The following is a 49,588-nucleotide window of genomic DNA, read 5'->3' on the forward strand; positions in this document are numbered from 1 at the left end:
GGACGGGGAGGGTGGGGGCTCGACCGGGCTTTCTTCCTGGGCGCGCCGCCGCGTCACGGCGACGTACCCGATCGCTTTGGCGCCTTAGCGGACGCTGGCGACCGCGTCGTCGCGGCCGTCGTTGATCGTCACCCAAACGCCCGAATTCTCCGTCGATTGACGCTTGAGGTAGGTGTAGACGGTGTCATTCCAGGCGAGCACTTTCGGCTCGAGATTGTCGAGGATGAATTCGCCGAGGCTGGTGCGCACCGTCAGCACCGCATGGCCGTCGCCGTTCGGCTGGCGCACCACCGTCATCAGCAGATTGCCGGCCGGCACGCCCACGGCCATCAGCTCACGGCGCTTCTCCAGCGCGTAATCCTCGCAGTCGCCATAACCTTTGTCGGGATAGGCCCAGTATTCCTCGACACCGTAGATCTCCATGTCGGTGCGCGGCTTGACGCGGGTGTTGACCGAATTGTTGACGTTGACCATCGTCGCCCACAGCTTGCGCGTCAGCTCGACCGGCGAACCCTTCGGCGTCCGTTCGTTGCATTCGACCGGAATGCGCTGGCAGAAATCGTAGTGACCGACCGGCTGGGTGGTGCGGCCACCCGTATGCATGAAAGCCGGTCCTGCGCTTGCCGTACCCCAGGCGGAAAGCTGCATCGCCATTGCCAAGAGCAACAGCTTGCCCCTCGTCATTTTCATTGTTGTAGTCTCCCCGTTTGCGGAGACTGTGCCACGATGGGATTTATTTGACGCAAAAACCCGAAGTAGACATTGAGTAAAACGCCAGTAGAACAAACATAAAATTTGAACTACCGCGATTTCGGATTATTCAGATTTCGCCGGCTCGCGTGAGGTCTTGATAGCGCTGGCGATCCGCGTCCGACCCGCCAAAATCAGGCAACAAAAAACCGGCCGCTACCGGCCGGCTCGCTTCGCGCTTGCGGTGCGGGTTTGCGTCAGGACCGCGGCGCGTTGAATTCCTGATCCAGGGTTTCCGGCCGCTGGATGACGGCGAATTCTATGGCGACGCCGTCCTCGAAATGGCGCACGATCTGGCCGCGCATCGTGCCTAACGTGACCTGGACGCCGATTGCCGGCTTGACATCGATCTCGATGGCGGCACCGGAGAGCGACAGGTCGATGATGCGGCACTGATACTGGCGCCCATCCGTGAGCTGGAGGACGCTCATCGGATTGCGCGGCGCCACGCGCTCGTGGCGGCGGTCCTCGGGCAGATCGAGCTCATGCTTGTTGGCAAGCCAGGTGAGCTGCGCGGCAAGCTTGTCCTTCTTGCGCTCCGAGGCGATGACGGTCATGGCGAACCCGTCCTGCGACGTACGCGTCACGATGCCTTCGACACGACCGATATGGTCGATATAGGCGATAACCTTCTCGCCCGGCATGCCGATCCGGTCCGTGCGCAACGCAACGTTGCCGGGCGACATATCGATCACCTGGCAAGGATGCTCGGTGCGGTCTTCCAGCATGAAACGTCCGTAGATTTTGACGCGGACACGCTGGAAGTTGCGCCGCTCAGCTCGTGACGGCGCATATTCTACCGCCGCTGACCTCATGACTGCCTACACCCGGTTGGCATTCCGCGCGACGATGCGAGGAATTTCGCCCGAAAAGCTACAGCAAAGCAGGTTAACAAACGGGAAAAGTCGGCCGCAAAAGCCTGGGCCTGGAGCACGCGCAGCGCTGAAAAATCTAGCGAGAGCGGCGGGAAACCTCACACGGCGGGGCTCACTCGTGACGCCCACCGTCGAGGACGACGAGATGGCGGATGCGACGCACGCGGCCGAGCGCCGAAATGGTCTCCGGAGCATCGAATTCGGTCGGAACGAGCGAGGGGACGTCGATGGCCGGACGGTTCTTCAGGAACATCGGCTCCTTCTCGGGGTCTATCACCCGAATCGAATCGATGAGCGCGTCGGCGAGCGGGTCGGCACCAAGCCAGAACGGCTTGTCGGCGGTGCTGATGATGCCCAGGCAGCGCGGGTTCTCGGCGCCGCCGTCCAACGGCAGCGCCAGGAGCTCGAATTTGTTGGAGCGGCCGTTCCGGCTGAATCCCTCATAGGTCATGAGCAGAACCGACTTCTGATCGAAAACGCCCTGCATGAGCCGCGACACCAGCCGTTGATCCTTCTCGCGCCAGAGCGAAGGGAAGGAGAAGCCCTTGAGCTCCCGGCCATAATAGGCGCAGAGCCTCGTGCCGGCGAGCCGGAACACCGCCTCGCCACGCGTATCGCGCTCGAGGATGAAGGTGTCGGCCAGAAGCGACTTGATGTCTGCCGGCTCCACCTCCGATCGCTTCGGGGCAAGGCGGCCATCACGCAGCCGGTTCCAATATTGGAACAGCGCGATCGATCCTTTTTCGTTCATGTCCATCCTGCTCCGCACAACCTGTCTTTTGATGTCCCATCGGCGAACAGACAGGGCGCCCTCCGATGACCTTCATGCGGTGCGGAGCAGGATGCGTGCCACTATCGTTAACGTTTGTTCACGCCTCGGGGTCGTTAAGGTTAACAAATGGTTTACATTGCGTGCCGCAGAAGCCTGTGGCACATCAAAACCACTCCAAAACGGTCGTTTCAGCAGCGATCGGCAGCACTTCAGTCACGAGTATATGGGGAGCAGGGGGCTCGACCGGCCGTTCAGGGGAACACCTGAACGGCCTTCTTTTTGATTCGGCCTTTGCTCTCTGATTCGCCTTTTTCTGCGCGGGCGCTGTGGCGATTAGCCGTTTGTGATTCCAAAGCGCGTGATCTACATGCTCGTCGAAAACGCCGAGTCCCGGACCTGCAAGGGTGCATGAGCGAGCCCGTAAGCCCCACCGAAACCGAACCGTTGCCGGACGAGGCTTCCGAGCCGCGGCGGCGCGAACCTGTGTTCAACCTGCCGCCGGTGGTGCTTGCCGTGATCGGCATTTGCGCGGTCGTCTATCTGCTGCAGCAATATGTGCTGAACGAAACGCAGCAAATGACGCTGCTCTATGACGGCGCCTTCATTCCGGTGCTGTACACCGGCCAATACGGCTTCGACTGGTTCTTGTTCACGCGTCCGTTCACCTATGCGTTCATGCATGGGGGCTTCGCCCATATCGCCATCAACATGATCTGGCTTGCAGCCTTCGGCTCGCCGCTCGCCAATCGTCTTGGCGCGCTACGTTTCGCAATGTTCTACGCTGTGACCGGACTGGCCTCGGTCGCTCTGTTCTGGGCACTGCATCCCTATGGCGAGATGCCGCTCGTCGGTGCATCGGGCGCGATCTCCGGGATGATGGGCGCGGCCGCGCGCTACGGCTTCCGCGTCGACCGTTCGTCGGGCCGGGGTGCCTTCGCCGGCGAGCCGCTGCCGGTCGCATCGGTGTTGCGTTTGCGCGGCGTCATGACCTTTCTTGGCGTTTGGATGGTGATCAATCTGGCCACGGGCCTGCTCGGCTTCGCGCCGGGCATCGACGGCCAGATCGCCTGGGAAGCCCATATTGGCGGCTTCGTCGCCGGCTTTTTCGGACTGCGTTTCTTCGACCGTCCACTGGCTGCCGCGTAGAGCATGATCCCGAGAAGTGGGAACCGGTTTTCGGAGAAGATCATGCTCCAACAAGAGATAGATCAGGATGGCGATTCAAACGAGACGCCTTCCTGATCTAGTCCTTAGGCGCACTTGAAATGCAACCAATCACGGCGCACGATGTTGCCCAAGCACCCAGTGTCTTCCTAAGGGCGCCGGGGGCGTCAAAGGCAGTGGAGGACGCCATGACGGTTAAGGCAATTCTTGAAAGCAAGGGCCATGACGTGTTCACGCTCGGGCCCAATGAAAAACTCAGCGAGGCCATTCGCATGCTGGCCGAGCACAGGATCGGCGCGCTCGTCATCACCAATGGCGACCGAAAGATCGTCGGCATTCTCTCTGAGCGCGATATCGTTAGGGTCGTGGCCAAGGAGGGCGCCGCCGCGCTCGACATCCCCGTGCGCTCGGCGATGACGCCGAAGGTCAAGATCTGCAACGAAAACCACACCGTCAACGAGGTGATGGAGATCATGACGCGCGGCCGCTTCCGCCATCTGCCGGTGGAGAAAAACGGGCTGCTCGACGGCATCGTCTCCATCGGCGACGTGGTCAAGCGCCGCATCGAGGATGTCGAGCGCGAAGCCGAAGAGATCAGGGCCTACATCGCCACGGCCTGAAGCAAACGGAAAGATGCCGCCGGCGTTTTGTCCGGCGGCATTGGGCATTAGCGATTGTCGAGCTCGGCGCGCACAAGCGCGAGCCCGCGTCGGGTGATGCGGTAAGGGCCGCCATCCGTCGAGGAAACCGCTTTCTTGCGCCTCAGTTTGCGAAAGAGTTCCAGGTCGAAGCCCGGATAGCGCCAGCCGTCGCGGGTCAGGAACAGGACCGAGGCGATCTTCCTGCTTTCGTTCTTTTCGATTTCGATGCGCCGCCCTGCGCGAGCAGGTGCAGGATGCGCTGTTCTCCACACCGCCGCGCGTCCACCGGGACTGAGCGTAAGTGGACATCCACTCTCCATTGGGAGTGGATGCTTTTAGGCGAAAGTGGCGGAAAAGGCCAGTACGCGGCTTTGCGCTTGTCTCGCCGGGCGGTTTGCACTAGCGAAGTTGCGCACCGAAATATGCGTTCTGCATATCGCGAATTCTAAGTACGCAGGCCATCCATGAGCATCATCGACACCCGCACCCCCGACGCAAAACGCCTGATCCCCGGCGCCACCGGCGACTGGGAGATCATCATCGGGCTCGAAGTGCATGCGCAAGTGATCTCGGAGGCAAAACTCTTTTCCGGCGCCTCGACGTCGTTCGGCGGGGCGCCCAATGCCAATGTCAGCCTCGTCGACGCGGCGATGCCGGGCATGCTGCCGGTCATCAACGAGGAATGCGTCAAGCAGGCGATCCGCACAGGGCTCGGCCTGAAGGCCGCGATCAATCATAAATCGGTCTTCGACCGGAAGAACTATTTCTATCCGGACCTGCCGCAGGGCTACCAGATCTCGCAGTTCAAGCAGCCGATCGTCGGCGAGGGCAAGGTGATCGTCTCCGTCGGGCCCGACCGCCAGGGCGAGTTCGAGGATATCGAGGTGGGCATCGAGCGCCTGCATCTGGAACAGGATGCCGGCAAGTCGATGCATGACCAGCATGCGACCATGTCCTATGTCGACCTCAACCGCTCCGGCGTGGCGCTGATGGAGATCGTCTCCAAGCCCGACATCCGCTCGGCCGACGAGGCCAAGGCTTATGTGACGAAGCTGCGCACCATCATGCGCTATCTCGGCACATGCGACGGCAACATGGACGAAGGCTCGCTGCGCGCCGACGTCAACGTCTCGGTGCGCCGCCCGGGCGGCGCATTCGGCACACGCTGCGAAATCAAGAACGTCAACTCGATCCGTTTCATCGGCCAGGCGATCGAATCCGAGGCGCGCCGGCAGATTGCCATCCTCGAGGATGGCGGCAAGATCGACCAGGAGACCCGCCTGTTCGACCCGGTCAAGGGCGAGACGCGCTCGTTGCGCTCCAAGGAGGAGGCGCATGACTATCGCTATTTCCCGGATCCCGATCTTCTGCCGCTGGAATTCGACCAGGCCTATGTCGACGCGCTCGCCAAGGACCTGCCGGAACTGCCCGACGACAAGAAGATACGCTTTGAAAGCCTAGGACTCTCAGCTTATGACGCTTCCGTGCTCGTTGCCGAGAAAGAGCGCGCCGACTACTTTGACGCGATGCTAAGCTTTGGGACAGACCCGAAGCGTGCGGCGAACTGGGTGATAAACGAGTATCTTGGACGGGTGAGTCAGTCAGTTACCGTTCAAGTTCAGGGCGCGGAATTAACTACCGCGCTTGGACGTGTCACTCCCGAAGCCAACAGTGCAATCATCGAACTGGTTTCAGATGGCACAATCTCCAGCAAGATTGCCAAGGACCTTTTGGAAATAGTCTGGAACGAAGGCGGCGATCCGCGCCAGCTCGTCGAGAGCCGCGGCATGAAGCAGGTCACCGACACCGGCGCCATCGAGAAGGCCGTCGACGAGGTGATCGCCGCCAACCCCGACAAGGCCGAGCAGGCGCGCGCCAAGCCGACCATGGCCGGCTGGTTCGTCGGCCAGGTGATGAAGGCGACCGGCGGCAAGGCCAACCCGCAGGCGGTCAACGACCTCGTCAAGGCCAAGCTCGGCATCGAGGGCTAGCGATGTTCGTGCGGACGGCGAGCGAACGCGATCTCGCAGCCGTCCGTGCGTTGCTGGTCGAGACTTGGCATGCCACTTACGACGCCGTCTATGGCACCAAGCGGGTAACTGAAATCATGGATGACGGGCATTCGATCGCCTCGCTCAAGGCGCGGCTGGCGCGGCCGAATTCCGAGTTCCTGGTGGCTGATGACGGCAAGCGGCTCGGCGGTATGGCGTTCGCTGCCGCCACCACCGACCCGAAGATCGTCCTTTTGAACCAGCTTTACGTACATCCGGCCTGCCAGCGGCAGGGGATTGGCCAGTCGCTGCTCGATGAAGTCGAAGCCAGTTTTCCGGAGATGCATACGCTGCGCCTCGAGGTCGAAGAAGCAAATGCCGCGGCGATCGCCTTCTACGAGGCGAACGGGTTTCGCGCGACAGGCAGAACCGCCGATTGCGGCGGCAATTCGGGACTGCCCGCCCTCATCATGGAGAAGCGGCTCCGCTAGGTCGGCGGCGAGCCCCCATTCATCGCGCGGTTTTGATTTGATCGCGCCGACCCGCGTGGTCAAGGCTGCGCATCGCCGGTGTCGCTTCACCGGGCCAGGCCGCGTCGGCATCCAGTCGATGTATCTGCATATGCCGTCGGAAGAGTAGGCGGCGAGCCTGATCGAACGAAAGTCCGATCAGGCGGAGGGAATTTCCACATTGTCGATCAGGCGTGTCGTGCCGAGCCAGGCGGCCGCCAGCAGGCGGCCGTCGCGGTCTTTCCGCCAGGAGCTGAGCGTCGCGGCTTCGCGCGCGGCGACATAGTCAACCTTCTGGAAGCCCGCGGAGACGAGGGACTTCGCTGCGGCATCGGTGGCGCCGGTTTCATCCGCGCCGCCCGCAAGCGCCGCCGCGGTGCGGCGCAGGATCACGTTGAGCTCGCGTGCTATGCCGAGCTCGGCTTCGCCCAGATAGGCATTGCGCGACGACATGGCGAGGCCATGGACGTCGCGCACCGTCGGCGCGCCGACGATCTCGACCGGCAGGTCGAGGTCGCGGCAGAGCTGCCTGACGACGCAAAGCTGCTGGTAGTCCTTCTCGCCGAACACGGCGCAATCGGGCGCCGCCTGCAGGAAGAGTTTTGCTACCACGGTCGCGACGCCGTCGAAGAAACTCGGCCTGAAGTCGGTTTCCAGGCCGCGAGAGGGGCCGCCCACCGAGATCTTCGTGGCGAAACCGGCGGGGTACATTTCGTTTACGCCCGGCGTGAAGGCGAGATGCGCACCCGCATCCCGAAGCCGGTCGAGATCGTGCGCCAGCTGGCGTGGGTATTTGTCGAGATCCTCCGTCGGCGCGAACTGGGCCGGGTTGACAAAGATCGAGACGACGCAGCGATCGGCCCGTTCGAGCGCGATCCTGACCAGTGAGATATGGCCGTCATGCAGCGCACCCATGGTCGGCACCATGGCGACCTTCAGGCCGGCCTGTCGCCAGTTCCTGACCTGTGTCCGAAGCGCGGCGACGCTGTCGACGACGATTGGCGCGTTCATGTGTCGTCCTTGCCGGATGCTGTCGTGAAGACGTGGTCGGGGCCAGGAAAGGCACGGCTGCGCACCTCGGCGGCGTAGCGGGCCGCCGCATTCGCGATCATGCTGCGCAAGTCGGCGTATTCCTTGACGAATTTCGGCACGCGGTCGACAGTCATGCCGACCATGTCGTCGATCACCAGGATCTGGCCGTCGCAGTCGGCACTGGCGCCGATGCCAATGGTCGGTATGGAAATGTGACGGGTAAGCTTCGCAGCCACGGCCTCCATCGTGCCCTCGATGACCACCGAGAAGGCGCCGGCTTTTTCCACCGCCTCTGCATCGCGCAAGAGCGCTGCGATATTGTCGTCTGTCCGGCCCTTGATCTTGTAGCCGCCGTCCTTCTCCACCGATTGCGGCTGCAGGCCGATATGACCCATGACCGGTATTCCTTCGGCGACGATCGCCGCGATCTGGGCTGCCATGTCGACGCCGCCCTCGAGCTTCACGGCTTGGCAGCCTGTTTCCCCGACGATGCGCCGCGCCGAAGCGACGGCCTGGGCGGCCGACGTCTCGTAGCTGCCCGCAGGCATGTCAACCACCACGCAGGCCTTGGCCGAGCCGCGCATCACAGCCTGGCCGTGCGCGATCATCATCTCCAACGAGGCGCCGAGCGTGGTGGCGTGGCCGTGCAGAACCATGGCGACGCTGTCGCCGACCAGCAGCAGGTCGACATGCGGATCGAGCAGGCGGGCGACAGGATAGGTGTAGGCGGTAAGGCAAACGATCGGCACGCCGCCCTTGCGGCGGCGAATGTCTTCGGCGCTGATCCGGCTGTCGGCGGACGGATCCCGGCTCAATCGTCACCTCCTGAAGGCGTGCCCGGAACGGGCGGGCCGAGCTTTAGAAAGACAGGCGGCGCTTGGCAAGCCGTACTGCCGCCGGCAGGACAACTGCATCGATTAATGCATGTCGCCCAGAAGTGTGGAGCGGTTCTGGGATGACGACATGCATCAAGACAAGAACGCATGGGGCATTTCCATTCGGGGTGTGGCAAAGCCCTTGCCTTCGTTGTGACGTGACGCCATAAGCAGGGGAAAGGCGCAGCCGCTGCCGCCGCGAGGATTTGGATGAAGACTTTCCTGCTGCAGTTTTTCACCTGGTGGAACAGCCAGACGCTCGGCACCCGCTTCCACACTTGGCGCTTCGGCAAGCGGGTCGGCGAGGACGAAGCCGGCAACGTCTATTACGAGGGCGGCATCGATTCGGAAGGCCGCACGCGCCGGTGGGTCATCTATCGCGACTACTCGGAAGCCTCGAAGATCCCGCCGGGCTGGCATGGCTGGATCCACCACCGCGTCGACACCGCTCCCTCGAGCGAGAGCTACAAGGCGCGCGAGTGGCAGAAGGAGCATCGGCCGAACCTAACCGGAACGCCCGGCGCCTATCGTCCGCAGGGTTCCATCCTGACAAACCAGCATCGCCCGCAGGTGACCGGCGACTACGACGCCTGGACGCCCGGATCGTAATCCGCGTCCACGACGCCGCTTCGGTCCTTTGTCGCCACAATTGGCGTTTAGCTGCTTGCTGACTGCGCAGCCATGACTAGCCTTGGGCGTTGAGAGAATCACCCGGGCGCAACCACCGGTATTTTGCATGAGCTCTTTCGGCAACATCTCAAAGGCGCTGATCGCGGCGACGTCCGTTCTGCTTGCCTCGACTGCGGTATTCGCCGCCGCGCAGGCGCCGGCCGCGGCACCTGCGGTCTCCGACCGCATCACCAATCCGGTGGCCGCGTTCGCCGGCATCGACAAGATCACCGGCCGCATCATCACCTTCGACGTCTATATCGACGAGACCGTTCAGTTCGGCGCTTTGCAGGTGACGCCTCGCGTCTGCTATTCGCGGCCGGACACGGAGCAGCCGAAGACCGATTCCTTCGTCGAGGTCGACGAGATCACGCTCGACCGCAAGATCCGCCGCATCTTCACCGGCTGGATGTTTGCCGAAAGCCCCGGCCTCAACGCCGTCGAGCACGCCGTCTATGACGTCTGGCTCAAGGGCTGCAAGCAGAAGTCGGACGTGCCGCCGCCGACCGCGGCCAAGGCCGACGCAGGCAAGCCGAAGACCGAAGCCGCCAAGCCGAGGGCCCCGGCGCAGCCGGCGGACGCCGCGTCCGAACCGGCTGACGCGGCGCCGGCACCGGACGACACGACCGACACGAACTGATCTCGGAACCTGCCCGTCTTTGAGCCGTTCCAGATCGGCGACAGGCGAGGAGGATTCTGCGATGACCACCAGATCGATCACGGCCAACAAGCAGGAGCTTCTCGATATCGAGAAGGGCTTTTGGACAGGCGATTCCGCTTACTATGAAGCCAATGCCGATGTGGATTGCCTGGTGGCGTTCCCGCAGATGGCGCAGGCGATGACCAATGCCGATCTCGCAAAGACCGCCGCCAAGCCCAACAGATGGCGCGACCTCGACATCAAGTTGAAGGGCATGGTCGAGCCCGGCAGCGACATCGTCATGCTGACTTACGAGGCGCGCGCGACGCGCGAGAACGGCGAATCCTATGCTGCCCTCGTCAGCACCGGCTATGTCCATCGCGCTGACGGCTGGAAGATGATGTTCCATTCGCAAACGCCGATCGAGGCGGCAGCGCGGGCTCAAGGATAGAAGACGGCCTCGCCCTTCAGCGCCTCTGCGAGCAGCTTCTCATACTGGCCGCGCGGCACGTCGACAGCGCCGAAGCGCTTCAAATGCTCGGTCGTGAACTGCGTGTCGAGCAGCGCGAAGCCGCGCGCCCTCAGCCGCTCGACGAGATGGTAGAGACAGGTCTTCGACGCGTCGGTCTCCCTGGCGAACATGCTTTCGCCGAAGAACACGCGTCCGAGCGAGACGCCATAGAGGCCGCCGACCAGCCGTTCCTCGCGCCATGCTTCGACCGAATGGCAGTGGCCCAGGCGATAGAGCTCGACATAGGCTTCGCGGATCGGCGCGTTGATCCAGGTCGAGCGGCGCTCCTCGCGCTTTTCGGCGCAGCCGTCGATCGTCGCCTCGAAATCGAAGTCGTAGCGGATCTCGAACGGATGCTTGCGGATCGTCTTCTTCAGGCTGCGCGGTGTGTGGAATCCGTCCAGCGGAATGATGCCGCGCGTTTCCGGCCGCACCCAGAACACTTCCGGGTCGTTGGCGCTCTCGGCCATCGGGAAGACACCGGAAGCGTAAGCCCGAAGCAGCAGGTCGGTCGGAATGCGATAGCCTGGTGCGTAGGGGCGGGTCATCGCATCCCCGTGCTATTCACCCTTGGCCAGGTATTTTTCCAGCCAGTGGATGTCGTAGTCGCCATTGGCGATGTCGGGATTGCCGACCAGGTCGCGGAACAGCGGCAGCGTCGTCTTGATGCCGTCGACGACGAATTCGTCGAGCGCGCGGCGCAGCCGCATCATGCATTCGACGCGGTTGCGGCCATGCACGATCAGCTTGCCGATCAGGCTGTCGTAATAGGGCGGGATTTTGTAGCCCGAATAGACGCCGGAATCGACACGGATGCCGAGGCCGCCGGGCGTATGGAAATGCGTGATCGTGCCGGGCGAGGGCGTGAAGGTGCGCGGATCCTCGGCGTTGATACGGCACTCGATGGCATGGCCGTTGAACTTGATGTCTTCCTGCCTGACCGACAGCCCGCCGCCCGAGGCGACGCGGATCTGCTCATGCACGAGGTCGATGCCGGTGATCGCTTCGGTCACCGGATGCTCGACCTGAAGACGCGTGTTCATCTCGATGAAATAGAACTCGCCATTCTCGTAGAGGAACTCGATCGTGCCGGCGCCCGAATAGCCGAGATCGGCGATAGCCCTGGCGCAGATGCCGCCGATGCGCGAACGCTCCTCGGCATTGAGCGCCGGCGAATTGGCTTCCTCCCAGACCTTCTGGTGGCGCCGCTGCAGCGAGCAGTCGCGCTCGCCGAAATGCACGCCTCGGCCGGCCCCGTCGCCGAACACCTGCACCTCGATATGGCGCGGCTTCTGCAGATATTTCTCGATGTAGACGGCGTCGTCGCCGAAGGCCGCCCCCGCTTCCGACTTGGCCGTCTGCAAGGCGACTTCGAGGTCCGCCTCGGTGTGCGCCACCTTCATGCCGCGGCCGCCGCCGCCGGCGGAGGCCTTGATGATCACCGGATAGCCGATCTCGGCGGCGACGCGCTTGGCTTCCTTCTCTTCGCTGATCGCGCCATCGGACCCAGGCACGACGGGGATGCCGAGACGCTTCGCCGTGCGCTTGGCCTCGATCTTGTCGCCCATGACGCGGATATGGTCGCCCGACGGGCCAATGAAGGTGATGTTGTGGGCCGCCAGGATATCGGCGAACTTGGCGTTCTCCGACAGGAAGCCGTAGCCCGGATGCACGGCATCTGCGCCGGTGATCTCGCAGGCGGCGACGATCTGGTGGATGTTGAGATAGCTTTCGCGGGACGGTGGCGGGCCGATGCAGACGCTCTCGTCGGCAAGCCGCACATGCATGGCGTCGGAATCCGCGGTCGAGTGGACGACCACCGTCTGGATGCCGAGCTCCTTGCAGGCGCGCAGCACCCGGAGCGCGATTTCGCCGCGATTGGCGATGAGGATTTTCTGGAACATCTCCTGATTGTTCCCGGCTCTACTCAAGAACCACCAGCGGCATTCCGTATTCGACCGGCTGGGCATCCTCGATGAGGATCGCCGTCACCGTGCCGGCACGCGGCGAGGGGATCTGGTTCATCGTCTTCATCGCTTCGATGATGAGCAGCGTCTGGCCTTCCTTGACCTTCTGGCCGACCTCGATGAACGCCTTGGCGTCGGGCGAGGGTGCCAGATAGGCGGTGCCGACCATCGGGGAGGGCACTGCGTTCTTGGACATATCGGCGGCCGCGGCTGCCGTTGCTGGCTGAGCCGCGGCGGTCGCCGGAGCCGCGGCGGGCGCCGGCAGCGCCGCTGCAACCGCATGGACGGCCTGCGCCTGGCGCGAGACGCGCACCTTGAGGTCGCCGAGCTCGACCTCGATCTCGGTCAGATTGGTGTCGTTCAGAATGCCCGCCAGATCGCGGATCAGCTGCTGGTCAACACCGTTCTTTTTTATCGACATTTTCGAGCCTTCTGTTTGGGGGTCGGTCACAGGCGTGCCGCCAGTGCCTGCAGCGCGAGCGTGTAGCCGAGCGGCCCGAACCCGCAGATCATGCCGACAGCGACCGGCGCGACCATGGAGACGTGGCGGAAGGGCTCCCGCGCGTGGATGTTGGAAAGATGGACTTCCGCGACGGGCAGCGGTGCTGCGGCGCGGATGGCGTCATGGATGGCGATCGATGTGTGGCTGTAGGCGCCTGGGTTGATGACGATGCCTGCCGCCTTCTCGCTGGCTTCCTGGATCCAGTCGACCAGATCGCCCTCATGGTTGGATTGGCGAAAATCGATCTCGAGCCCGAGCGCGGCGCCGGCCGCCTTGCAGTCCTCGGCGATGGCCGCAAGCGTCTTGCCGCCATAAATCCCCGGCTCGCGCTTGCCGAGCGCATTGAGATTGGGACCGTTGAGGACGAAAATCGTTTTCAATATGCCGACCTTGTTCTGCGCCGACCCCAAGCCGGCGCACTGGGCCTCTATAATGGGCATAGCCGCCCGCGAAAAGAGCGCAAGTGCGTTCTTTCGCTGTCCACAGCGGCCGGCTTTTACGCCGCGGGCGCGCCTAGAGCGCGCTTTTTGCCTCTTCGATCTTTTCCGCCAGAACCTGCTGGCCGAGCGCTCCGAAGATCACCTCGTTGCCGACGACATAGGACGGCGTGCCGGTGATCGACAGTTTCGTCGCAAGATCATAGGTGCGCGAGAGCGTTTCGGCGATGCGCGGGTCCTTCATCTTCTCGCGCAGCGCTGCCTCGTCGGCGCCGAGCGAAAGCGCCACCTTGATCGCGGTCGCCTCGGTGGCGCGACCCTGGCCGCCGAGCAGCGCGGTGTGGAATTCACGATACTTCTCCGGATGCATCAGGTGGAACGCCATGGAGACGACGCTGGCCTTCTGCGAATCCGGGCTGAGGATCGGGAACTCCTTGAGTACGAAGCGCAGGTCCGGATCGGACTTGGTCAGCGCCTGCATGTCCTCGATGGCGCGTTTGCAGAAGCCGCAATTGTAATCGTAGAACTCGACGATCGTGACCTTGCCTTTCGGGTTGCCGACGACGCCGTCGAAGGTCGAGTTGAAGATCTCGTCCTTGGAGTTCTTGATGACGCCGAGCGCCGCGAGCCGCTGCTCTTCCTTCTGCTTGGCCTCGAGCGCGTCCTGCACCTCGAGCAGAACTTCCGGATTCTTCAAGAGATAATCGCGGATGATGCCTTCGACCTCCTTGCGATCGATCTTGGTATCGGCGGAGGCCTTGGTATCGGTGGAAGACGTGACCTGGGCGACTTGCACGGTGTCGGCCCTCGCGGGCTGCGGGTTTCCCGCCATGAAACCGAAAGCCAGCATGCCGAGCGCCACCGCCAGACCGCCGGCGCTGCCAAGCAGGATTGCCTTGTTCATATCGTCGTTCCTTTTGCCGGTTCCGGTCCGCCTTGGTCGCCGCCAGGGCCCGGGAGGTTCATTTGAGTTTGTTCGATGGCGTGTAGTTTATAATGTCCTGCGCCCGGACCCAGCGGGGTTCGCCGCGCTTCAATTTCTGTTGAGCGCGCATGGCGAAGATCTTAGCGTTTTTGTAGTCGCCCGCATAATAGTGACCCTCGGCGGTGGCAAGATCGGCAGCCGGAATGTCGCCGAGCTCGCCATATGCCTGCGCCAGAAAACGATAGGCTTCGGAATTCTCCCTGTCCCGCGCGACGCCGTTGTTAAGCTGGGTGACAGCCTTTTTCAGCGAATCGGGCGTGCCGACCGCCATCAGCGACTGGCCGACCGAAACCAGCAGCAGGCCGGAGCGTGCGGGATCGAGGCTGGCCGCCTTGGCGTAGGCGTCCGCCGCGTCCTTCGGCTTGTTGACCTTCATCAGGATATCGCCGCGCAGTTCGTGGAAATAGGGGTTCTTCGGTTGTTCCTTGATCAGCGCCGCCGTCTTGGCGAGCGCCGCGCCCGGATTGCCGTAAAGATAGGTCTGCTGCGCGTCGCCGTAACGCGAGGCGAGGCTGGTCGGGTTCTTGCGCATCAGCCGCGCGACGGCTGCCTGGCCCTGCATATAAGCCGCGATCTTGATGCGCATCATGTCGTGCCGCTGCTGCAGTGCCGGCGGGTCGACAGCGTTGACGAAGGGGCTTTGTTTGACGAGGACTTCGAGGTTGGCGATGCGCTCCTGCGGCATCGGATGGCTGATCCGGTAGGGATCGACCTGGGTGCCGGCGAGCGAGAGAGCGCTCTGGAAGCGGGCGAAGGTCTTCAGCATGCCCATGCCGGACTGGCCGGTGGCGTTCAGATAGGTGATCGCCGAACGGTCGGCGGTGATCTCTTCGGTGCGCTGATAGGCCAGGATCGAGCGCTGCGCCATCTCGCCGCCGCCGGCGGCCACTCCCATGCCGGCGCCGGCAAGGCCGCGGCTGTTGGTGGTGGCGCCGGCCACCATGGCGCCGGCGCCGAGCAGCGTGGCGATGATGGCCATGGTCTTGGCGCGGTCGAGCTGGTCGCGCAATTTCTCCTGGTGGCCGCCGGCGATATGGCCGGCCTCATGCGCGATGACGCCGATGATCTCGTTCGGCGTTTCGGCGGTCACCAGCGCGCCGGTGTTGATGAACAGCCGCCGCCCGGTGACGAAGGCGTTGAAACTCTGGTCGTTGACCAAAACGATGTCGATGCCGTCATTGGCAAGCCCGGCCGCCTTGAAGATTGGCCGGGCATAATCGCGCACCAGCGCCTCGATCTCGGCGTCGCGCACCACCGGCACGCCCTGCGCGAAGGCGCTGACCGAGCTCGATAAAGCAACGGTGGCGGCCAGCAGAATCGTCGCGAAGCCGCGCGCGGTTCGGCTGAGTGAGATCGCTTTGCCAATTAACGGTCGGGGTCGGCTCAACATAGGTCCACTGGTAGACGAGCGGGCGAAAGATGAAAAGTCGGCGCCGGCAACTTCCTGCGCGCTTGTGATCCCCACATCAATCGGGCATTTGTGCGGCGCTGTCCCGTAACTAAGGCAGTCAGGGCAAGTCTGCTCTGGCTTGCGTCCAGAATTCGCCCAAATAGAGCAGTTGGAAGAGGTCAGATGGTCGTTTCGCTTTCGCGCCGCGGGGAAGTCGAGCCGTTCCACGCCATGGACATCCTGGCCGAAGCCAACCGGCTGAAGGCCACCGGCGTGCCCGTGGTGTCGATGGCGGTCGGCCAGCCGTCAGATCCCGCGCCGGTCGGGGTCCGCGAGGCGGCGGCCGCGGCCCTGCGGCATGGCCGCATCGGCTACACCGACGCTTTGGGCTTGGCCGATCTGCGCAAGGCGATCGCGGGGCATTACGGCGAGCACTACGGTATCGACGTCGCGCCATCGCGCATTGGCGTCACGACCGGCTCGTCTGCCGCCTTCAACCTGGCTTTCCTGGCCATGTTCGATCCGGGCGACCGTGTCGCCATCGCCGCGCCCGGCTATCCCGGCTACCGCAACATCATGGCCGCGCTCGGCATCGAGATCGTCGAGATAGAGCTCGGCTCAGATGCCTACCTGCATACCGAGCACCTCAAGGCCGCGCATCGCGGGAAGCCGCTGAAGGGCGTGCTGTTCGCCAGTCCCGCCAATCCGACCGGCGCGGTGATTCCGGCCGATGAGCTTGCCGCGCTGGTGAAAACCGCCGAGGAGCTCGGCATCGCCGTGATCTCCGACGAGATCTATCACAGGCTGGCCTACGCGGCGCCGGATGTCACCGCCCTGGCGCACGGCCCCGGCGTGACCGCGATCAATTCCTTCTCGAAATACTATTGCATGACCGGCTGGCGGATCGGCTGGATGGTGCTGCCGGAAGAGCTTGTGCGGCCGGTCGAGCGTGTTGCCCAGAGCCTCTATATCTCGCCGCCTGAACTGTCGCAGGTCGCGGCGATCGAGGCATTCAAGGCAACGCAGGAACTGGAAAAGGTGAAGGCGCGCTACGCCTGGAACCGCGACCTTCTGATGAAGCGCCTGCCGGAACTCGGCTTTGCGCTCGCCGCGCCGATGGACGGCGCCTTCTATGCGTTCTGCGATGTCACTCGCCACACCAACGACAGCATGGCCTTTGCGCGCAAGATGCTGGCTGAGGCGCATGTCGCGGCAACGCCCGGCCGCGATTTCGACCCGCTGCAGGGACATCGCACCATGCGCTTTTCCTATGCCGGCAGCCATGACGACATGGTCGAGGCGCTGGCTCGCATCGAACGCTGGCTGAAATAACCGCCATGCCGGAACTCGAGCAAGCACTGGCGGAAGTGGCCGCCGAAATGGCGGAGCGCACCGATCGCGGCGAGGTGGCGAGCTATATCCCGCAGTTGGGCAAGGTCGATCCGAAGAAATTCGGCATTGCCGCCGTGACCAATGACGGCCGCGTCATGCTGGCCGGCGATGCCGATCAGCCCTTTTCGATCCAGAGCGTCTCGAAAGTCTTCACGCTCACGCTGGCGCTGGGCAAGGTCGGCGATGCGTTATGGCATCGCGTCGGCCGCGAGCCATCCGGCAACCCGTTCAACTCGATCGTCCAGCTCGAGCATGAGAACGGCATCCCGCGCAATCCGTTCATCAATGCCGGCGCCATCGTCGTCTCCGATGTCCTGCTCGCCGGCCATCAGCCGCGCGAGGCGATCGGCGAAATCCTGCGTTTCATCCAGTTCCTCGCCGAGGACGAGACGATCATCATCGACCGCGAAGTGGCGGCGTCCGAGCGGGCCACCGGCTATCGCAACTTTGCCTTGGCCAACTACATGAAATCCTTCGGCAATCTCCATCATGCTCCCGAGCTCGCGCTGGGTGTCTATTTCCACCATTGCGCGGTTGCCATGAGCTGCCGTCAGCTCGCCATGGCCGGCCGGTTTCTAGCCAATGGCGGCAGGAATCCGGCGACCGGGCATTCGGTCGTCTCGGCCGAACGGGCACGCCGCATCGGCGCGCTGATGCTGACCTGCGGCCACTATGACGGTTCCGGCGATTTCGCTTTCCGCGTCGGCATCCCCGGCAAAAGCGGTGTCGGCGGCGGCATTCTCGGCATCGTGCCAGGGGTTGCTTCGCTGGCGGTGTGGTCGCCCGGCCTCAACGAGAACGGCAACTCCAAGCTCGGCTCCATCGCCATGGAGAAGCTCGCCCGGATGATGAACTGGTCGATCTTCGCGCCGTAAAACAGCAAAGCGCTGGCGGTTTGCCACCCGGAGCTGCGCTGAAAGGCAGTCGGCGAAAATGAAAAATCCCGCGCCTGATGGGGCGCGGGATTGTTTCAAAAGATCAGCTTAACGATCTGAAAGATCTAGAAAAAACCCTTGCGCTGCCACCAGCCGGCGCGCTTCGGCTTGTCTTCGGCCTTCGCCTCGTCGGAGACGTTCGAAGACACGACGGGAACAACCGGCGCGTCGACTGACTGTGGCTTGCGCCGCGTCGGATGGGCGTTGGTGGCAGGCTCCGCCTCGGTGGCCGCGGAAGCGGCAGCGGCCGGCTCCGGCTCGGGCTGGACAGCCGGGGGCGCGACCTGAGCCTCGGCCACAGGCTCCGATACCGTCTCGGCCGCGGCTTCCTCAGCCACCTTCTTAGCCCTCGAACGGCGGGGCTTCTTCGGCTTTTCGACCGCCTCGGCATCGTCATTAGCCGCGGCGGGAGCAGCAGGTTCCTCGGCAGGAGCAGCCATTGCCGGCTCGCTTACGGCATCCTGGCCTTCAACCGGCTCACCCTCGATGTCGCCGACAGTTTCGCCGGCAACGCCCTCCGAAGCTTCGTCCTCGCGGCGGTTGCGCTTGCCGCCGCGCTTCCCGCGCCGGCGCTTCTTTCCGGAACCGTCGTCGGCAGTGGCCGCTACAACCTCGCCGCCGGCGGTTGCCTCGTCGGCGGCCTCTTGCGTCATATCGTCGTCATCGGTTTCGCCGGCTTCCATCGGCGCCGCCGCGACGTCACCATTGTGGTCGCGGTCGCGATCCCTGCCGCCGCGCCGCCGCCGGCGCTTGCGCCGTTTGCGGTCACGGCCTTCGCCATCCTCGGACCGCTGCTGGTGCTGACCCTGCTGCGCGTGGCGCGGCTGTTCGGGCTGGACCGAGACTTCCTCCTCCGCTTCCTCGACGACGATCTCGTCCTCGGGCTCTTCCGGCTCGACATAGGCCGGCAGGCTGCGCACCTCGACGAAGCCTTCCGGCTTCTCGGCAATGGCGCCGCGGAAGATCGCGTAGTGCTGGGTGCCGAGCGTCTCGTCAGCCTCGATCGTGATGGTCAGGCCGAAGCGGGCTTCGAGCTCCACCAGGTTGGCGCGCTTGTGGTTGAGCACATAGAGCGCGGTCGCCGACGGTGTGCGCACGATGATGTGGCTGCGCGAATCCTTGAGCAGGAATTCTTCGATCGCCCGCACGACCATCAGCGCCACGGAGGAATCGGAGCGTACATGGCCCGTGCCGCCGCAATGCGGGCAAGGCTTCATGGTCGATTCCAGCACGCTGGCGCGGATGCGCTGGCGCGACATTTCCATCAGGCCGAAGTGTGAGATGCGGCCTACCTGGATACGGGCGCGGTCGTTCTTGAGGTGATCCTTCAGCCGCTTCTCGACGGAGCGGTTGTTGCGGTTCTCCTCCATGTCGATGAAGTCGATGACGATCAGGCCGGCAAGGTCGCGCAATCGCAACTGCCGCGCGACTTCCTCTGCCGCTTCCAGATTGGTGTGGAGCGCCGTCTCCTCGATCGAATGCTCCTTGGTGGAGCGGCCGGAGTTGACGTCGATCGCAACCAGCGCCTCGGTCTGGTTGATGATGATGTAGCCGCCGCTCTTCAGCGTCACCTGCGGCTGCAGCATGCGGTCGAGCTGCGCTTCGATGCCGTTGCGCACGAAGATCGGCGTGGTGTCGCGGAATGGCTGAACCACCTTGGCGTGGCTCGGCATCAGCATGCGCATGAAATCCTTGGCCTCGCGGTAGCCGTCTTCGCCGGAGACAAGGATCTCGTCGATGTCCTTGTTGTAGAGATCGCGCACCGAACGCTTGATCAGGCTGCCTTCCTCATAGACCAGGGCCGGGGCCGAGGACTGCAGCGTCAGGTTGCGGACGTTTTCCCAAAGCCGCATCAGATATTCGTAGTCGCGCTTGATCTCGGCCTTGGTGCGGCTCTCGCCGGCGGTGCGCAGGATGACGCCCATGCCCTGCGGCACGTCGAGATCGGCCACGACCTCCTTCAACCGCTTGCGGTCCTGGGCGTTGGTGATCTTGCGCGAGATGCCGCCGCCGCGCGCCGTGTTCGGCATCAGCACCGAATAGCGGCCGGCAAGCGACAGATAGGTGGTGAGCGCCGCGCCCTTGTTGCCGCGCTCTTCCTTGACCACCTGCACCAAAAGGATCTGCCGGCGTTTGATGACTTCCTGGATCTTGTACTGGCGACGCACCGGCTTGCGGCGGTTGCGGATTTCCTCGAGCGCGTCCTCGGCGCCGACCGATTCGACTTCGTGCTCGTCCGAATGCGAGGCCGAGACGTCCTCCAGCATGCCGCGATCATCGTCGCTAACGGCTGCTTCGCCGCTCTGCTGATCCGCCTGCGGCATCGCCTCGGAAATCACATCGGCATCGATGCTCGCGGCAATCGAAGTAGGGCCGCCTTCGGAAGGCTTGCCATCGTCGTTGTCCGTGGCGTCATCTCCGCCAGCCTCGGCGGCGGGTCCTTCAGCCGCTTCCGATACGGCCTCGGAGGCTGTTCCGGCATTTTCTGCCGGGATAGCGGCGGTCTCGCCGGCGGCTTCCTCGCCCTCGGCAACCTCAGCGGCGGTTTCGTCAACGGCTATTGCTTCGACCGGACTTTTCTCGTTCTCCGAGGGCGCGTGCTTGTGCTCGCCGCGGTCGCGGTTCTTGCCGCCGCGCCGGCGGTTGCGCCGCCCGCCGCGGTCGCGGGCATGCTGCTCTTCGCCGTTCTCGGCTTCCTCGTCGTCTTCGTCCTCGGCCTCCTGCGCCTCGGCGCGCAGCAGAGCCTGACGGTCGGCGACCGGGATCTGGTAATAATCGGGATGAATTTCGCTAAAGGCGAGAAAACCGTGACGGTTGCCGCCATATTCGACAAAGGCTGCCTGGAGGGACGGTTCGACGCGGGTTACGCGGGCGAGATAGATGTTTCCTTTAAGCTGCTTTTTGTCCTGGGATTCAAAGTCGAATTCTTCGATGCGGTTACCGCGAACGACAACAACGCGTGTTTCCTCCGGGTGGGAGGCGTCTATCAGCATCTTGTTGGGCATTATTTTGTTTCCTGCCGGCAGCCGACGGCCGCAGCCGGCGTGGCAATGCCCGCCGCTGTGCGCCTGTATCTGTGTGCATGCCGGATAATTGAATGTCCGCCGGCCGCCGCTTGAGCGCAATGGCGGTGCCGCCCGCAGCCATTACGGCGCGGTTTGATGCGGACCTTTCCATGATTGCGCTTGAAGCCATCGGCACCCGGCAGAACCTTTTGAACCAAAGCCCGGGCTAAGCCGGACCAGCTTGTTTGCTCATAAAGAGCCGGCGCGGGACAATCCCGGCCGTTTTCCTCACGCAAGCGATTCCCCCGCCACGAGGGCACGCCTGCGAAAATCGTCGCGACCACCTGAGCCTGGAAGGGTAAAGGAGCCGCCTTTGCATCCAGCCTTTGGCAGGAAACTGCTGAGGCGAGCGGTTCCAGGATTGCAGTGATCCAATGTCGCTTTTATGATTTGGCGGGATGGAAGGCAACCCCGATTTCGGATGCCGGCTTAAAGCGCTTCCCCTGGGGAAGGCGCCTTCATCCCGCTCTATGAAAGGCTTGGTTAACCTTCTCTGAATACCAATCGTTAATCGAGTTGGCGGCCTGACAGGCATTCTGCGAGAAGACCGGGCGCAATGCGTCAAACCGGGAGCGACGAATAAGAGATGGGATTGGCGGGCGCCGCAAACAAGAGAGGTGGGGCCGCCGGGCATCTCCTGCGCGTGACCTGGACTGGCTTGCTGCTGGCGGTCCTGTCCTGTTTCGCCGCCGCCGTGCACGCCGAAACCTTGCTTGGCGCGACCGGCTACAAGATGGCCGGCGACGCCGCCAAGATGCGCATCGTCGTGAATTTCGACCACGAGCCGGACGTCAAATGGTTCCTGCTGCGCGGTCCCAATCGCCTGGTCGTCGATCTGCCGCGCACGCGATTCGCGCTCGACGCCAAGGATGTGAAGCCGCGGGGTCTTGTACGGGCAGTTCGCTACGGCGATCAGGGACATGGCTCGCGCCTGATCCTCACCGGCAAGGGCCCTTTCGTCATCGACAAGCTCGACGTGCTCAAGAATGACGACGGCAGCGGCTACCGCATCGCCATCGATATGTCGGCTGCCTCCGAGCGGGAGTTCGACGAAGCTCTCGCCAACCAGTCGCTGACCACTGGTTCGACGGTTTCGACCGAAAAAGGCGAACGGGTCGGCACCGGACCGGTCTCGGCGCCGGGCCATCGCTTCACGGTGGTTATCGATCCCGGTCATGGCGGCGTCGATGGCGGCGCCGAAAGCTCCGCCGGCACGGTCGAGAAGGACGTCACGCTCGCTTTTGCCAAGGAACTGCGCGACAAGCTGGCCGCGGTCGGCAAATACGATGTCTACATGACGCGGGACAACGACGTGTACCTGGCGCTCGACGAACGCGTGCGCATCGCGCGCCAGCACGAGGCCGATCTTTTGATCTCCGTCCATGCCGATACGATCGCCGTCAAAGGTCTTCGCGGCGCCACGGTCTACACGCTTTCCGACAAGGCTTCCGACCCGGAAGCCCAGGCGCTCGCCGATCGCGAGAACCTGTCCGACCAGTTCGCCGGAATGAAGATCGAGGACGACAACAAGGAAGTCACCGACATTCTGATCGACCTGATCCGCCGTGAGACCCATGGTTTCTCGATGAGCTTCGCCCACACGCTGGTCGGTCAGCTGTCGACCAGCGTCGGCATGATCAACAACCCGCAGCGCTCGGCCGGCTTCAGGGTGCTCAAGGCCCCGGACGTGCCGTCCGTCCTGGTCGAGCTCGGCTACCTCTCCAATAACAAGGACGAGGCGCAACTGCTGAACGCCGACTGGCGAGGCAAGGCGGCGCAAAGCATAACCAACGCGGTTGCCCTGTTTGCCGCCGCCAAGGCCGGAACCGCGACGGGCGGCTGACCCGCCGCACCTGCCCGCAACCGCCGGGCGTCTGCAACCGCAAGCAGCGTTGCATGACGACAACACCCGGCGTTATTATTCGGCAACCGAGTCCTCAAATTTCGCGCTGCCGTATTTTGTCCACATGGCCGCTACATGGGTTTTTCGATTGCGGATTGGGACCGCCCCGGGAAGCTTGCGCGACTGTCGGCTTCGTTTAGGAAATTCCCGAACCTCGGACTGGAGCGGGCATGATTCGTCTCATCGGCTATTTCTTTGGCATCGGCACGACGCTGGCGCTGCTGATGGCGGCCGGTCTGGCCATCTATATCAGCCATCTGACCAAGGACCTGCCCGACTACGAGGTTCTGGCCAAATACGAACCGCCGGTGACGACGCGCATCCATGCCTCCGACGGCGCGCTGATGGCTGAATATGCGCGCGAGCGGCGTCTCTATCTGCCGATCCAGGCCATCCCGGACCGCGTCAAGGCCGCCTTCATGTCGGCCGAGGACAAGAACTTCTACAACCATCCCGGCATCGACATCACCGGCCTTGGCCGCGCCATCGTCGTCAACCTGCAGAATTTAGGTTCCGGCCGGCGGCAGGTCGGCGCCTCGACGATCACCCAGCAGGTGGCGAAGAACTTCCTGCTCTCTTCCGATCAGACCTATGAGCGCAAGATCAAGGAGATGATCCTGGCCTTCCGCATCGAGCAGGCCTATTCGAAGGACCGCATCCTCGAGCTCTATCTCAACGAAATCTTCTTCGGCTTTGGCGCCTACGGCGTCGCGGGCGCCGCGCTCACCTATTTCGACAAGTCCGTCAACGAGCTGACAGTCGCGGAAGCCGCCTATCTCGCCTCGTTGCCGAAGGGCCCGAACAACTATCACCCCTTCAAGCACGCCGACCGCGCCCTGGAGCGCCGCAACTGGGTCATCGACCAGATGGTCGAGAATGGCTACGTCACCCGCGAGGAGGGCGACAAGGCCAAGGCCGAACCGCTCGGCGTGACGCCGCGCCGCAACGGTTCCTACCTGTTTGCCGGCGAGTACTTCACCGAGGAAGTCCGCCGCCAGATCATCGCTCGCTACGGCGAGAATGCGCTTTACGAGGGCGGCCTGTCGGTGCGCACCACGCTCGATCCGAATGTCCAGCTTATCGCCCGCAAGGCGATGCAGAACGGCCTGCTCAAATACGATATGCTGCGCGGCTATCGCGGTCCGGTGACGCATATCGACGTCACCGGCGACTGGGGCGTGCCGCTCGGCAACGTGAAGGGTCTCGAGGATGTTCCGGAATGGACGCTGGCCGTCGTCCTCGACAGTTCGGCAACCGGGCTGACCATCGGCATCCAGCCGACGCGGCAGATTTCCGGCGATCTGGTCAAGGAGCGCGTCCAGGGCACCGTCAGCAAGGAGGACATGGGCTTCGCCATGCGCCACTTCGTCAACGGCAAGTCCGTCAGGGCGAAGTCTCCGGCGGAAGTGCTGGAGCCCGGCGACGTGATCTTCGTGCAGAAGAACGACGGCTCCGACAACACCTACATGCTGCGCCAGGTGCCGGAGGTCGAAGGCGGCCTCGTCGCCATGGATCCGCATACCGGCCGCGTGCTGGCCATGGTCGGCGGCTTCTCCTACGCGCAGTCGGAATTCAACCGCGCCACCCAGGCGATGCGCCAGCCCGGTTCCTCGTTCAAGCCGATCGTTTATTCGGCGGCGCTCGACAACGGCTACACGCCGGCTTCGGTGATCATGGACGGCCCGATCACCATTCAGAGCGGCAACACCACCTGGACGCCGAAGAACTATGACGGCACGGTCGCGGGCCCGGCCACCTTGCGCTCGGGCATCGAAAAGTCGCGCAATCTGATGACCGTGCGGCTGGCCAACGACATGGGCATGAAGCTGGTCGTGGAATATGCCGAGCGCTTCGGCGTCTACGATCATCTGGCGCCCTATCTGCCGATGGCGCTGGGCTCGGGCGAGACGACCGTCATGCGCATGGTGTCGGCCTATTCGATCATGGCCAATGGCGGCAAATCGATTAAACCCTCGCTGATCGACCGCATCCAGGACCGTTACGGCAAGACGGTGTTCAAGCAGGACGAGCGCGGCTGCGAAGGCTGCAACGCCACTGAGTGGAAGAACCAGACCGAGCCGGAGCTGGTCGACAATTCCGAGCAGGTGCTCGACCCGATGACGGCATATCAGATCACCTCGATGATGGAGGGCGTCGTGCAGCGCGGCACCGGCGCCACCATCGGCGAGCTCGGCCGCCACATCGCCGGCAAGACCGGCACGACCAATGACGAGAAGGACGCCTGGTTCATCGGCTTCACCCCGAACCTCGTTGTCGGCCTCTATATGGGCTATGACACGCCGCGCGGCCTTGGCCACGGCGCCACCGGCGGCGGCTTGGCGGCCCCGATCTTCAAGGATTTCATGCGCGTTGCGCTCGACGGCAAGCCGAACACCGACTTCCAGGTTCCCGACGGCATGAAGCTGATCGCAATCAACCGCAAGACCGGCATGCGCGCCGCCGAAGGCGATCCGAACACCATCATCGAGGCTTTCAAGCCTGGCACCGGTCCGGCTGACAGCTACTGGGTGATCGGCATGGGCGCGGATGGCTCGAACGGTTCGGGCGGAGCGCTGTCGCCGCAGGCCAACCAGGCCATCCAGGACGGCGGCGGCGGCCTCTACTGACGTTGCCGGATTTGGCGATGGGCCGGCGGGGGTGGTGCCGGCCCATTTCGCTTTACAGGCAGCGATGCCGTGCCTATGTATCGCGCCTATTCCGAAAAGACCGAAAAGAACAGGACCGAACCAAGAGCCATGCGCGCGGAAACGCTCAACATCGTCGATGAGATCAGGCAGGCGATAACCCTGCTGAGGAGGCATCTTTGACTGGGATCAGGCTGTAAAGCGGCTTGAATACCTGAATTCGCGCGCCGAGGATTCCAGCCTCTGGAATGATCCCATCGAAGCGCAGAAGCTGATGCGGGAGCGCCAGGAGCTCGAGGACGGCATCGCTGCCGTCAAGGGGATGACGCAGGCGCTGGAAGACAATATCGGACTGATTGAGCTCGGCGAGGAAGAGGGCGACGACGGCATCATCGCGGAAGCGGAGGCGGCGCTTCGTTCGATGCAGGGCGAGGCGAAGGCGCGCCAGGTCGAAACGCTGCTGTCGGGCGAGGCCGACGCCAACGACACCTATCTCGAAATCCATGCCGGCGCCGGCGGCACCGAGAGCCAGGACTGGGCCTCGATGCTCCTGCGCATGTACACGCGCTGGGCCGAGCGCCGCCGCTTTAAGGTCGAGGTGCTGGAAGTCCATGACGGCGAAGAAGCGGGCATCAAGTCCGCCACCGTGATGATCAAGGGCCACAACGCCTATGGCTGGCTTAAGACGGAGTCCGGTGTCCATCGCCTGGTGCGCATTTCGCCTTACGACAGCAACGCGCGGCGCCACACCTCCTTCGCCAGCGTCTGGGTCTATCCGGTTATCGACGACTCGATCGAGATCAATGTTTCCGAATCCGACGTGCGCATCGACACCTATCGTTCCTCGGGTTCGGGCGGCCAGCACGTCAACACCACCGACTCGGCGGTGCGCATCACCCATCTGGCGACCGGCATAGCAGTCGCCTGCCAGGCCGAGCGCTCGCAGCACAAGAACCGCGCCAAGGCTTGGGAAATGCTGCGCTCGCGGCTTTACGAGGAAGAGCTGAAGAAGCGCGAGGCGGTCGCCAATGCCACCGAGGCGTCGAAGAGCGATATCGGCTGGGGCCACCAGATCCGCTCCTACGTGCTGCAGCCCTATCAGCTTGTGAAGGATCTGCGCACCGGCGTCGAAAGCACCTCGCCTTCGAGTGTGCTCGACGGCGACCTTGACGAATTCATGGAAGCCTCGCTCTCGCATCGCATCGAGGGCGGCGCAGGCGAAGCGGTGGCGGACCTCGACTAGTACGCACCCGTTGCAGGAGCGGAGAAAGCCGGTGTCTACGGTACTTGCGGGAAAATGCTTCTGCGGCGACGTCCACTATGAGGTTGCGGACGAATTCGTTTACGCGGCGAACTGCCATTGCTCGAACTGCCGGCGCACGACGGGCTCCGCGTTCAAGCCGTTCGCCGGCATCGAGCGCGACAAGTTCCGTCTCATCGCGGGCGAGGGCGGGCTGCTGATCTTCGGCGACGAGAGCGGCCACGACGCGCATTGCGGCCGATGCGGCTCGCTCCTTTATTCGTTGGTCCGCGACGGCGCCTACGTGCATGTCGCCATGGGCACGCTGGTCGACGAGCCGACGATACGGCCGAGCGCGCACATTTTTGTCGGGTCCAAGGCGAAGTGGTTCACAATCGCTGACGACCTGCCGCAGTATGATGAGCATGTTCCCGACTGAACGTCTGGAACCAGCTTGAGCCGAATCTCGTTGTCGGGCACCAGATCCGCGCGGCTAACCGCTCATTAACCAAGCCGACGCACGATTCTGGATGGCAGAGGTTGGCGTGAAGCGCGGCATTGCCGTTGCAAGCGGATGCTTGCGCCAGCCAGGGAATCAGCCCAGCCTTCGTGCTGGGTAAAAAGCATTTATGGCCGGATGCGGCATATCTGCGACCGACGATCCGGCCACTGGGAAGACACGTTCCGGGAACGGGCAAGCGAAAACGCTTGATGCTCGAAAGGAACGCTTCGATGTCTGCTGCCATATCAAGATCGGCCCAAGCCGTTCGACCGGCTGGCCGACTTTTGTTCTCCCTGTTCGCCGTTGGAGCGATCGCGGCGCTGGCGCCGCCGGCTGCTGCGCACGATGCCCAGCCCACCGCGGCCATGCCGCAAGGCTGGAAATATCCCTTTGCCTGTTGTGCCAACTACGATTGCAAGGAGGTGCCGCAGTCATCGATCAGCGAGCGGCCCGAGGGCTACGTCATTGAAGGTACGGGCGAGGTGGTGGCTTATGCCGACAAGCGGGTCAAGAATTCGCCCGACGGCGAGTACCACTGGTGTGCGCACCAGGCCGGGCTCGACGCCGGCAAGACCATCTGCCTGTTCGTGCCGCCTCCCTCCTACTAGGGCTCTGAACCTGCCGCGGAAGGCGAGGCGCTGGGGCTCGATCCACGGCAGGAGAAGGCTGCCGACTTTGCTGACAGACGGTTGTCAGGACGATTTCTTTATGTTGCCCTGCACCGAGCAATTCCAGGAAAAGTGCGTAGCGGTTTTCCGTCCGGAATTGCGTGCACCCAGGACGCGCAATTCCAGGAAAAGTGCGTAGCGGTTTTCCGTCTGGAATTGCGTGAAACTAAGGGCGCGGCGGACAACGGAGAGGTTGAGTCCATGACCATCAGGGGAAGCTGTCACTGCAAGGCGACAACCTTCGAGGTTGCCGAGGCGCCGCGGACGGTGACGCAATGCACATGCTCGTTCTGCTCGAAGCGGGGCTCGTTATGGGCCTATTATGTGCCGTCGCAATTCAAGCTGACGAGCCCGCCGGAGAATGTCTCCTTCTATCGCTGGGGCTCAAAGACGGTGAAGCATGGTTTCTGCGCCATTTGCGGCTGCGGCACCTTCACCGAGACGCCTGATTGGTCGACCGGAGAGCCGGATTTCGACAACCCGAAGATCAGCGTCAATTCGCGCCTGTTCGATGATTTCGATCTGGACAAGGTCGAGGTGGTGGTCATCGACGGCAAGAATTTGTGGTAGAGCCGACACGGGAGCCACCGCCGGACTTTACCGGCGGCATTCCCGTTCCGTTTTTCGCCGCATTTCATGCTACAAGGCTGCGGAAGGGCTGATTTGGCGCGGTCGCAAAGGCCGCGAATTGGAGAGGGACCAATCTCATGAAGAAGACTGTGCTCGTCGCCGTGGCGACGGCTCTATTGGTGAGCGCCTGCACCACCACCGATCCGTATACCGGCGACCAGAAGATCTCCAACACGGCGGCCGGTGCCGGCCTCGGCGCCCTGGCAGGTGCCAGCCTTGGCCTGCTGGCCGGTGGCAACGACCGCCGCAACGCGTTGATCGGCGCCGGCATCGGCGCGCTCGCCGGCGGCGCGATCGGCGCGACGATGGACCAAAACGAGGCCGAGCTTCGCCGCCAATTGCAGGGCACCGGCGTCAGCGTCACCCGCAGCGGCGACCAGATCATCCTCAACATGCCGTCCGACATCACCTTCAATGTCGACCAGGACGCGGTGAAGCCGGGCTTCTATCCGGTGCTGAATTCGGTCGCGCTGGTGCTGAAGAAATTCCGCCAGACCACTGTGGACGTGTTCGGCCACACCGATTCGACAGGCGGCGACGAGCACAATTTCGACCTGTCGCAGCGTCGCGCGCTTGCCGTCGCCAACTACCTGTCCGGTCAGGGCGTCGATCAGCGCCGCTTCGCCGTCACCGGCTTCGGCAAGACCCGCCCGATCGCATCCAATGCGACCGCCGCCGGCCGCGAGCAGAACCGCCGCGTCGAAATCCAGCTGTCGCCGCTCACCTGAGAAAACGGCGCGCAGAGGCGCAATTCCATCAAGACAAACGGCTCCGAAGGGGGCCGTTTTTGTTTGAAATGGTCCAAAGATGGGTCGAAGCCTTAGGACATTAGTTTGTTCTAATTAATGCTTTTCCAAAACCGGGGAAAGGACTAACATTCTGCTGTTCCAGAGGGGATGGGGCGGTCAATCGGCCGCGCAATCAACATCTACCGCCCCGGTCTTGCACGGCCAGATCAAGAGAATCTGGGAGGAATGCATGACAAGAACAGCTCGCTTGGGGCGCTGCGGCGTCGTCGTTTTGGCATGTCTTATCGGCACATCGTTCGGGCTCGCTTCGGCCCGGGCCGAGGACGCCAACAAGGCCGACATCGAAGCCTTGAAGAAATCGCTGGCCAAGTATGAAGATTACACCGCCGCTGTTCGCGACCTCTATTTGTCGACCGTCGGCTGCATCCACTATGCCGGCGAGAAGATAGACGGCGCTATGTACTATCAGAAGGGCGCGATGGGCATCCATTTCGTCAACGTTCCGAGCGTCGGCAAGCCGCTCGACCCGATGAAGCCCAACGTCCTGATCTACGAGCCGACCAAGAAAGGCTTGAAGCTGGTCGGGGTGGAATGGCTGGTGCCGCTGACGCCGGACACCAAGGAGGTGCCGACGCTGTTCGGGCAGAAATTCATGGGGCCGATGGAAGGCCACTACCCGCTCATTCCGAGGGAGTTCGTCCACTACGACCTGCATGCATGGCTGTTCAGGGACAATCCGAACGGCATGTTCAGCCCGACGAACCCGAACGTGAAATGCAGCAAGGCCGAGTTCCCGATGCTTGAAAAGCCGACCAAGATGATGCCGGGTCCGATGTAGGCATCGCCTTTGGCTGAATTGGTCCAGGCGAAGCCAAAAACGAAACGGCCCCGTGTGGGGCCGTTTTCAATTCAGGCTACGCTGATATCGGCTTCAGACCTTCGCGACGATCCGCATGAAGGCCGGCACGTCGTCGCCGAAGCCGACGGTTGCGTCGTCTTCTTCCTGACGATGGCGGCCGGGGCGGTCGCGCTGCGGACGGGCGTCGCCGCGCTGCTCGTGACGGCTGCCAGAACCCTTGCGCTCGTTCTCGGAACGGATCGCGTCCTTGCGGGCGCGGCGTTCGGCGATGTCGGCCACTTCGGCGACAGGCTGTTCCTCACGCGCGGCATCGGGCGTCTCGTCGCGCTTGGCGTGACGGTCCTTCTTGCGCTCGCCCCGGTCCTTGCGGTCCTCGTCCTTGCGGCCGGCGCGACGCGGGGCGCCGCGGCCGCGGCGCGGCTGCTCCTCGCCCTCGCTCTCGGTCACGGTTGACAGGTCGCCGTCATGCCACTCGATCTTGGTGCCGATCAGCCTCTCGATGGCGTCGACATATTTGGTGTCGGAGCGGGTGGCGATGGTGAAGGACTTGCCGGCGCGTCCGGCGCGGCCGGTGCGGCCGATGCGGTGGACGTAATCCTCGGCGTGGATGGGCACGTCATAATTGAAGACATGGCTGACATCGGGAATGTCGAGACCGCGCGCTGCGACGTCCGAGGCAACGAGGTAGCGCAGCTTGCCGTCGCGGAAATTGGCGAGCATCTGCATGCGGGCGCGCTGGTCCATGTCGCCATGCAGCGCGCCGGCATCGAAATCATGCTTCAACAGCGAGCGGAACAGCTCCGACACCTCGACCTTCCGGTTGCAGAAGATGATGGCGTTCTTCAAATCGGCGTCTTCGGCCTTGATCAGATCGCGCAGCGTCTCGCGCTTTTCCCAGGGTTTCGAGCCGGACTTGACCAGCCGCTGCGTGATGCTGGTCGCCGTGGAGGCGGCCTTCGAAACCTCGACGCGCACCGGCGCGTGCAGGAACTTCTCGGTGAGCTTGGTGATCTCCGGCGGCATCGTCGCCGAGAAGAACAGCGTTTGGCGCGTGAACGGGATCATCTCGCAGATGCGCTCAATATCGGGAATGAAGCCCATGTCGAGCATGCGGTCGGCCTCGTCGATGACGAGGATCTCGACGCCATTGAGCAGAAGCTTGCCGCGCTCGCGGTGGTCGAGCAGGCGGCCGGGCGTCGCGATCAGCACGTCGGCGCCGCGCTCGAGCTTCTTGTCCTGTTCGTCGAAGGAGACGCCTCCGATCAGCAGCGCGATATTGAGCTTGTGGTTCTTGCCGTATTTGATGAAGTTTTCCTCGACCTGCGCGGCGAGCTCACGGGTCGGTTCGAGGATCAGCGTGCGCGGCATGCGGGCTCGGGCCCGGCCCTTTTCCAGGCGCGTCAGCATCGGCAGCACGAACGAAGCGGTCTTGCCGGTGCCGGTCTGGGCGATACCCAGCACGTCCTTGCCGAGCAGCGCATGCGGGATGGCGCCGGCCTGGATCGGCGTCGGCGTGGTGTAGCCGGCATCGGTGACCGCGGAGAGAACCTTCGGCGACAAGCCGAGGTCTGAGAATGTCAACGCTTCTTGAGCGGTCGTGGTGTCTGAGGACAAGTGTTTGTTGTCTTTGTTGGTTGGGAAAATCGCGACACAGTAGCCGCGGCAGGCGCCGCGCGCCTGCAAGATCGGTGTTGCAGTTAGGCGCAAGCCCTCGATTTGTCAACAGAAACGGACCGAAATACAGCGATTGTGAAGACGTAACCTTAATCGCGATGCTTAAAGCGCGTCGCGGCGAAACGGTTTGGGGCTCCGCGCTTTATATCTTTGCTTGATCACGCCGTATGCCCAAAACCGCTGCGCGCTTGGGCGACATGCATTGATCGAAACAATATCCTTGCGCCGGCTCAGTAGCGGAACTGCTCGGCAAGGATACGCTCGTTCCAGGAATGGTTCGGATCGAACAGCAAAGTTGCCGTGGCCGTCGGCGATTCCCGCACGGTGACAGAAGCCACGGCCTTGACCTCGGTGTGGTCGGCGGCGGCATTCACCGGGCGCTTTTCGGCTTCCAGGATGTCGAAGCGCACGGTCGCCTTGTTGGACAGCAGCGCCCCGCGCCAGCGGCGCGGCCGGAAAGGACTGACCGGCGTCAGCGCCAGAAGCGGCGCATCGAGCGGCAGGATCGGCCCATGCGCCGACAGATTGTAGGCAGTGGAACCGGCGGGCGTCGCGATCATCACGCCGTCGCAGTTCAGCTCCTCCAGCCGCACCTGGCCGTCGACGGTGATGCGGATCTTCGCCGTCTGGTAGGATTGGCGCCACAGCGCCACCTCGTTGATGGCCGGCGCCGAAATCGTTTCGCCGTCATGCGTCACGGCGACCATTTCCAGTGGCCGGATCGTCTCGGAGACGGCGTTGGCGATGCGTTCCTCGAGGCCGCCGGCGCGATATTCGTTCATCAGGAAGCCGATGGTGCCACGGTTCATGCCGTAGACCTTCTTGCCCGTGCTCATCGTCTCGCGCAGCGTCTGCAGAAGAAAGCCGTCGCCGCCGAGCGCGATGATGATCTCGGCATCCGCGACAGGCACCTGTCCATAGCGCGCGGACAGGCTTTCCAACGCCGCGCGGGCGTCGTCGGTGTCGGAAGAAACGAAGGCGAAACGGCTGGCGGCTTTGCTCATGGCTCCCGGAGGGCGACCGTCTGCGGGGCCGCGCCGGCGACGGCGTAGCATGCGGCGCCCACGTCTGTGAAGGGCGCTGCGCCGGCCGGGGGGCACACCCGACAATCGCGCTTCGTGACAGCCGCGACATGAATGTGATGGCTGCTATGGTTAAGGCGAAGCTTAAACACTCGTAAAGCCGGATCGATCATGTTAGCCGACAGTGGATGGGTTGGCGGGGGCTAGCCAGTCGAGAGACCTGTCTATTGCCGGTAACGCGTCTGATCATAGTCTTCCTGATGATGGGAAGTTTCGCGCTGATGTTCGCCGAGCTGGTGCGTCATTCCGAAGAGATGAGCCAGCGGCCGCAGCCGACAGCTTCCCGCTGCGGCGACGCCACGGGAACACTTTGCCCGCAAAGGGCGCTGTAGGCTTCGCTTCCCTGATCGCTCAGCCGCTCTGCAAGTGGCACCCGGCCTTGCGTTTGCCCGCGACATACTCATCGATGAGTTGCCGGTAGCGCACCTTGCCGAAGCTCGGGAAATGGCCGCCATGCACGACCGAGACGTTGAGCTCGCGCATGGAAAGCAGGGTCCCGACGTAGTCATCGATGTCGGAGTGATAGACGTCGTCGATCAGCGGCCCGTGATAAACGATGTCGCCGGACAGCAGGATGCCGGTCTTTCTCTCATAAAGCGCGATCCCGCCGGGCGAGTGTCCAGGTGTGTGGATGACCTCGAAGGCGCGGTCGCCGAGGTCGATCACGTCGCCATGCTCGAGCAGCCGGCCCGCCGGCGCGGGCAGGATGCGGTAGCGCGCCGTATCCCAGCCCACCGGCGCGCCGTCGAACATCTCCTCATTGGCGTAGCGGTCCGCCACCGTCCATTCGTTGCGTGGATCGGCAAGGATTGCCGCTTCGGCGGAGTGCACGCAGCGGTCCGGGAATTCGTGATGGCAGCCGATATGGTCGAAATGCGTGTGGCTGGCCACGCAAGTCAGCTTGCGCTCGCTCACCAGCGGCACATGGTGTTTCAGGCTGAAATGGCCGAGGCCGGTATCGAACAACAGGTCGCGGTCGCGCCCGCGCGCATGCCAGATGTTGCAGCGGAAGAATGGTTTTATCCACGGCTCATGGATGAGCGTGATGTCGTCGCCCATGCGGATGGTTTCGTACCAGTCCGGAGCCTCGATGACCGGAAGCGTGCCCATGGATCAGTCCGCCAGCAGGATGATGTCTTGAACGTTGCACGAAACCGGGATCGTGTCGCCTGCCCGGACGGTGGCGGAAGCGGGCACCTTGGCGATGAATTGTAGCGCGGTATCCTGCGTCGAGATGGCCTGCACACGCTTGAAGCTGCCCTGGAAGACAACATCGCCGACCTTGGCCGTGCCGAGCGCGACATCGCTCTTCGCTTCGCCGAGGGCGATATGCTCGGGCCTGATGGCGAGCGTGACCTTGGCGCCGGCAGGCGATGCACCTGGCAGTGAAATCGGCCCCAACGCCGTCGAGGCCGTGACGATCCCGTTCCTCGCCTCGGTCACGGTGCCGGCAAGAATCGTGCTCTCGCCCATGAAAGTGGCGGAAAAGCGCGTCGCCGGCCGCGCATAGACGCGCTCGGGCGGGCCTTCGTCCTCGATGCGGCCGTCATTCATCACCACGCAATGGTCGGCCAGCGCCATCGCCTCCTCCTGGTCGTGCGTGACGTGGATGAAGGCGGTGCCGACGCGCTTCTGGATCGCTTTCAGCTCGTCCTGCATCTGCCGGCGCAGTTTCAGGTCCAGCGCGCCGAGCGGCTCATCAAGCAACAGCACCGCCGGTTCGATGACCAGCGCGCGGGCAAGCGCGACGCGCTGGCGCTGGCCGCCGGAAAGCTGATGCGGCTTCTTGTCGAAGGCGGCCGCCAGCCCGACGAGGGCGAGCGCATCGCGCGCCTTCGCCGCCCGGGTCGCGCCGTCGACGCCTTGCATGCGTAGCCCGAAGCTGACATTGCCGCCGACGCTCATATGCGGAAACAGCGCGTAGTCCTGGAAGACGGTGGTCGTCGGGCGCTTCGCCGGCGGCACCGCGGTGCAATCCACACCACGGATGAACACCTTGCCCTCGCTGGGCGTGACGAAGCCGCCAAGGATCGAAAGCAGCGTCGTCTTGCCGGAGCCGGACGGCCCGAGCAGGATCGTGTAGCTGCCCGGCTCGATCGCCAGCGAGACATTCTTCAGCACCAGTAGCTGGCCGAAGCGATGCGAGACGTTGCGAATGTCGACGAGGGGCGCGCTCATGCCGGCTTTCTCCGCAACAGCGTCAACTCGAAAAGCACCACCAGGACGATGGAGACGGCGAAGACCAGCGAGCCGACGGCATTGGTCTTGGGGTTGAGGCCGGAACGCAGCAGGTTCCAGATCTCCACGGGCAGCGTCGTCTCGAAGCGGGTGAGCAGAAAGGAGATGACGAACTCATCCCAGGAGAAGGTCATCGACAGGAAGAAGCCGGCGAAGATCGCCGGCGCCATGACCGGCACGGTGATCATGAGCAGCACCTTCCATTCGGCGGCGCCGAGGTCGCGCGCGGCGCGCTCGATGTTGATTTGGTGGTCGCCCATCTGGCTGTAGATGATGGCGAAGCAGAGCGGCAGGTTGATCACGACATGGCCGATGCCGGCGGCCAAGAGCGACTTCGGCACGCCGGCCCAATTGAACAGCACCAGAAGGCCCATGCCGATGATGAGATAGCTCACGGTCAGCGGCAGTGTGATCAGGCCGCGCAGGATGGCCGAGCCCGGCAGCACGAAGCGGGCGAAACCCCAGGCTGAGAGGAAGCCGAGCGTGACGGAGGCAAGCGAGGAGAGCACCGCCACAAGCAGCGAGTTGAGGAGCGCCGAGGTCAGCCTCGCATCCGACAGCATCGCCTGATACCAGCGCAGCGACGGGCCGGTGAAGGGCGGGATCGGGAAAGACGTGGCCTGCAGCGAGAAAAGCACCAGCACGATCACCGGCAGGAAGATGAAGCCGTATATCGCGATGGCGTAGACCCAGGCGGCGAGGCGGATGGCGGCGCGCATGGTCAGGCCCGCTCGATCTTCAGCCAGCGGGCGCAGGCAAGATAGGCGATGGTCACCACAGCCATCAGGATGATCGACAGCGCGGAAGCCAACGGGAAGTCGCCGCGGCGGCCGATCTGCATCATGACGAGCTGCGGCATGACCAGCTCGTTGTTGCCGCCGAGGATCTGCGGCGTGATGTAGTCGCCGATGCAGAGCACGAAGGTGAGGAAGGCGCCCACCATGATGCCGGGCAAGGTCAGCGGCAGCACGACATGCAGGAAGGTGCGCACCGGCCCCGCGCCGAGGTCGGCCGCAGCCTTGCGGTAGCTCGGGCTGAGCTGTTTCAGATTGGCGAAGATCGTCAGCGTCAACAACATGACGAAGAAATGCACGAAGCCGGTGACGGTCGCGAAACGCGTGTTGGCAAGCTGGAGCGGCTCGCCGATCAGGCCGATGCCGGTAAGCGCCCGGTTGATGACGCCATTCTGCGCCAGCACCAGCAGCCAGGAATAGGAGCGCACGACATAGGAGGTCCAGAACGGCAGCACCGCCAGCATCAGCGCCAGCCGCTGCCAGCGTTCCGGCACCATCTCGGCAAGAATCCAGGCAAAGGGATAGGCAAGCAGGATCGAGATGACGGTGACGATCGCCGTTACCTCCAGCGAGTTCACCATCGCCCGCCAGTAGGACGGATCGGTGAAGAACTGGCTGTAATTGGCCAGAGTGAAGCCGCCGCCTTCATGCGCCGTCAGGCTGGAAAACCCCATGGCGATGAAGGGCAGCACGAAGAAAGCACATGTCCATGCCAGCGCCGGCGTGACCAGCGCCCAGGGCAGGGCACGCGACTTGTTTCCCGCTGATGTCATCGGCCGGTTTACTGCGCCTGCAGCATCTCGGTCCACATATCCTGCATCTTCTTATCGAGATCGGCGTTCGGCGCCGGATAGGCCTGGGCGCGGGCAAGGAAGCCGGGCTGCTCGTCGAAGCGCAGGATCTTCTTCTGATCATCAGTCAGCGCCGCCTTCTTGTTCGAAGGCATGCCCCAGTAGCAGGAAGAGGTGGCAAGCCGCGCCTGGCCCTCGGGGCTCAGGATGTATTGGATGAATTTCAGCGCCATGTCCTTGTTCTTGGAATCCTTGAACATGGCGAGCGACTGCGACCAGAGCACAGCACCTTCCTTCGGGATCGAGAAATCGAGCGCCGGGTTTTCCTTGGCAAGGCCGGCCGTCACCCATTCGCCGCCGCCGACCAATATGTCGACCTCGCCGGTGGCGAGAGCGGTCTGGCTGGCCGTGACCTCGCCGACCAGCTTGGCGTTGGCCTTCATCTTGAGCAGTTCGGCCTTGAGGGCAGGCAGATCGGCCTCGGTGAGGTCGGCCGTCTTCTTGCCGATGGCCAGAGCGGCCATGCCGATCACCGGCAGGTAGTAGTCGTAGATCGCGACCTTACCCTTGTATTTGTCGCTGGTGAGGGAGGCCAGCGACTGCATGTCGGCCGGATCGACCTTGGTCTTGTTGAAGCCGATCGTGTTGTAGCCGAACTTTTCAGTGATGCCGTAGCGCTTGCCGTCGACGACGGTCGACTTGTCCATCTTCACTTCGGGGAAGAGGTCGGCGAAGGGCAGCTTGTCTTCGGGCAGCGGCTCGAACAGGCCTTTCTCGACGCCGCGCGGCACGTCGATGCTATCGATCACCATCACGTCCCAGTCGCCGGGCTGCGACTGGTCGACGATGGCGAGCCCCGCGCCTGTGCCTTCGAATTCCTTGACGTTGACCTTAACGTTGTTGGCTTCCTCGAAGGGCCGCAGCAGCGCCGGATCGGAATGATCGCACCAGATCAGAGCGTTGAGATCGGCGGCCTGCGCGGCACTGGCTGCGAGCAGCAACGCGGCTGTCGCGCAGGCCGCTACGAGATAAGACTTCAGGGTGAAATGCGGAGTCCGGGCGGTGATGGTCATCGAGTGTTCTCCCTGCCTTGCTGGCTTGTTGGAAGAAAAGTTGAACCAATTCTAAAATTGAGTCAATTATGATTTTGTGGCAGAGAGGCCGATATGAGCGGATTGCGCGAACGGCAGAAGGCGGACCGGCACAGGCGCATCGTCGATGCGGCGACGGAGCTTTTCCGCGAGGCCGGCTATGAAGGCGCCAAGATCGAGGCGATCGCAGCGCAGGCCGAGGTCTCGATCGGCACGATCTACAATTACTACCAGAACAAGGGCGACATCCTCGGCGCCATCGTCTCTATGGAGGTCAACGAGGTGCTGAATGCCGGGCGAGGGGTTGTCGCCAGCCCGCCCGCCAATGTCGGCGACGCGCTCGACACGCTGATCGGCATCTATATCGAGCACTCGCTGAATTATCTGAGCAAAGAGATGTGGCGCCAGGCGATGGCGATCTCGACGCAACTGCCCGACAGCCCCTTCGGCCAGGCCTACACCGCGCTCGACCGCGAATTGACCAAGCAGATCAGCGCGCTGATAGTCCGCCTGCAGGAGATCGGGCTTGTGCGCTCGGACATAGACGGGCCGGCGGTGGGCGAACTGATCTTCAACAACATGAACATGATGTTCATCGAGTTTGTGAAGCGCGACGAGGCAAAGATACCGGAACTGCGCGCGGCAATACGAAGGCAGAACAGGGTGCTGGTGGTGGCGATTGGGGTGTGAAGCGAAATCGCTGCCGCCGAAGCGCCCTTAACGGTTGATCAGCCACAGGATCGCCGAGACCACGACACTGATCAGTATTCCCGTGGTGATGGGAACGTAGAGCCTGAAATGTTCGCGCTCGATCACGATATCGCCCGGTAGCCGGCCAAGGCCGATCCGGCCCACCCAGGGCCATAGCAGACCTACGGCAACCAAACAGAGACCAACGATGATCAGGGTTCGCGACATGCTTCCCCGCGTCTGCGTCACGCCACTAGCGATTATAACCGGCGTGCTCAGCCGCGTGCGCTCGCGAACAGCGTTTGTTCGAAGGGCATTGCGGGCGTCTCCGCTACAGGATGGTGCCCCCGGCAGGGATCGAACCCGCGACCTTCGGTTTACAAAACCGCTGCTCTACCAGCTGAGCTACAAGGGCAACGGCGCTCCGGTAGCACATTTCGTGCGCCAGTAAAGACAAAACTCCGTTTTGGGCTGCCAATGGATGCCGTGGCTTGGCCGGCATGCTGAAAAGCGCTGCGCCGCTTCCTACATCTTTTTCGGGTGCAATCGCATCGAACGGGTGCCGCATGATCAGATTCGTCATCATCCTGCCGCTCATCGTCGTGACCTGGCTTCTGCTGGTGAAGGTCATCAGCGATCTGAAGAAGGCCAACATCGACTGGACCGGCGTCGCCACCTTCATCGGTTTCATCGTGCTGGCCTTCTGGCTGAGGCACGTGACGGGGATGGGGTGAAAGAGAGCGAGTGGCGAATAGTGCGTAGCGAATAGGGGATTTGCATTCAGTATATCCCCGCTTTCCCTACTCGCTATTCGCTACTCCCTATTCGCTCAATCCTGGCGAAAAAAATCGCGAAAATACTTCGAACCTTTTTCCGGGCCGCAGCGACAGACGATCAAGAGGCGGATGGTTCGCCTCTCCACCGAAACAGGAGATCGTCATGTTCAAGCGCACCATCGTTTCCGGCCTCATCGCCACCACCGTCGCCGCCGGCTCGCTCGTCGGCACCGTCCAGCCTTCGGCCGCCCACGACCATCATCACCGCCGCGAGCTCGGCATCGGCATTGCCGCCGGCGTCGGCGGTTTCGTTCTCGGCAGCCTGCTCGCCCAGCAGCAGCCCCGCACTGTCTATGTCGAGGACGACGGCTACGACTCGATCCACGTCCGCCGCTGCTACGCCCGCTACGCCAGCTACGACGAGCGCACCGACACCTATATGAGCTACGACGGCCCGCGCTATTGCAGGCTCTAGAAGGGAGCTGAACAAACGGCTGGAAAGAGGGGCTGCCCGCAGCCCCTTTTCTTGCGCTGAGCATCCGCCTGATTGGCTTGATTTGAAGCGGACGACGTTTCGGCCTCCAGCAATTCAGGAATTGGGCTTCAGCTCCGGCATTGCCAATCCCGCCGCCTTGCAGGCGCCGATGACCGAAACGTCATTTATCGCAACCAGTTCAAAGCTGTTTCCGGCATCGGGATAGATCTTGCCGATGAAAGGCTCGTTGCCGCCGGGAAAGCCCTTGTCGTCGACATAGCCGCACGCCACCACTTCGTGGCGGCCGTTCAAGGTGCGTTCTCCGGCGAGCATCGTTCCGAATCTGGCAGCGATGGTGTTCTTCAGATGTTGGCGGACGCCGGCGGTAATGATCTCCTCCAGAGCGAGCGAGATCGGAATGGGATCGACCAGTGGGTTGCCGATGGCCTCGACCGGCGGCGGTTTCGCCGCCACGCATCCGCAAAGCGAAGCGGCGCATAGAAGATAAGCTGTTTTCCGCATCCGTGCCCTTTGGCATGCATCCCGACGCCGCGGCAAGACGGTCGAGTCCGGCGTCCGGTCGGTTCCTGCTGTGCAACCAAAGATGTACAGCGATTTTGCAAGCGTTTAGTCTGGCTTTGACGGCAATCGAGGGGAGGGTCGCTTGGACAATCAGGATCCTAGGGAAGAACGGGTCGAACCGGTTTTCCGCAACGGCACCATCACAATCGTTGGCATCCTGCTGGCGTTCTCGCTAGGCTTCATCACCCATTGGGCGGCCAACCCCATCCCATGGCAGACCTACCATCTGATTGCCGTCCTGCCGATCCTGGTCGGCATTGCGCTGCAGATCCGGGCGCTGGCCATTCTGCTCGACATCAAATCCTTGCAGCGAAGCATTCATGACCGCGCCAGTCGGATATTCCTCGCCGGCCTCATTTTCGCGGCCTGTGGCGTCGCGCTGGCGATCCTGCTCGATTTCTTCGACATATCGGCAAAGAGCGCATTGCCAGGCGCGTCTTAGTTAGAGCAATTCCAGGAAAAGTGTGTGCGGTTTTCCGTTCGGAATTGCGTAAAAACAAAGAGCTAGAGCGGTTCGCCGTTTCCATGAAACGGTGAAACGCTCTAGTAGGCTTTCACGCCGCCGATCATCTTCGTCACCTCGACCGCGGCGTCGCGCACCAGCGGACCGATCTCGGCCAGCCGCTCAGGCGTGACCCGCACCGTCGGTCCGGACACCGAAACGCCGCCGAGCGGCTCGCCGAACTCGTTGAAGATGGCGGCGGCCACGCAGCGCATGCCGGGGTGGCGCTCCTCGTCGTCTACCGACCAGCCGCGATGCTTGATGACGGCCAGATCATGGGCCAGCGCCGAAATGTCGGAAAGCGTCTTGTCCGTGTAGCGCTGCAGGCCCGCCTTACGCAGGATAGCGGCGACCCGTTCCGGCTCGAGATGCGCCAGCACCGCCTTGCCGATGCCGGAAGCATGGAACGGGCTGCGCGTGCCCGGCCGGAAAAAGGCGCGGATCGCCTGGTGCGTCTCGACCTGGCTGACGAAGACGACGCAATCGTCCTCGGCGACGCCGAGATTGGCGGTCTCGCCGGTCTTTTCCATCAATTCCTGCATGACGATGCGGGCGCGGTCGACCAGCTTGCGCCGGCGCAGGAAGGCTGCGCCCATGCGGTAGGTCTCGACGCCGACCGACCAGAGCTGATCGGTCGTATCGAACTCGACCATGCCGTGGTTTTCCAGCGTCGTCAGCATGCGATAGGCGGTCGAGGCGGCAATGCCGCTTTGCGCCGCGATCTCGCTCAGCGACAAGCCGCTGGCCTCGGCGACGATGGCCAGGATCCGCAGCGCCCGGTCGAGCGACTGCACCGAGGCCGCTTCGGATGGGCCGTTGAAGGCGCGCGGCCGGCCGCGCTGGCGTTTTTCCGTCGTTTCCATACCGGCCATTCTCGCCGATTTGACATCGCATGCAATGAAAAAGTTTTTCAGTAGTGGCCATGAGCGATTTTTTGGAAAAGGAAAAGTGAAGCGAAATCAGCCGATAACGGCGGTTTTTCTAGAAATGAAAAAATATTCTGAAAAAATTGAAAAATCGAACGCACACTGGCATTCTCAAGCCAAGCAACGAAATGGAGGCTTGCCATGGCCAGGATGCGCGCTGTCGACGCTGCGGTTCTCGTTCTCGAAAAGGAAGGCATCACCAATGCCTTCGGCGTTCCGGGCGCGGCGATCAACCCGCTCTATTCGGCGCTGAAGGCGCGCGGCACCATCCGCCATGTGCTGGCGCGCCATGTCGAAGGCGCCTCGCACATGGCCGAAGGTTATACGCGGGCCAAGGCCGGCAACATCGGGCTCTGCATCGGCACTTCCGGTCCGGCCGGCACCGACATGATCACCGGCCTCTATTCGGCCTCGGCGGATTCGATTCCGATCTTATGCATAACTGGTCAAGCTCCACGCGCGCGCCTCAACAAGGAGGATTTCCAGGCCGTCGACATCGCCTCGATCGCAGCACCGGTCGCCAAATGGGCCGTCACTGTCATGGAGCCCTATCTGGTGCCGATGACGCTGCAGAAGGCCTTCCATCTGATGCGCTCCTCGCGGCCCGGGCCGGTTCTGGTCGACCTGCCGGTCGACGTGCAGCTTGCCGAGATCGAATTCGACATCGACGCCTATGAGCCGCTCGCCCCCTTCAAGCCGGCGATAACGCGTGCCCAGGCCGAGAAGGCGCTGGCGATGCTCAACGAGGCTGAAAAGCCGCTGATCGTCGCCGGCGGCGGCATCATCAACGCCGACGCTTCCGATCTCTTGATCGAGTTCGCGGAAGTCACCGGCGTGCCGGTCATCCCGACCTTGATGGGCTGGGGTGCGATCCCCGACGACCACCGGCTGATGGCCGGCATGTGCGGCCTGCAGACGTCGCACCGCTACGGCAATGCGACGATGCTTGAGGCGGACTTCGTCTTCGGCATCGGCAACCGCTGGGCCAACCGCCACACCGGCTCGGTCGACGTCTACACCAAGGGGAAAAAATTCATTCATGTCGACATCGAGCCGACGCAGATCGGCCGTGTCTTCGCGCCGGATCTAGGCCTCGTCTCGGACGCGGGCGCCGCGCTGAAGATCCTGCTCGACGTCGCCACCGAATGGCGCACGGCCGGCAAGCTGCGCGACTGGTCGGGCTGGGCGAAGGAGTGCCAGCAGCGCAAGAAGACCATGAAGCGCAAGACGCATTTCGAACAGGTGCCGCTGAAGCCGCAGCGCGTCTATGAGGAGATGAACAAGGCGTTTGCCCGCGACACCACCTATGTCACCACGATCGGCCTGTCGCAGATCGCCGGCGCGCAGTTCCTGCATGTCTACAAGCCGCGCAACTGGATCAATTGCGGCCAGGCCGGCCCGCTCGGCTGGACGCTGCCGGCAGCGCTCGGCGTGCGCGCCGCCGATCCGGACCGCGACATCGTCGCGCTTTCCGGCGACTATGATTTCCAGTTCATGATCGAGGAACTGGCCGTCGGCGCCCAGCACAAGCTGCCTTACATCCACGTCGTCGTGAACAACGCCTATCTCGGCCTGATACGCCAGGCGCAGCGCGGCTTCTCGATGGATTATGAAGTGAGCCTCGCCTTCGAGAACGTCAACCGTGCCGGCGATCCGGAGGCGGGCTACGGCGTCGACCATGTCGCGGTGGCCGAGGCGATGGGCTGCAAGGCGGTCCGCGTGAAGAAGCCCGAGGAATTCGCCGGCGCGTTCAAGGAGGCGCAGCGGCTGATGAAGGAGCACCAGGTTCCGGTCGTTCTCGAATTCATCCTCGAGCGCGTCACCAACATTTCCATGGGCACGGAAATCGACAAGGTCACCGAATTCGAGGAGCTTGCCGAGCGCGATGAGGATGCGCCGACGGCCATCATGATGTTGGATTGAGTTCAGGCGGACGAAGGAGAAAAAGAATGCCGCGTTTTTCAGCCAATCTTTCGATGCTCTTCGGTGAGCAAGAGTTCCTTGACCGTTTCGATGCCGCTGCCCGCGCGGGCTTCAAGGGCGTCGAATATATCGGCCCGTATGAGCATGCCCCGGATGTCGTGGCGGCGCGACTGAAGAAGAACGGCCTGACACAGGTTCTGTTCAATCTGCCGGCCGGCGACTGGGCGAAGGGCGAACGCGGGATTGCCGTGCTGCCGGACCGCGTGCCGGAATTCCGCCAGGGGGTCGCCAAGGCGATCAGCTATGCGCATGCGCTGGGCTGCGAGCAGATCAACTGTCTTGCCGGCATCGCGCCGCAGGGCGCCGACCGCTCGGTGCTGGAAGACGTCTTTGCCGAAAACCTCGCCTTCGCGGCCGAGAAGCTGGAGCAGGCCGGCATCAGGCTCTTGATCGAGCCGATCAACACCCGTGATATCCCCGGCTTCTTCCTGAACTATTCCAACCAGGCGCTGGCGCTGATCGACCGCGTCGGCTCGAAGAATATCTTCCTGCAATACGACATCTACCACATGCAGATCATGGAGGGGGATCTCGCCCGTACAATCGAAGCCAACCTCGGCCGCATCGCGCATATCCAGCTTGCGGACAATCCCGGTCGTCACGAGCCGGGGACGGGCGAGATCAATTATCCCTTCCTCTACGACCACATCGACCGCCTCGGCTATTCCGGCTGGATCGGCGCCGAATACAAGCCGAAAGCAGGCACCGAGGCCGGGCTCGGCTGGTTCAAGGAATTCGCCGGGCAGGGCAGCGCGGCGGCTTAAGAGCGTCCTTCTCCCGTCTCTACACGGGGAGAAGGTGCCGGCAGGCGGATGAGGGGCAGCGCCGGCCTTCGATGAGTTGGAACAAGCTTTCAGGAGCAACACCAATGGAAACCATCGGTTTCATCGGCCTCGGCATCATGGGCGCGCCGATGGCGGGCCATCTTCTCGCTGCCGGCTACAAAGTCGTCGCCAGCGACCATCGCTCCAAGCCGCCCGCCGACCTCCTCGCCAGGGGCCTGAAGACCGTTTTCGGCCACGACGCTGTTGCCGGGGCTGCCGGCATAATCATCACCATGGTGCCCGACACGCCCCAGGTCGCCGACGTTCTCTTCGGCGAGAATGGCGTCGCCAATGGCCTGTCAAAGGGCAAGCTCGTCATCGACATGAGCTCGATCTCGCCGATCGCCACCAAGGAATTCGCCAAGAAGATCAACGATCTCGGCTGCGACTATCTCGACGCGCCGGTGTCGGGCGGCGAGGTCGGCGCCAAGGCGGCCTCGCTCACCATCATGGTCGGCGGCGAGGAAAAGGCCTTCGAGCGCGCCAAGCCAGTGTTTGAGAAAATGGGCAAGAACATCACGCTGGTCGGCCCGAACGGGGTCGGCCAGACCACCAAGGTCGCCAACCAGATCGTCGTGGCGCTGACCATCGAAGCCGTCGGCGAAGCGCTGGTCTTCGCCTCGAAGGCCGGCGCCGATCCGGCCAAGGTGAGGCAGGCGCTGATGGGCGGGCTCGCCGCCTCGCGCATCCTCGAAGTGCATGGCGAGCGCATGATCAAGCGCACCTTCGCGCCCGGCTTCCGCATCGAGCTGCACCAGAAGGACCTCAACCTGGCGCTGGAAGGCGCCAAGGCGCTCGGTGTGTCGCTGCCCAACACCTCGACCACGCAGCAGCTCTTCAATTCCTGCGCCGCCAATGGCGGCGCCAAGGAGGATCACTCGGCGCTGGTGAGAGCGCTGGAGCGGATGGCGGGGCATGAAGTGGCGAAGGAGCGAATAGCGAGTAGGGAGTAGCGAATAGGGGGGTGCGGGGCCGAAGGATCGTGTCCCGAATATTCGCTATTCGCTACTCCCTACTCGCTATGAACTTCCTCGCCGCATAAAGGCTCACCGCCGCCGCGTTCGAGACGTTGAGCGAGTGTATGGCGCCGGGCATGTCGAGGCGGGCCAGTGCCGTCACCGTCTCGCGGGTTTTCTGGCGCAGGCCCTTGCCTTCCGCGCCCAGCACCAGCGCGATCCTCTCGCCGGCGAAGGTCTTCTCCAGTTCGGCCGGCCCTTCGGAATCGAGCCCGATGGTCTGGAAACCGGCCTCGTGCAGCTGTCCCAGCGCATCGGCGAGGTTCTTCACCTCGATCTGGTCGATATGCTCGAGCGCGCCGGAGGCGGATTTCGCCAGCACGCCGGATTCCTGCGGGCTGTGACGGGCAGTCGTGATCAGCGCGCCGGCGCCGAAGGCAACCGCGGAGCGCAGTATGGCGCCGACATTGTGCGGGTCCGTCACCTGGTCGAGCACCAGCACCAGCCTGGTGTCGCCAAGCGCGTCGAGACGCTTCGGCTTGAGCGGCTCGGCCTCGATCAGCACGCCTTGATGCACCGCATCAGACCCGGTGATCCTGTCGATGTCCTTCGGCTCGACAAACTCGGCCTTGAAGGGCAGGGCGGCAAGGTCGCCGATCGCCAGCCGTTCGGCGGCGTTGCGCGTCACCAGCATCGTCCTGATCCTGCGCCGCGGATTGTCGAGCGCAGCCCGCACGGTATGCAGGCCGTAAAGCCGCACCAGCCCGTCGGCGGCAGCCTCGCCCGGTGGCACCGGCTGGCGCGGCCGGAATGCCGGCGCACCGCCCGCCTTCTGGTCGCGATGCGCGCGCCTCAGCTTGGCGTAGTGGGTGTCCTTGCGCGTGCCGGACTTGTTGCTTTTATCGTCGCTCATGCCGGCCTCTATAGCCGTCCCGTCCGGCTAAGGATATGGGCTGGCCAAATGAATGCCGAACATCCTCGAAAAACCCTTGCAGCGCCGGTTGACACCCACCGGCCTTGCCGCCATAAGGCGCTTCGCTGATTTCGGAGAAGATCTTACTCGGGCTCCGGATCGGCGGAAATGCCTCGTTGCATGGCTCCGGCGGCAGACTGGAGAGGTGCCCGAGTGGTTAAAGGGGACGGACTGTAAATCCGTTGGCTTAGCCTACGTTGGTTCGAATCCAACCCTCTCCACCACTGCCGGCCCGGAAGCCCTGAAACGAAAAGTCTCGGACCGAAAATGCGTGGCGCTTTTCGGATGAATCCGGTACCTCAGTGCAAGGCGCGGGTATAGCTCAGTGGTAGAGCAGCAGCCTTCCAAGCTGAATATGCGGGTTCGATTCCCGCTACCCGCTCCAGATTTCTTCCCGCGAATCCTCAAATGAAACGCCGCGCGCCGTGGCACGCGGCGCGCTAGCAGGCCACTTCCCTAGCTGTTGAAGGCTGAAACGACCTGATGGTGCTGCGGGATTTGGCCGTTCGGCGTCAGCTTGTCGACGATGCCGGGCAGCGCCGTGGAGAGCTGCTGCAGCAATTCCTGCTCGCTCATCCCGGTGCGCTGCGCGATCTCGCGGATCACCGAGGGCCCGAGCGCCGAGCCGAGATCACCCGGGTTGATCGGTTGGTTCTGGCCGGTGCCGACCCAGGAGTCGGCGACATTGCCGTGGCCAGCGTTCTTGAGCTTGTCGAGCAGGCCGCCGAGACCGCCGAGCAGGCCGCCATCGGCGGACACGTCGGTTCCCGCAGGCGTCGGCGCCGGCTCTTGCGGCGCGGCCGCCTCTTCGCTTCTGCCGCTCAGCATCTTGCCGACCAAAAGCGCGCCGAGCGCGATCATCAGGGGTTTGGTGATGTTGCCGCCCGGAACGGCATTGTCGAAAAGGCCCATAATGGATCTCCTTGTCCAGCCAAGTCCGCCCGGCCCCAGAATGGCGCAAACAGGCGGAATTTCAAGCTGACTTGAGCTTTTGACAATCATGTGACCATGATGGCGCGGCGGGGGAATTTTGGAGGGAATTATGGGCATTATCAGCTGGATCATTCTCGGCCTTATCGCCGGGTTCATCGGCAGCAAGATCGTCAACAAGACAGGCCAGGGCATGATCATGGATATCGTGCTCGGCATTGTCGGCGCCATCGTTGGCGGGCTGATCTTCAGCGCCTTCGGCTCGGCGGGTGTCACCGGTCTCAACATCTGGAGCCTGATCGTGGCCGTCATCGGCTCGGTCGTCGTGCTCTGGGCCTATCACCAGTTTTCGGGCAAGCGCACGCTGTAGAAGGCCAGGGAACAGCCAGTAGGCTGTTGAAGGTCGACCCGACCGGGTCGACCCAGGCTGGAGGCGCGCCGTCAGGCGACCATGGCCAGCCGGCGTTTTCTTTCGTCGAGCGAGACGATGGCGAGACCGCTGGCTAGCACCAGCAGGATGCCGCAAACCGCGAGCGCGTTAGGAAATTGTCCGAACACCAGCAGGCCCGAAATGACCGCCCAGACGGTGAAGCAGTAATAAAAGGGCGCGACCGCGCTTGTCGGCCCGACCCGGTAGGCCATGAAGATGAAGAAATGGCCGAAGATCAGGAACAGGCCGGCGCCGGCGATCAGGAGCAGATGATGTCCTTCGGGCATCACCCATTGTTCGGAGACGAGATGCGCCGCGCCTGAACCGGCCAGCACCACCACGACCGCGGAGATGGCGACGATCATGCCCGGTACCTCGGCGCCCACCTTGCGCCCGGCAAGGTCTCGCACCGCCGCGAAGGCAGCGTTGCCGAGCGCCAGCAGCGCATAAACCGAAATGCCCTGCATCGTCGGCTGCGCCACCATGAGCGCCCCGACAAAGCCAAGGCCGATCAGCGCCATGCGCGTGGCGCCGATCTTTTCGCCGAACAGCATCGAGGAGCCGACCAGCACGATGAGCGGTGTGACTTGCCCGAGCGCGGTGGAATCCGCGATCTGCATGTTGGCTAAAGCCACGACGTAACAAAGGATTGCCAGCAGCTCGAACAGGTTGCGACGCAGCACCTTGCGCTCGAAGAGCAGCGGGATCTGCCTGGCATAGCCCAGCATCAGAAGCAGCGGCACGCCCCACAGCGTGGCGGCAGCACCCCGCAGCAGGAGAACTTCATAGGGCGGCAATCCGACGGTGGCGAGCTTCATCATCGTGTCGTTGACGAGGTAGGACCCCGTCGAGACGATCATGAACAGCGGGCCGCGGATATTGGATGGAATGAACTGCATCCGGCGAACAAGATCAGAGCGGCGTCGTGGCGGCAATGGGCCAGCCCGGAGCCTTTGATTTTACACGCGGCAGCCCTATATCCGCGCCATATCCCACCGAAATCGACCATTGGTTCGGGTCGAGCAAGAATCCGCTCAGCCACAAGGTACTTGTGTTTTTCAGCCGTTGTCGCTAATCGCCCCGCATTCGACTGAACTGAAGGTCAAGGCCGTCCAAGGAAAGAGACTATGGCAAAAGGTAAATTCGAGCGCACCAAGCCGCATGTGAACATTGGCACGATCGGTCACGTCGATCATGGCAAGACGTCGCTGACGGCGGCGATCACGAAGTATTTTGGCGAATACAAGCGCTATGACCAGATTGACGCAGCACCTGAAGAGAAGGCGCGCGGCATCACGATCTCGACGGCGCATGTCGAGTATGAGACGGCCAACCGTCACTATGCCCATGTCGACTGCCCCGGCCACGCCGACTATGTGAAGAACATGATCACGGGTGCCGCGCAGATGGACGGCGCGATCCTGGTGGTTTCGGCCGCCGACGGCCCGATGCCGCAGACCCGCGAGCACATCCTGCTTGCCCGCCAGGTCGGCGTTCCCTCGATCGTGGTGTTCCTGAACAAGGTCGACCAGGTCGACGACGCCGAGTTGCTGGAGCTGGTCGAGCTCGAGGT

At 63.1% G+C, this 49,588-nt stretch carries 53 protein-coding genes, 3 tRNA genes and 1 pseudogene; 30 read left to right on the forward strand and 27 right to left on the reverse strand.

Features of this window, described 5'->3' with window-relative positions; all coding sequences use genetic code 11:
• Positions 1 to 84 precede the first annotated feature (84 nt).
• From LB523_RS27280 to LB523_RS27290, 3 genes are all read right to left on the reverse strand, one after another.
• Positions 85 to 690: a transglutaminase-like cysteine peptidase gene (locus tag LB523_RS27280; RefSeq protein ID WP_140842791.1), complete on the reverse strand. Its 606-nt coding sequence runs from the start codon at positions 688 to 690 to the stop codon at positions 85 to 87.
• A 257-nt stretch (positions 691 to 947) separates the two neighbouring features.
• Positions 948 to 1,565, reverse strand: coding sequence for a PilZ domain-containing protein (locus tag LB523_RS27285; protein WP_095767620.1), 618 nt, complete (start codon positions 1,563 to 1,565; stop codon positions 948 to 950).
• Between the two features lie 172 nt (positions 1,566 to 1,737).
• Positions 1,738 to 2,376 (reverse strand): PAS domain-containing protein, encoded by a 639-nt coding sequence (locus LB523_RS27290; RefSeq protein WP_224608316.1) that lies wholly within the window; start codon positions 2,374 to 2,376, stop codon positions 1,738 to 1,740.
• Between the two features lie 429 nt (positions 2,377 to 2,805).
• On the opposite strand from LB523_RS27290, the gene LB523_RS27295 reads away from it, so the two are divergent.
• Together LB523_RS27295 and LB523_RS27300 are read left to right on the forward strand one after the other, a co-directional pair.
• Complete coding sequence (locus tag LB523_RS27295) at positions 2,806 to 3,543, forward strand: rhomboid family intramembrane serine protease (RefSeq protein WP_224608861.1); 738 nt, start codon at positions 2,806 to 2,808, stop codon at positions 3,541 to 3,543.
• Positions 3,544 to 3,749: 206 nt separating this feature from the next.
• Positions 3,750 to 4,181, forward strand: coding sequence for a CBS domain-containing protein (locus tag LB523_RS27300; RefSeq protein ID WP_095767888.1), 432 nt, complete (start codon positions 3,750 to 3,752; stop codon positions 4,179 to 4,181).
• 47 nt (positions 4,182 to 4,228) lie between these two features.
• Here the strand turns inward: LB523_RS27300 and LB523_RS27305 are convergent.
• A pseudogene (locus LB523_RS27305) lies at positions 4,229 to 4,488 on the reverse strand (YjhX family toxin).
• A gap of 178 nt (positions 4,489 to 4,666) precedes the next feature.
• Here LB523_RS27305 and gatB point away from each other — a divergent pair.
• Together gatB and LB523_RS27315 are read left to right on the forward strand one after the other, a co-directional pair.
• Positions 4,667 to 6,193, forward strand: a complete 1,527-nt coding sequence (gene gatB, locus LB523_RS27310; protein ID WP_224608864.1) for an Asp-tRNA(Asn)/Glu-tRNA(Gln) amidotransferase subunit GatB — start codon at positions 4,667 to 4,669, stop codon at positions 6,191 to 6,193.
• A 2-nt stretch (positions 6,194 to 6,195) separates the two neighbouring features.
• Entirely contained in the window at positions 6,196 to 6,684 is a 489-nt protein-coding gene (locus LB523_RS27315) for a GNAT family N-acetyltransferase (protein ID WP_224608867.1), read from the forward strand.
• 177 nt (positions 6,685 to 6,861) lie between these two features.
• On the opposite strand, the gene panC is transcribed toward LB523_RS27315, so the two are convergent.
• Positions 6,862 to 7,713, reverse strand: coding sequence for a pantoate--beta-alanine ligase (gene panC / locus LB523_RS27320; RefSeq protein WP_224532344.1), 852 nt, complete (start codon positions 7,711 to 7,713; stop codon positions 6,862 to 6,864).
• Positions 7,710 to 8,549, reverse strand: coding sequence for a 3-methyl-2-oxobutanoate hydroxymethyltransferase (panB, locus tag LB523_RS27325; protein ID WP_095767614.1), 840 nt, complete (start codon positions 8,547 to 8,549; stop codon positions 7,710 to 7,712). Before panB ends, panC begins: the two co-directional genes overlap by 4 nt.
• Before the next feature lie 270 nt (positions 8,550 to 8,819).
• Between panB and LB523_RS27330 the strand changes: the two genes are divergently transcribed.
• From LB523_RS27330 to LB523_RS27340, 3 genes are all read left to right on the forward strand, one after another.
• Complete coding sequence (locus LB523_RS27330) at positions 8,820 to 9,218, forward strand: NADH:ubiquinone oxidoreductase subunit NDUFA12 (RefSeq protein ID WP_095767613.1); 399 nt, start codon at positions 8,820 to 8,822, stop codon at positions 9,216 to 9,218.
• A gap of 127 nt (positions 9,219 to 9,345) precedes the next feature.
• Positions 9,346 to 9,918, forward strand: coding sequence for a DUF2155 domain-containing protein (locus LB523_RS27335; protein WP_224608868.1), 573 nt, complete (start codon positions 9,346 to 9,348; stop codon positions 9,916 to 9,918).
• 61 nt (positions 9,919 to 9,979) lie between these two features.
• Positions 9,980 to 10,369 carry a hypothetical protein gene (locus LB523_RS27340; protein WP_095767611.1) on the forward strand — a complete coding sequence of 130 codons (390 nt, stop codon included), beginning with the start codon at positions 9,980 to 9,982 and terminating at the stop codon, positions 10,367 to 10,369.
• Here the strand turns inward: LB523_RS27340 and aat are convergent.
• From aat to LB523_RS27370, 6 genes are all read right to left on the reverse strand, one after another.
• Positions 10,360 to 10,977 (reverse strand): leucyl/phenylalanyl-tRNA--protein transferase, encoded by a 618-nt coding sequence (aat, locus tag LB523_RS27345; protein WP_224608871.1) that lies wholly within the window; start codon positions 10,975 to 10,977, stop codon positions 10,360 to 10,362. The genes LB523_RS27340 and aat overlap by 10 nt on opposite strands.
• A 12-nt stretch (positions 10,978 to 10,989) precedes the next feature.
• Positions 10,990 to 12,333 (reverse strand): acetyl-CoA carboxylase biotin carboxylase subunit, encoded by a 1,344-nt coding sequence (gene accC, locus LB523_RS27350; protein WP_095767609.1) that lies wholly within the window; start codon positions 12,331 to 12,333, stop codon positions 10,990 to 10,992.
• Positions 12,334 to 12,352: 19 nt separating this feature from the next.
• On the reverse strand, positions 12,353 to 12,817 hold the full coding sequence (gene accB, locus LB523_RS27355) for an acetyl-CoA carboxylase biotin carboxyl carrier protein (RefSeq protein WP_095767608.1): 465 nt from the start codon (positions 12,815 to 12,817) through the stop codon (positions 12,353 to 12,355).
• 26 nt (positions 12,818 to 12,843) lie between these two features.
• Positions 12,844 to 13,278 carry a type II 3-dehydroquinate dehydratase gene (gene aroQ / locus LB523_RS27360; protein ID WP_095767887.1) on the reverse strand — a complete coding sequence of 145 codons (435 nt, stop codon included), beginning with the start codon at positions 13,276 to 13,278 and terminating at the stop codon, positions 12,844 to 12,846.
• 133 nt (positions 13,279 to 13,411) lie between these two features.
• The gene (locus LB523_RS27365) at positions 13,412 to 14,239 is read right to left on the reverse strand and encodes a DsbA family protein (RefSeq protein ID WP_140842817.1); all 828 of its coding nucleotides are present in this window, start codon (positions 14,237 to 14,239) and stop codon (positions 13,412 to 13,414) included.
• 58 nt (positions 14,240 to 14,297) lie between these two features.
• Positions 14,298 to 15,710, reverse strand: a complete 1,413-nt coding sequence (locus tag LB523_RS27370) for a M48 family metalloprotease (protein WP_224608874.1) — start codon at positions 15,708 to 15,710, stop codon at positions 14,298 to 14,300.
• Positions 15,711 to 15,893: 183 nt separating this feature from the next.
• On the opposite strand from LB523_RS27370, the gene LB523_RS27375 reads away from it, so the two are divergent.
• Positions 15,894 to 17,042: a pyridoxal phosphate-dependent aminotransferase gene (locus LB523_RS27375; protein ID WP_224608877.1), complete on the forward strand. Its 1,149-nt coding sequence runs from the start codon at positions 15,894 to 15,896 to the stop codon at positions 17,040 to 17,042.
• 5 nt (positions 17,043 to 17,047) lie between these two features.
• Positions 17,048 to 17,977, forward strand: a complete 930-nt coding sequence (locus LB523_RS27380) for a glutaminase (RefSeq protein WP_224608882.1) — start codon at positions 17,048 to 17,050, stop codon at positions 17,975 to 17,977.
• A gap of 125 nt (positions 17,978 to 18,102) precedes the next feature.
• On the opposite strand, the gene LB523_RS27385 is transcribed toward LB523_RS27380, so the two are convergent.
• Complete coding sequence (locus tag LB523_RS27385; protein WP_224608885.1) at positions 18,103 to 21,042, reverse strand: ribonuclease E/G; 2,940 nt, start codon at positions 21,040 to 21,042, stop codon at positions 18,103 to 18,105.
• Positions 21,043 to 21,134: 92 nt separating this feature from the next.
• Here LB523_RS27385 and LB523_RS27390 point away from each other — a divergent pair, with 92 nt between their 5' ends.
• The 9 genes from LB523_RS27390 (at position 21,135) to LB523_RS27430 (ending at position 30,277) form a co-directional block, all read left to right on the forward strand.
• Positions 21,135 to 21,272, forward strand: coding sequence for a hypothetical protein (locus tag LB523_RS27390; protein ID WP_176477023.1), 138 nt, complete (start codon positions 21,135 to 21,137; stop codon positions 21,270 to 21,272).
• 416 nt (positions 21,273 to 21,688) lie between these two features.
• Positions 21,689 to 22,945: an N-acetylmuramoyl-L-alanine amidase gene (locus tag LB523_RS27395; RefSeq protein ID WP_224608888.1), complete on the forward strand. Its 1,257-nt coding sequence runs from the start codon at positions 21,689 to 21,691 to the stop codon at positions 22,943 to 22,945.
• A 230-nt stretch (positions 22,946 to 23,175) separates the two neighbouring features.
• Positions 23,176 to 25,632 carry a penicillin-binding protein 1A gene (locus LB523_RS27400; protein ID WP_224608891.1) on the forward strand — a complete coding sequence of 819 codons (2,457 nt, stop codon included), beginning with the start codon at positions 23,176 to 23,178 and terminating at the stop codon, positions 25,630 to 25,632.
• 129 nt (positions 25,633 to 25,761) lie between these two features.
• A protein-coding gene (gene prfB, locus LB523_RS27405) for a peptide chain release factor 2 (RefSeq protein WP_140636761.1) occupies positions 25,762 to 26,893 on the forward strand; the annotation gives its coding sequence in 2 pieces (ribosomal slippage) (positions 25,762 to 25,827 and positions 25,829 to 26,893; 1,131 coding nt in all).
• 31 nt (positions 26,894 to 26,924) lie between these two features.
• Complete coding sequence (locus LB523_RS27410; RefSeq protein WP_224608894.1) at positions 26,925 to 27,329, forward strand: GFA family protein; 405 nt, start codon at positions 26,925 to 26,927, stop codon at positions 27,327 to 27,329.
• A 293-nt stretch (positions 27,330 to 27,622) separates the two neighbouring features.
• Positions 27,623 to 28,000 carry a hypothetical protein gene (locus LB523_RS27415; RefSeq protein WP_224608897.1) on the forward strand — a complete coding sequence of 126 codons (378 nt, stop codon included), beginning with the start codon at positions 27,623 to 27,625 and terminating at the stop codon, positions 27,998 to 28,000.
• Between the two features lie 261 nt (positions 28,001 to 28,261).
• The gene (locus LB523_RS27420; RefSeq protein ID WP_095767598.1) at positions 28,262 to 28,630 is read left to right on the forward strand and encodes a GFA family protein; all 369 of its coding nucleotides are present in this window, start codon (positions 28,262 to 28,264) and stop codon (positions 28,628 to 28,630) included.
• Positions 28,631 to 28,767: 137 nt separating this feature from the next.
• A complete protein-coding gene (locus LB523_RS27425; protein WP_027170410.1) occupies positions 28,768 to 29,418 on the forward strand; it encodes an OmpA family protein in 651 nt (216 codons plus the stop codon).
• Positions 29,419 to 29,668: 250 nt separating this feature from the next.
• Positions 29,669 to 30,277 carry a hypothetical protein gene (locus LB523_RS27430; protein WP_140842830.1) on the forward strand — a complete coding sequence of 203 codons (609 nt, stop codon included), beginning with the start codon at positions 29,669 to 29,671 and terminating at the stop codon, positions 30,275 to 30,277.
• Between the two features lie 93 nt (positions 30,278 to 30,370).
• Here the strand turns inward: LB523_RS27430 and LB523_RS27435 are convergent, their stop codons facing one another.
• Entirely contained in the window at positions 30,371 to 31,912 is a 1,542-nt protein-coding gene (locus tag LB523_RS27435) for a DEAD/DEAH box helicase (protein WP_224608899.1), read from the reverse strand.
• A gap of 290 nt (positions 31,913 to 32,202) precedes the next feature.
• Positions 32,203 to 32,976 carry an NAD kinase gene (locus tag LB523_RS27440; RefSeq protein WP_140842832.1) on the reverse strand — a complete coding sequence of 258 codons (774 nt, stop codon included), beginning with the start codon at positions 32,974 to 32,976 and terminating at the stop codon, positions 32,203 to 32,205.
• A 245-nt stretch (positions 32,977 to 33,221) separates the two neighbouring features.
• On the opposite strand from LB523_RS27440, the gene LB523_RS27445 reads away from it, so the two are divergent.
• On the forward strand, positions 33,222 to 33,386 hold the full coding sequence (locus LB523_RS27445; RefSeq protein ID WP_224532355.1) for a hypothetical protein: 165 nt from the start codon (positions 33,222 to 33,224) through the stop codon (positions 33,384 to 33,386).
• A 19-nt stretch (positions 33,387 to 33,405) separates the two neighbouring features.
• On the opposite strand, the gene LB523_RS27450 is transcribed toward LB523_RS27445, so the two are convergent.
• The 5 genes from LB523_RS27450 to LB523_RS27470 are packed head-to-tail and all read right to left on the reverse strand — an operon-like array spanning position 33,406 to position 37,950.
• Positions 33,406 to 34,164, reverse strand: coding sequence for an MBL fold metallo-hydrolase (locus tag LB523_RS27450; protein WP_224608902.1), 759 nt, complete (start codon positions 34,162 to 34,164; stop codon positions 33,406 to 33,408).
• A 3-nt stretch (positions 34,165 to 34,167) separates the two neighbouring features.
• Positions 34,168 to 35,232: an ABC transporter ATP-binding protein gene (locus LB523_RS27455; protein WP_224608905.1), complete on the reverse strand. Its 1,065-nt coding sequence runs from the start codon at positions 35,230 to 35,232 to the stop codon at positions 34,168 to 34,170.
• Positions 35,229 to 36,011, reverse strand: coding sequence for an ABC transporter permease (locus LB523_RS27460; protein WP_224608908.1), 783 nt, complete (start codon positions 36,009 to 36,011; stop codon positions 35,229 to 35,231). The genes LB523_RS27455 and LB523_RS27460 overlap by 4 nt, the downstream gene beginning before the upstream one ends.
• A 2-nt stretch (positions 36,012 to 36,013) precedes the next feature.
• Complete coding sequence (locus LB523_RS27465) at positions 36,014 to 36,859, reverse strand: ABC transporter permease (protein WP_224608260.1); 846 nt, start codon at positions 36,857 to 36,859, stop codon at positions 36,014 to 36,016.
• An 8-nt stretch (positions 36,860 to 36,867) separates the two neighbouring features.
• A complete protein-coding gene (locus LB523_RS27470) occupies positions 36,868 to 37,950 on the reverse strand; it encodes a spermidine/putrescine ABC transporter substrate-binding protein (protein ID WP_224608912.1) in 1,083 nt (360 codons plus the stop codon).
• A 93-nt stretch (positions 37,951 to 38,043) separates the two neighbouring features.
• Between LB523_RS27470 and LB523_RS27475 the strand changes: the two genes are divergently transcribed.
• The gene (locus tag LB523_RS27475; protein ID WP_224608915.1) at positions 38,044 to 38,658 is read left to right on the forward strand and encodes a TetR/AcrR family transcriptional regulator; all 615 of its coding nucleotides are present in this window, start codon (positions 38,044 to 38,046) and stop codon (positions 38,656 to 38,658) included.
• 27 nt (positions 38,659 to 38,685) lie between these two features.
• On the opposite strand, the gene LB523_RS27480 is transcribed toward LB523_RS27475, so the two are convergent.
• Together LB523_RS27480 and LB523_RS27485 are read right to left on the reverse strand one after the other, a co-directional pair.
• Positions 38,686 to 38,886 (reverse strand): DUF2905 domain-containing protein, encoded by a 201-nt coding sequence (locus LB523_RS27480; RefSeq protein WP_224608917.1) that lies wholly within the window; start codon positions 38,884 to 38,886, stop codon positions 38,686 to 38,688.
• A gap of 111 nt (positions 38,887 to 38,997) precedes the next feature.
• Positions 38,998 to 39,073, reverse strand: a tRNA-Thr gene (locus LB523_RS27485).
• Positions 39,074 to 39,224: 151 nt separating this feature from the next.
• Here LB523_RS27485 and LB523_RS27490 point away from each other — a divergent pair.
• Both LB523_RS27490 and LB523_RS27495 read left to right on the forward strand, forming a co-directional pair.
• Positions 39,225 to 39,392: a hypothetical protein gene (locus tag LB523_RS27490; protein ID WP_140842871.1), complete on the forward strand. Its 168-nt coding sequence runs from the start codon at positions 39,225 to 39,227 to the stop codon at positions 39,390 to 39,392.
• Between the two features lie 205 nt (positions 39,393 to 39,597).
• Positions 39,598 to 39,909, forward strand: coding sequence for a BA14K family protein (locus LB523_RS27495; protein WP_140546392.1), 312 nt, complete (start codon positions 39,598 to 39,600; stop codon positions 39,907 to 39,909).
• A gap of 114 nt (positions 39,910 to 40,023) precedes the next feature.
• Here the strand turns inward: LB523_RS27495 and LB523_RS27500 are convergent, their stop codons facing one another.
• On the reverse strand, positions 40,024 to 40,383 hold the full coding sequence (locus LB523_RS27500) for a hypothetical protein (RefSeq protein WP_224608919.1): 360 nt from the start codon (positions 40,381 to 40,383) through the stop codon (positions 40,024 to 40,026).
• 190 nt (positions 40,384 to 40,573) lie between these two features.
• On the opposite strand from LB523_RS27500, the gene LB523_RS27505 reads away from it, so the two are divergent.
• The gene (locus LB523_RS27505) at positions 40,574 to 40,933 is read left to right on the forward strand and encodes a hypothetical protein (RefSeq protein WP_224608950.1); all 360 of its coding nucleotides are present in this window, start codon (positions 40,574 to 40,576) and stop codon (positions 40,931 to 40,933) included.
• Between the two features lie 101 nt (positions 40,934 to 41,034).
• Here the strand turns inward: LB523_RS27505 and bhcR are convergent, their stop codons facing one another.
• Positions 41,035 to 41,856 carry an HTH-type transcriptional regulator BhcR gene (gene bhcR / locus LB523_RS27510; RefSeq protein WP_140698754.1) on the reverse strand — a complete coding sequence of 274 codons (822 nt, stop codon included), beginning with the start codon at positions 41,854 to 41,856 and terminating at the stop codon, positions 41,035 to 41,037.
• Between the two features lie 204 nt (positions 41,857 to 42,060).
• Between bhcR and gcl the strand changes: the two genes are divergently transcribed.
• The 3 genes from gcl (at position 42,061) to LB523_RS27525 (ending at position 45,679) form a co-directional block, all read left to right on the forward strand.
• Positions 42,061 to 43,842 (forward strand): glyoxylate carboligase, encoded by a 1,782-nt coding sequence (gcl, locus tag LB523_RS27515; RefSeq protein ID WP_224608953.1) that lies wholly within the window; start codon positions 42,061 to 42,063, stop codon positions 43,840 to 43,842.
• A 26-nt stretch (positions 43,843 to 43,868) separates the two neighbouring features.
• Positions 43,869 to 44,666, forward strand: a complete 798-nt coding sequence (gene otnI, locus LB523_RS27520) for a hydroxypyruvate isomerase (RefSeq protein WP_224608956.1) — start codon at positions 43,869 to 43,871, stop codon at positions 44,664 to 44,666.
• Positions 44,667 to 44,770: 104 nt separating this feature from the next.
• Positions 44,771 to 45,679, forward strand: a complete 909-nt coding sequence (locus tag LB523_RS27525; RefSeq protein WP_224608959.1) for a 2-hydroxy-3-oxopropionate reductase — start codon at positions 44,771 to 44,773, stop codon at positions 45,677 to 45,679.
• 52 nt (positions 45,680 to 45,731) lie between these two features.
• Here the strand turns inward: LB523_RS27525 and LB523_RS27530 are convergent, their stop codons facing one another.
• Positions 45,732 to 46,595: a TrmH family RNA methyltransferase gene (locus LB523_RS27530; protein ID WP_224608962.1), complete on the reverse strand. Its 864-nt coding sequence runs from the start codon at positions 46,593 to 46,595 to the stop codon at positions 45,732 to 45,734.
• A 199-nt stretch (positions 46,596 to 46,794) separates the two neighbouring features.
• On the opposite strand from LB523_RS27530, the gene LB523_RS27535 reads away from it, so the two are divergent.
• Both LB523_RS27535 and LB523_RS27540 read left to right on the forward strand, forming a co-directional pair.
• Positions 46,795 to 46,879: transfer RNA gene (locus tag LB523_RS27535), tRNA-Tyr, on the forward strand.
• An 87-nt stretch (positions 46,880 to 46,966) separates the two neighbouring features.
• A tRNA-Gly gene (locus tag LB523_RS27540) sits at positions 46,967 to 47,040 on the forward strand.
• Positions 47,041 to 47,111: 71 nt separating this feature from the next.
• Here LB523_RS27540 and LB523_RS27545 read toward each other — a convergent pair.
• Positions 47,112 to 47,567, reverse strand: coding sequence for a YidB family protein (locus tag LB523_RS27545; RefSeq protein ID WP_224608965.1), 456 nt, complete (start codon positions 47,565 to 47,567; stop codon positions 47,112 to 47,114).
• Between the two features lie 130 nt (positions 47,568 to 47,697).
• On the opposite strand from LB523_RS27545, the gene LB523_RS27550 reads away from it, so the two are divergent.
• Positions 47,698 to 47,955: a GlsB/YeaQ/YmgE family stress response membrane protein gene (locus LB523_RS27550; RefSeq protein WP_040999817.1), complete on the forward strand. Its 258-nt coding sequence runs from the start codon at positions 47,698 to 47,700 to the stop codon at positions 47,953 to 47,955.
• Positions 47,956 to 48,026: 71 nt separating this feature from the next.
• Here the strand turns inward: LB523_RS27550 and LB523_RS27555 are convergent, their stop codons facing one another.
• Positions 48,027 to 48,914 (reverse strand): DMT family transporter, encoded by an 888-nt coding sequence (locus LB523_RS27555; RefSeq protein WP_140842891.1) that lies wholly within the window; start codon positions 48,912 to 48,914, stop codon positions 48,027 to 48,029.
• Positions 48,915 to 49,142: 228 nt separating this feature from the next.
• On the opposite strand from LB523_RS27555, the gene LB523_RS27560 reads away from it, so the two are divergent.
• A partial coding sequence (locus LB523_RS27560; protein ID WP_140751187.1) for a GTP-binding protein occupies positions 49,143 to 49,588 on the forward strand: 446 nt, incomplete at its 3' end.

The organism is Mesorhizobium sp. ESP-6-4 (assembly GCF_020164735.1).
In the GTDB taxonomy this organism is placed as follows: Bacteria; Pseudomonadota; Alphaproteobacteria; order Rhizobiales; family Rhizobiaceae; genus Mesorhizobium.

Coding starts and splice junctions, on each gene's coding strand:
- accB (WP_095767608.1), bottom strand. CDS start 12,817: ATGTCGATAAAAAAGAACGGTGTTGACCAGCAGCTGATCCGCGATCTG.
- LB523_RS27440 (WP_140842832.1), bottom strand. CDS start 32,976: ATGAGCAAAGCCGCCAGCCGTTTCGCCTTCGTTTCTTCCGACACCGAC.
- gcl (WP_224608953.1), top strand. CDS start 42,061: ATGGCCAGGATGCGCGCTGTCGACGCTGCGGTTCTCGTTCTCGAAAAG.
- LB523_RS27545 (WP_224608965.1), bottom strand. CDS start 47,567: ATGGGCCTTTTCGACAATGCCGTTCCGGGCGGCAACATCACCAAACCC.
- LB523_RS27375 (WP_224608877.1), top strand. CDS start 15,894: ATGGTCGTTTCGCTTTCGCGCCGCGGGGAAGTCGAGCCGTTCCACGCC.
- LB523_RS27330 (WP_095767613.1), top strand. CDS start 8,820: ATGAAGACTTTCCTGCTGCAGTTTTTCACCTGGTGGAACAGCCAGACG.
- gatB (WP_224608864.1), top strand. CDS start 4,667: ATGAGCATCATCGACACCCGCACCCCCGACGCAAAACGCCTGATCCCC.
- LB523_RS27300 (WP_095767888.1), top strand. CDS start 3,750: ATGACGGTTAAGGCAATTCTTGAAAGCAAGGGCCATGACGTGTTCACG.
- LB523_RS27425 (WP_027170410.1), top strand. CDS start 28,768: ATGAAGAAGACTGTGCTCGTCGCCGTGGCGACGGCTCTATTGGTGAGC.
- LB523_RS27460 (WP_224608908.1), bottom strand. CDS start 36,011: ATGCGCGCCGCCATCCGCCTCGCCGCCTGGGTCTACGCCATCGCGATA.
- LB523_RS27430 (WP_140842830.1), top strand. CDS start 29,669: ATGACAAGAACAGCTCGCTTGGGGCGCTGCGGCGTCGTCGTTTTGGCA.
- LB523_RS27340 (WP_095767611.1), top strand. CDS start 9,980: ATGACCACCAGATCGATCACGGCCAACAAGCAGGAGCTTCTCGATATC.
- LB523_RS27550 (WP_040999817.1), top strand. CDS start 47,698: ATGGGCATTATCAGCTGGATCATTCTCGGCCTTATCGCCGGGTTCATC.
- LB523_RS27495 (WP_140546392.1), top strand. CDS start 39,598: ATGTTCAAGCGCACCATCGTTTCCGGCCTCATCGCCACCACCGTCGCC.
- LB523_RS27380 (WP_224608882.1), top strand. CDS start 17,048: ATGCCGGAACTCGAGCAAGCACTGGCGGAAGTGGCCGCCGAAATGGCG.
- LB523_RS27490 (WP_140842871.1), top strand. CDS start 39,225: ATGATCAGATTCGTCATCATCCTGCCGCTCATCGTCGTGACCTGGCTT.
- LB523_RS27335 (WP_224608868.1), top strand. CDS start 9,346: ATGAGCTCTTTCGGCAACATCTCAAAGGCGCTGATCGCGGCGACGTCC.
- LB523_RS27450 (WP_224608902.1), bottom strand. CDS start 34,164: ATGGGCACGCTTCCGGTCATCGAGGCTCCGGACTGGTACGAAACCATC.
- LB523_RS27470 (WP_224608912.1), bottom strand. CDS start 37,950: ATGACCATCACCGCCCGGACTCCGCATTTCACCCTGAAGTCTTATCTC.
- panC (WP_224532344.1), bottom strand. CDS start 7,713: ATGAACGCGCCAATCGTCGTCGACAGCGTCGCCGCGCTTCGGACACAG.
- LB523_RS27395 (WP_224608888.1), top strand. CDS start 21,689: ATGGGATTGGCGGGCGCCGCAAACAAGAGAGGTGGGGCCGCCGGGCAT.
- LB523_RS27390 (WP_176477023.1), top strand. CDS start 21,135: ATGTCCGCCGGCCGCCGCTTGAGCGCAATGGCGGTGCCGCCCGCAGCC.
- accC (WP_095767609.1), bottom strand. CDS start 12,333: ATGTTCCAGAAAATCCTCATCGCCAATCGCGGCGAAATCGCGCTCCGG.
- aat (WP_224608871.1), bottom strand. CDS start 10,977: ATGACCCGCCCCTACGCACCAGGCTATCGCATTCCGACCGACCTGCTG.
- otnI (WP_224608956.1), top strand. CDS start 43,869: ATGCCGCGTTTTTCAGCCAATCTTTCGATGCTCTTCGGTGAGCAAGAG.
- bhcR (WP_140698754.1), bottom strand. CDS start 41,856: ATGGAAACGACGGAAAAACGCCAGCGCGGCCGGCCGCGCGCCTTCAAC.
- LB523_RS27385 (WP_224608885.1), bottom strand. CDS start 21,042: ATGCCCAACAAGATGCTGATAGACGCCTCCCACCCGGAGGAAACACGC.
- LB523_RS27365 (WP_140842817.1), bottom strand. CDS start 14,239: ATGAACAAGGCAATCCTGCTTGGCAGCGCCGGCGGTCTGGCGGTGGCG.
- LB523_RS27285 (WP_095767620.1), bottom strand. CDS start 1,565: ATGAGGTCAGCGGCGGTAGAATATGCGCCGTCACGAGCTGAGCGGCGC.
- LB523_RS27280 (WP_140842791.1), bottom strand. CDS start 690: ATGAAAATGACGAGGGGCAAGCTGTTGCTCTTGGCAATGGCGATGCAG.
- LB523_RS27525 (WP_224608959.1), top strand. CDS start 44,771: ATGGAAACCATCGGTTTCATCGGCCTCGGCATCATGGGCGCGCCGATG.
- LB523_RS27370 (WP_224608874.1), bottom strand. CDS start 15,710: ATGTTGAGCCGACCCCGACCGTTAATTGGCAAAGCGATCTCACTCAGC.
- LB523_RS27455 (WP_224608905.1), bottom strand. CDS start 35,232: ATGAGCGCGCCCCTCGTCGACATTCGCAACGTCTCGCATCGCTTCGGC.
- LB523_RS27315 (WP_224608867.1), top strand. CDS start 6,196: ATGTTCGTGCGGACGGCGAGCGAACGCGATCTCGCAGCCGTCCGTGCG.
- LB523_RS27400 (WP_224608891.1), top strand. CDS start 23,176: ATGATTCGTCTCATCGGCTATTTCTTTGGCATCGGCACGACGCTGGCG.
- LB523_RS27290 (WP_224608316.1), bottom strand. CDS start 2,376: ATGAACGAAAAAGGATCGATCGCGCTGTTCCAATATTGGAACCGGCTG.
- LB523_RS27555 (WP_140842891.1), bottom strand. CDS start 48,914: ATGCAGTTCATTCCATCCAATATCCGCGGCCCGCTGTTCATGATCGTC.
- LB523_RS27530 (WP_224608962.1), bottom strand. CDS start 46,595: ATGAGCGACGATAAAAGCAACAAGTCCGGCACGCGCAAGGACACCCAC.
- LB523_RS27415 (WP_224608897.1), top strand. CDS start 27,623: ATGTCTGCTGCCATATCAAGATCGGCCCAAGCCGTTCGACCGGCTGGC.
- LB523_RS27475 (WP_224608915.1), top strand. CDS start 38,044: ATGAGCGGATTGCGCGAACGGCAGAAGGCGGACCGGCACAGGCGCATC.
- LB523_RS27420 (WP_095767598.1), top strand. CDS start 28,262: ATGACCATCAGGGGAAGCTGTCACTGCAAGGCGACAACCTTCGAGGTT.
- LB523_RS27295 (WP_224608861.1), top strand. CDS start 2,806: ATGAGCGAGCCCGTAAGCCCCACCGAAACCGAACCGTTGCCGGACGAG.
- LB523_RS27480 (WP_224608917.1), bottom strand. CDS start 38,886: ATGTCGCGAACCCTGATCATCGTTGGTCTCTGTTTGGTTGCCGTAGGT.
- LB523_RS27465 (WP_224608260.1), bottom strand. CDS start 36,859: ATGACATCAGCGGGAAACAAGTCGCGTGCCCTGCCCTGGGCGCTGGTC.